This window comes from Ornithinimicrobium cryptoxanthini (assembly GCF_023923205.1).
In the GTDB taxonomy this organism is placed as follows: domain Bacteria; phylum Actinomycetota; class Actinomycetes; order Actinomycetales; family Dermatophilaceae; genus Ornithinicoccus; species Ornithinicoccus cryptoxanthini.
Window position 1 is genome coordinate 1085423 of sequence record NZ_CP099490.1, and the last position, 56429, is coordinate 1141851.

50 protein-coding genes and 3 pseudogenes (2 of these 53 running past the window's edge) are annotated in these 56429 nt (G+C 68.7%); 21 read left to right on the forward strand and 32 right to left on the reverse strand.

The window, feature by feature from the left end; all coding sequences use genetic code 11:
• Nucleotides 1-433, forward strand: the final stretch of a protein-coding gene (locus tag NF557_RS05120) for a phenylacetate--CoA ligase family protein (RefSeq protein WP_252622278.1). It extends 785 nt beyond the left edge of the window; the window shows 433 of its 1218 coding nt (coding positions 786-1218); the start codon falls outside the window, past its left edge; it ends in the stop codon at nt 431-433.
• 145 nt (nt 434-578) lie between these two features.
• Entirely contained in the window at nt 579-1172 is a 594-nt protein-coding gene (locus NF557_RS05125) for a CueP family metal-binding protein (protein WP_252622280.1), read from the forward strand.
• A gap of 90 nt (nt 1173-1262) precedes the next feature.
• Here the strand turns inward: NF557_RS05125 and NF557_RS05130 are convergent, their stop codons facing one another.
• Nucleotides 1263-1715, reverse strand: a complete 453-nt coding sequence (locus tag NF557_RS05130) for a hypothetical protein (protein WP_252622282.1) — start codon at nt 1713-1715, stop codon at nt 1263-1265.
• 219 nt (nt 1716-1934) lie between these two features.
• A complete protein-coding gene (locus NF557_RS05135; RefSeq protein WP_252622285.1) occupies nt 1935-2513 on the reverse strand; it encodes a thymidine kinase in 579 nt (192 codons plus the stop codon).
• Nucleotides 2514-2561: 48 nt separating this feature from the next.
• Here NF557_RS05135 and NF557_RS05140 point away from each other — a divergent pair, with 48 nt between their 5' ends.
• A complete protein-coding gene (locus NF557_RS05140) occupies nt 2562-3932 on the forward strand; it encodes an FAD-dependent oxidoreductase (protein WP_252622287.1) in 1371 nt (456 codons plus the stop codon).
• A gap of 4 nt (nt 3933-3936) precedes the next feature.
• On the opposite strand, the gene NF557_RS05145 is transcribed toward NF557_RS05140, so the two are convergent.
• The 4 genes from NF557_RS05145 to NF557_RS05160 form a co-directional block, all read right to left on the reverse strand.
• Complete coding sequence (locus NF557_RS05145; RefSeq protein ID WP_252622289.1) at nt 3937-4467, reverse strand: hypothetical protein; 531 nt, start codon at nt 4465-4467, stop codon at nt 3937-3939.
• Nucleotides 4468-4822: 355 nt separating this feature from the next.
• On the reverse strand, nt 4823-5488 hold the full coding sequence (locus NF557_RS05150; RefSeq protein ID WP_252622291.1) for a hypothetical protein: 666 nt from the start codon (nt 5486-5488) through the stop codon (nt 4823-4825).
• Nucleotides 5489-5741: 253 nt separating this feature from the next.
• Nucleotides 5742-6965, reverse strand: coding sequence for an HNH endonuclease signature motif containing protein (locus tag NF557_RS05155; RefSeq protein ID WP_252622293.1), 1224 nt, complete (start codon nt 6963-6965; stop codon nt 5742-5744).
• A gap of 299 nt (nt 6966-7264) precedes the next feature.
• Nucleotides 7265-7789 (reverse strand): O-acetyl-ADP-ribose deacetylase, encoded by a 525-nt coding sequence (locus tag NF557_RS05160; protein WP_252622295.1) that lies wholly within the window; start codon nt 7787-7789, stop codon nt 7265-7267.
• A 248-nt stretch (nt 7790-8037) separates the two neighbouring features.
• Here NF557_RS05160 and NF557_RS05165 point away from each other — a divergent pair, with 248 nt between their 5' ends.
• Nucleotides 8038-8274 (forward strand): hypothetical protein, encoded by a 237-nt coding sequence (locus NF557_RS05165; protein WP_252622297.1) that lies wholly within the window; start codon nt 8038-8040, stop codon nt 8272-8274.
• A 65-nt stretch (nt 8275-8339) separates the two neighbouring features.
• On the opposite strand, the gene NF557_RS05170 is transcribed toward NF557_RS05165, so the two are convergent.
• Complete coding sequence (locus tag NF557_RS05170) at nt 8340-8954, reverse strand: GNAT family N-acetyltransferase (RefSeq protein WP_252622299.1); 615 nt, start codon at nt 8952-8954, stop codon at nt 8340-8342.
• Between the two features lie 151 nt (nt 8955-9105).
• Nucleotides 9106-10680, reverse strand: coding sequence for an FAD-dependent oxidoreductase (locus tag NF557_RS05175; protein WP_252622301.1), 1575 nt, complete (start codon nt 10678-10680; stop codon nt 9106-9108).
• 133 nt (nt 10681-10813) lie between these two features.
• Between NF557_RS05175 and NF557_RS05180 the strand changes: the two genes are divergently transcribed.
• Nucleotides 10814-11413 carry a hypothetical protein gene (locus NF557_RS05180; RefSeq protein ID WP_252622303.1) on the forward strand — a complete coding sequence of 200 codons (600 nt, stop codon included), beginning with the start codon at nt 10814-10816 and terminating at the stop codon, nt 11411-11413.
• Nucleotides 11414-11445: 32 nt separating this feature from the next.
• Here the strand turns inward: NF557_RS05180 and NF557_RS05185 are convergent, their stop codons facing one another.
• Nucleotides 11446-12462 (reverse strand): LLM class flavin-dependent oxidoreductase, encoded by a 1017-nt coding sequence (locus NF557_RS05185; RefSeq protein ID WP_252622305.1) that lies wholly within the window; start codon nt 12460-12462, stop codon nt 11446-11448.
• 224 nt (nt 12463-12686) lie between these two features.
• Here NF557_RS05185 and NF557_RS05190 point away from each other — a divergent pair, with 224 nt between their 5' ends.
• Nucleotides 12687-15398: an HNH endonuclease signature motif containing protein gene (locus NF557_RS05190; RefSeq protein WP_252622307.1), complete on the forward strand. Its 2712-nt coding sequence runs from the start codon at nt 12687-12689 to the stop codon at nt 15396-15398.
• 8 nt (nt 15399-15406) lie between these two features.
• On the opposite strand, the gene NF557_RS05195 is transcribed toward NF557_RS05190, so the two are convergent.
• The 3 genes from NF557_RS05195 to NF557_RS05205 form a co-directional block, all read right to left on the reverse strand.
• Entirely contained in the window at nt 15407-16255 is an 849-nt protein-coding gene (locus NF557_RS05195) for an amino acid ABC transporter ATP-binding protein (protein WP_280923982.1), read from the reverse strand.
• Between the two features lie 4 nt (nt 16256-16259).
• The gene (locus NF557_RS05200) at nt 16260-16925 is read right to left on the reverse strand and encodes an amino acid ABC transporter permease (RefSeq protein WP_252622308.1); all 666 of its coding nucleotides are present in this window, start codon (nt 16923-16925) and stop codon (nt 16260-16262) included.
• Between the two features lie 104 nt (nt 16926-17029).
• Nucleotides 17030-17842: an amino acid ABC transporter substrate-binding protein gene (locus NF557_RS05205; protein WP_252622310.1), complete on the reverse strand. Its 813-nt coding sequence runs from the start codon at nt 17840-17842 to the stop codon at nt 17030-17032.
• A 149-nt stretch (nt 17843-17991) separates the two neighbouring features.
• On the opposite strand from NF557_RS05205, the gene NF557_RS05210 reads away from it, so the two are divergent.
• Nucleotides 17992-19113, forward strand: coding sequence for an epoxide hydrolase family protein (locus tag NF557_RS05210; RefSeq protein WP_252622312.1), 1122 nt, complete (start codon nt 17992-17994; stop codon nt 19111-19113).
• Between the two features lie 1059 nt (nt 19114-20172).
• Nucleotides 20173-20385 (forward strand): annotated as a pseudogene (locus NF557_RS17685) (AAA family ATPase); the annotation flags it as partial.
• Between the two features lie 54 nt (nt 20386-20439).
• On the opposite strand, the gene NF557_RS05220 reads toward NF557_RS17685, so the two are convergent.
• Nucleotides 20440-21246 (reverse strand): UbiA family prenyltransferase, encoded by an 807-nt coding sequence (locus NF557_RS05220; RefSeq protein WP_252622314.1) that lies wholly within the window; start codon nt 21244-21246, stop codon nt 20440-20442.
• 52 nt (nt 21247-21298) lie between these two features.
• Here NF557_RS05220 and NF557_RS05225 point away from each other — a divergent pair, with 52 nt between their 5' ends.
• Genes NF557_RS05225 through NF557_RS05235 form a run of 3 tightly spaced genes read left to right on the forward strand, consistent with a single transcriptional unit; the run spans nt 21299 to nt 23941 of the window.
• Nucleotides 21299-22375: a type III polyketide synthase gene (locus NF557_RS05225; RefSeq protein ID WP_252622316.1), complete on the forward strand. Its 1077-nt coding sequence runs from the start codon at nt 21299-21301 to the stop codon at nt 22373-22375.
• Between the two features lie 13 nt (nt 22376-22388).
• A complete protein-coding gene (locus NF557_RS05230) occupies nt 22389-22898 on the forward strand; it encodes an isoprenylcysteine carboxyl methyltransferase family protein (RefSeq protein WP_306254878.1) in 510 nt (169 codons plus the stop codon).
• On the forward strand, nt 22895-23941 hold the full coding sequence (locus NF557_RS05235) for an NAD(P)/FAD-dependent oxidoreductase (protein WP_252622320.1): 1047 nt from the start codon (nt 22895-22897) through the stop codon (nt 23939-23941). Before NF557_RS05230 ends, NF557_RS05235 begins: the two co-directional genes overlap by 4 nt.
• Nucleotides 23942-23950: 9 nt before the next feature.
• Here NF557_RS05235 and NF557_RS05240 read toward each other — a convergent pair whose 3' ends face one another.
• Nucleotides 23951-24703: a YqjF family protein gene (locus tag NF557_RS05240; RefSeq protein ID WP_252622322.1), complete on the reverse strand. Its 753-nt coding sequence runs from the start codon at nt 24701-24703 to the stop codon at nt 23951-23953.
• A gap of 79 nt (nt 24704-24782) precedes the next feature.
• A complete protein-coding gene (locus NF557_RS05245; RefSeq protein ID WP_252622324.1) occupies nt 24783-25220 on the reverse strand; it encodes a YdeI/OmpD-associated family protein in 438 nt (145 codons plus the stop codon).
• Between the two features lie 39 nt (nt 25221-25259).
• Here NF557_RS05245 and NF557_RS05250 point away from each other — a divergent pair, with 39 nt between their 5' ends.
• On the forward strand, nt 25260-25826 hold the full coding sequence (locus NF557_RS05250; RefSeq protein ID WP_252622326.1) for a glycine cleavage system transcriptional repressor: 567 nt from the start codon (nt 25260-25262) through the stop codon (nt 25824-25826).
• Between the two features lie 3 nt (nt 25827-25829).
• Here the strand turns inward: NF557_RS05250 and NF557_RS05255 are convergent, their stop codons facing one another.
• Complete coding sequence (locus NF557_RS05255) at nt 25830-30818, reverse strand: nSTAND1 domain-containing NTPase (protein WP_252622328.1); 4989 nt, start codon at nt 30816-30818, stop codon at nt 25830-25832.
• Nucleotides 30819-31304: 486 nt separating this feature from the next.
• Here NF557_RS05255 and NF557_RS05260 point away from each other — a divergent pair, with 486 nt between their 5' ends.
• Entirely contained in the window at nt 31305-31598 is a 294-nt protein-coding gene (locus tag NF557_RS05260; protein ID WP_252622330.1) for a hypothetical protein, read from the forward strand.
• Here the strand turns inward: NF557_RS05260 and NF557_RS05265 are convergent.
• Entirely contained in the window at nt 31562-32248 is a 687-nt protein-coding gene (locus NF557_RS05265) for an SDR family NAD(P)-dependent oxidoreductase (RefSeq protein WP_252622332.1), read from the reverse strand. The genes NF557_RS05260 and NF557_RS05265 overlap by 37 nt on opposite strands.
• Nucleotides 32249-32290: 42 nt before the next feature.
• Nucleotides 32291-34087, reverse strand: a complete 1797-nt coding sequence (locus NF557_RS05270; RefSeq protein ID WP_252622334.1) for a CDGSH iron-sulfur domain-containing protein — start codon at nt 34085-34087, stop codon at nt 32291-32293.
• A 259-nt stretch (nt 34088-34346) separates the two neighbouring features.
• Between NF557_RS05270 and NF557_RS05275 the strand changes: the two genes are divergently transcribed.
• On the forward strand, nt 34347-35003 hold the full coding sequence (locus NF557_RS05275; protein WP_252622336.1) for an RraA family protein: 657 nt from the start codon (nt 34347-34349) through the stop codon (nt 35001-35003).
• A 278-nt stretch (nt 35004-35281) separates the two neighbouring features.
• On the opposite strand, the gene NF557_RS05280 is transcribed toward NF557_RS05275, so the two are convergent.
• The 4 genes from NF557_RS05280 to NF557_RS05295 form a co-directional block, all read right to left on the reverse strand.
• Entirely contained in the window at nt 35282-35578 is a 297-nt protein-coding gene (locus NF557_RS05280) for a transcriptional regulator (RefSeq protein WP_252622338.1), read from the reverse strand.
• A 2-nt stretch (nt 35579-35580) separates the two neighbouring features.
• Nucleotides 35581-36099: a hypothetical protein gene (locus NF557_RS05285; protein WP_252622340.1), complete on the reverse strand. Its 519-nt coding sequence runs from the start codon at nt 36097-36099 to the stop codon at nt 35581-35583.
• Between the two features lie 107 nt (nt 36100-36206).
• Nucleotides 36207-36611: a type II toxin-antitoxin system VapC family toxin gene (locus tag NF557_RS05290; RefSeq protein WP_252622342.1), complete on the reverse strand. Its 405-nt coding sequence runs from the start codon at nt 36609-36611 to the stop codon at nt 36207-36209.
• 8 nt (nt 36612-36619) lie between these two features.
• A complete protein-coding gene (locus NF557_RS05295) occupies nt 36620-36847 on the reverse strand; it encodes a ribbon-helix-helix domain-containing protein (RefSeq protein WP_252622344.1) in 228 nt (75 codons plus the stop codon).
• Nucleotides 36848-37141: 294 nt separating this feature from the next.
• On the opposite strand from NF557_RS05295, the gene nrdR reads away from it, so the two are divergent.
• The 4 genes and pseudogenes from nrdR to NF557_RS05315 all read left to right on the forward strand — a co-directional run.
• The gene (gene nrdR, locus NF557_RS05300; protein ID WP_252622346.1) at nt 37142-37630 is read left to right on the forward strand and encodes a transcriptional regulator NrdR; all 489 of its coding nucleotides are present in this window, start codon (nt 37142-37144) and stop codon (nt 37628-37630) included.
• Between the two features lie 140 nt (nt 37631-37770).
• A complete protein-coding gene (locus NF557_RS05305; protein WP_252622348.1) occupies nt 37771-40653 on the forward strand; it encodes a vitamin B12-dependent ribonucleotide reductase in 2883 nt (960 codons plus the stop codon).
• 523 nt (nt 40654-41176) lie between these two features.
• Nucleotides 41177-42511 (forward strand): annotated as a pseudogene (locus tag NF557_RS05310) (ISL3 family transposase).
• Between the two features lie 46 nt (nt 42512-42557).
• Nucleotides 42558-42854 (forward strand): annotated as a pseudogene (locus NF557_RS05315) (transposase); the annotation flags it as partial.
• 137 nt (nt 42855-42991) lie between these two features.
• Here NF557_RS05315 and NF557_RS17775 read toward each other — a convergent pair.
• Entirely contained in the window at nt 42992-44077 is a 1086-nt protein-coding gene (locus NF557_RS17775; protein ID WP_425342958.1) for a DNA cytosine methyltransferase, read from the reverse strand.
• On the reverse strand, nt 44061-45308 hold the full coding sequence (locus NF557_RS05320; protein WP_252622350.1) for a hypothetical protein: 1248 nt from the start codon (nt 45306-45308) through the stop codon (nt 44061-44063). The genes NF557_RS17775 and NF557_RS05320 overlap by 17 nt, the downstream gene beginning before the upstream one ends.
• Before the next feature lie 1000 nt (nt 45309-46308).
• Between NF557_RS05320 and pip the strand changes: the two genes are divergently transcribed.
• Nucleotides 46309-47256 carry a prolyl aminopeptidase gene (pip, locus tag NF557_RS05325; RefSeq protein WP_252622352.1) on the forward strand — a complete coding sequence of 316 codons (948 nt, stop codon included), beginning with the start codon at nt 46309-46311 and terminating at the stop codon, nt 47254-47256.
• Between the two features lie 106 nt (nt 47257-47362).
• Here pip and NF557_RS05330 read toward each other — a convergent pair whose 3' ends face one another.
• Nucleotides 47363-47752 (reverse strand): ANTAR domain-containing protein, encoded by a 390-nt coding sequence (locus tag NF557_RS05330; RefSeq protein WP_252622354.1) that lies wholly within the window; start codon nt 47750-47752, stop codon nt 47363-47365.
• Nucleotides 47737-48051, reverse strand: coding sequence for a hypothetical protein (locus tag NF557_RS05335; RefSeq protein ID WP_252622355.1), 315 nt, complete (start codon nt 48049-48051; stop codon nt 47737-47739). Before NF557_RS05335 ends, NF557_RS05330 begins: the two co-directional genes overlap by 16 nt.
• 340 nt (nt 48052-48391) lie before the next feature.
• On the opposite strand from NF557_RS05335, the gene NF557_RS05340 reads away from it, so the two are divergent.
• The gene (locus tag NF557_RS05340; protein ID WP_252622357.1) at nt 48392-49420 is read left to right on the forward strand and encodes a hypothetical protein; all 1029 of its coding nucleotides are present in this window, start codon (nt 48392-48394) and stop codon (nt 49418-49420) included.
• A 28-nt stretch (nt 49421-49448) separates the two neighbouring features.
• Here NF557_RS05340 and NF557_RS05345 read toward each other — a convergent pair whose 3' ends face one another.
• The 3 genes from NF557_RS05345 to NF557_RS05355 are packed head-to-tail and all read right to left on the reverse strand — an operon-like array spanning nt 49449 to nt 53710.
• On the reverse strand, nt 49449-51845 hold the full coding sequence (locus NF557_RS05345; protein ID WP_252622359.1) for a LuxR C-terminal-related transcriptional regulator: 2397 nt from the start codon (nt 51843-51845) through the stop codon (nt 49449-49451).
• A gap of 47 nt (nt 51846-51892) precedes the next feature.
• Nucleotides 51893-52750: a hypothetical protein gene (locus tag NF557_RS05350; protein WP_252622361.1), complete on the reverse strand. Its 858-nt coding sequence runs from the start codon at nt 52748-52750 to the stop codon at nt 51893-51895.
• Nucleotides 52751-52789: 39 nt separating this feature from the next.
• Nucleotides 52790-53710, reverse strand: a complete 921-nt coding sequence (locus NF557_RS05355) for a LysR family transcriptional regulator (RefSeq protein WP_252622363.1) — start codon at nt 53708-53710, stop codon at nt 52790-52792.
• A 78-nt stretch (nt 53711-53788) separates the two neighbouring features.
• Between NF557_RS05355 and NF557_RS05360 the strand changes: the two genes are divergently transcribed.
• On the forward strand, nt 53789-53932 hold the full coding sequence (locus tag NF557_RS05360) for a hypothetical protein (protein WP_252622365.1): 144 nt from the start codon (nt 53789-53791) through the stop codon (nt 53930-53932).
• A 24-nt stretch (nt 53933-53956) separates the two neighbouring features.
• On the opposite strand, the gene NF557_RS05365 is transcribed toward NF557_RS05360, so the two are convergent.
• From NF557_RS05365 to NF557_RS05375, 3 genes are all read right to left on the reverse strand, one after another.
• Nucleotides 53957-54907 (reverse strand): DMT family transporter, encoded by a 951-nt coding sequence (locus NF557_RS05365; RefSeq protein WP_252622367.1) that lies wholly within the window; start codon nt 54905-54907, stop codon nt 53957-53959.
• A gap of 49 nt (nt 54908-54956) precedes the next feature.
• Nucleotides 54957-55811 (reverse strand): alpha/beta fold hydrolase, encoded by an 855-nt coding sequence (locus NF557_RS05370; RefSeq protein ID WP_252622370.1) that lies wholly within the window; start codon nt 55809-55811, stop codon nt 54957-54959.
• Nucleotides 55812-55898: 87 nt separating this feature from the next.
• A protein-coding gene (locus NF557_RS05375) for an SDR family NAD(P)-dependent oxidoreductase (RefSeq protein WP_252622372.1) crosses the window boundary here: on the reverse strand, nt 55899-56429 show its 3' portion. Its footprint extends 216 nt past the window's final position; only the last 531 of its 747 coding nucleotides appear in the window; its start codon lies off the right edge, out of view; its stop codon occupies nt 55899-55901.

The window sequence follows — 56429 nt, forward strand, 5'->3', positions numbered from 1 at the left end:
GATCACCGACGAGACCGAGGGCGAGGTCGTGGTGACGGTGCTGCGGCCGCACTATCCGCTGGTGCGCTTTGGCACCGGCGACCTCTCCGGCTGGATGCTCGGGCCGGACGGGTCGCTGCGGCTGCGCGGGGTGCTCGGCCGGACCGGGTCGGCGGTGAAGGTCAAGGGGATGTTCCTGCACCCGACCCAGGTCGCGGCCGTGCTGGGTGGCATCGGGGGTGTGGCCGGCTATCGGTTCGTGATCGGACGCGAGGACCACAAGGACACACTGCGCTGCGAGGTTGTGGCCGACCCGGGCGCCGATGCTGATGCGCTGGTGGCTGAGATCGGTTCGCGGGTGCGCGAGGGCCTGCGCTTCCGGGCCGAGGTCGTGGTCGTCCAGGCGCTCACGGAGGGTGACGGGCCGATCGTGGACACGCGCGACTGGTCGTGAGTGTCGGTCCGCTCATCCCGGGGCGAGGCGACGCAGATCACACCTATTTCTTACTACTACGTGTAGTTAATTAGCCTGCGCGGTGAGACGATGGTGCCCAGCGGCAACTGGTGCCGCGTCACCGCCTGAGCAGGAGCCACGAATCATGCGTCTGTCCGCCGTCCTCGCCGCCTCCACCCTCGCACTCGTCGCCGTGGCCGGGTGCAGCACCGAACCCGACGAGACGGCGGCGCGGGACACCGCCGCTGAGGTCGCAGGCGCTGAGTCGGCGCTGCTTGCTGAGCACGGGTTGCAGGGGATGACCGCCACGCAGATCGTGGACACACTGGACGCCTCGACCGACCCGCGACCGTTGGCTCTGGGGGCCTCGGTGAAGCCAGGTCAGGTGATGCTGACCGATGGTGCCGAGGAGATTCTCCTGGATCTGCCGGAGGACAAGTTCTATGTCTCGATCGCCCCGTTCGTGGACTCCACCCATGAGTGCTACTTCCACAGCCTGGGCACGTGCCAGGGCGAACTGACCCAGGAGCCCGTCCAGGTGAAAATCACCGACGCGGGCGGAGACATCCTGGTCGATGAGGAGGTGACGACCGGCACCAACGGGTTCGCAGGGTTCTGGCTGCCGCGTGACATCGCCGGGACCATCGAGATCGAGCACGAGGGTCGCACCGGCTCGGTCGACTTCACCACGGACGACGAGAGCCCTACCTGCATCACCACGCTGCAGCTCTCCGCCTGAGGGTCGGACGCGTCGTGGGGCTCGACCCTCGGGGCGCCGCTCTCACGAGTGGCGAGGGTGCGGTCAGGCGGTGCGCCTGCCCGCGCGCTGTCAGGCAGCGTCCCTGGCGGGACGGTCCCAGGCGAGAGCCGCGAGGGCCAGGGCCGCGACGAACAGCCCGAAGTCACGCAGCGCTACGTCATAGAAGTCGCCCATCGTGACCAGGTTGAGGATGATGCCGGCGAGCCAGGCGGCGACCAGCAGCGCGCCATACCTCGGGGCGATCGCAACGACGATGCCCGCGACGATCTCGACGAGCCCGACCATCAGCATCGCCTGGTGGGTGGTGCCCGGCACGATGTTGTCGATCCAGGGCGCGAGGTAAGCGTCCCAGTCGGTCAGCAGGCCCAGGAACTTGTCCAGCCCGAAGGCAATCGGGGCGATGACGAAGACCGTGCGGAGCAGGAGGAAGGCGCGGTCGGCGCCGGCGGTGGGGAGCTGGCGCGTGGCGCCGGACGCAGTCGTCGAGGAGGCGGTGGACTTTGGTGCGTGCGAGGTGGTCATGGTCTTTGCCTTTCTATAGAGCAGATCTCTTGACGTTAGACCTTGGGGCCTCTAACGTCAAGAGATCTGCACTTTAGAAATGCGTGCGTGTCGTCTGCCGGCAGCCTCGGCTGCGATGGGGGTGGTGACGGGGACGCCGTGGCGATGGCGTCAACGAGGGGGACGTGGTGGTGGCGGGCCGAAGCCGGCGACGACGACGCCGTGGCGGTGGGCGCGTGACTAGGCGCCGGGTGCGAAGTGGCGGCGACAGCGGGCCTGATAGGTCTCGAGCCCGCCGACGTGCTCCGGCCCGGGGATCGTCGCCTCAGTGACCGCGTCCGGACTGATCCGCTGGTGGAACGCCGCATCTAGACCACAGACCGCGCACACGGCGGTCAGCTTGGTGACGTCCTCCGCCAGGGCCATGAGCGAGGCGAGCGGTTCGAACGGGCGGCCGTCGAAGGTCACGCACAGTCCGGCGACGACGACCGTCGTGCCCGCGCGCACGAGGTCATCGACGGCGAAGATGAGGTCGGAGCCGAAGAACTGCGCCTCATCGATCGCGAGAAGATCGAGCGGCCGACCGTTCACGAGCTGCAGGATCGAGCCGACGTCCGAGGCCGGGTGCGCGGGGATGCTCAGCCCGGCGTGCGAGGACACCTCGATGGTGCCGTGCCGGGAGTCCCACGCGTGGTTGACGACCTCCACGGACCGCCCGGCGATGTGCGCTCGGCGGACCCGGCGCTGCAGCTCCTCGGACTTGCCGGCAAACATCGGACCGCAGATCACCTGCAGCCGTCCCTGGGGCTCACTGCGCATGAGCTCAACCTAGTCCGACAGGGCACTGGTGGGCGTAGCGTCGAGCGTATGACGGAGTCACTGCACACGGAGATCCTGGTCATCGGTTGGGGCAAGGCCGGCAAGACACTGGCGGGGGTCATGGGGCGGGCCGGCAGGAGCGTCACCCTGGTGGAGCAGTCCACTGACATGGTGGGCGGCACCTGCATCAACATCGGTTGTGTGCCGACCAAGGCATTGGTGCACCAGGCCGATGTGCGGCGCGAGGATGACGACCCGGCGGCATACTTCCGGGGTGCGGTGCAGAGCCGGGACATCCTGATCGACAAGCTCAACGCGGCCAACCGGGAGATGCTCGAGTCCGTTGACCAGGTGCGGCTGGTCGTGGGTGGGCGCGCCGAGTTCACCGGCCCCAAGCAGGTGCGAGTCACTGGTGGGTCGGACGAGCTCGACATCACTGCAGACGCCGTGGTGCTCAACACCGGGGCGGTGCCACGCACTATCGATGTGCCTGGGGCGGATGGTCCGCGAGTCCACGACTCGACCAGCATCCAGCACGTCGACCCCTTCCCTGCGCGACTGGCGATCGTCGGGGCAGGGCCGGTGGCGCTGGAGTTTGCCAGCATGTTTGCGCAGTTCGGGAGCGACGTCACGCTCCTGGAGCACGGCGCGCGAATCCTGCGGATCGAGGACGAGGATGTCGCCGAATCGGTGCGTCAGGCGCTGGGGGACCAGGGGGTGCGGATTCTCACCCAGGCGCAGACGACCGCCATCGAGGATGCCGCGGACGGCGTGAGGTTGCGCACTGGCGTCGGTGACGTCACGGCCGATGCGGTGCTCGTCGCGGTGGGTCGCCTGCCGGCCACCGAGGGACTCGGACTTGGCACGGCGGGAGTTGAGGTCGGGCAGCGCGGCGAGGTGGTTGTCGATGACCTGCTCCGCACCAGCGCTGAGGGCGTGTGGGCGGTCGGTGACGTCAACGGGGGACCGCAGCAGACCTATGTGTCGCTGGACGACCACCGCATCGTCACCTCCCAGCTCAACGGCAGCGGCAGACGCTCGCGAGCGGACCGGATCGCGGTGCCGACGACCATCTTCCTGACCCCGCCGCTCGGCCGGGTCGGGCTGTCCGAGCACGAGGCCCGCGAGGCTGGCAAGGCTTTCCACGTCCATGTCAAGGCCGTCGGCGAGATCGCCGCGATGCCCCGGCCCAGGACGCTGGGGGAGACCCACGGGCTGATCAAGTTCGTCGTCGACGCGGACACCGACGAGATCCTTGGCGCCGCTCTCCACACCGTCGATGCTCAGGAGCTGGTCAACCTCGTGGCACTCGCGATGCGCACCGGGACGACCGCCGCACAGTTGCGTGACGGGATCTGGACACATCCGTCGACCACGGAGGCGCTCAACGAGGTGCTGGTGACGCCAGGGGTTAGCTGAGACCTCAGTCAAGCGCGGCGATGGGCAGCGAGCGCCGGCCGATGTCGCGGAGCGTGTCTGTGAGGGCGTTTTCACCCTTGACGGTGATCAGACACTCCGGTTGCTGGGTGCCCCGAGCCTCGAGTGCCAGGCCGGTGGGCAGCCCCGACGATTCCCATCCGAGATAGCTGGCCGCGACGCTGGGACATGACTGTGCCTCGGCCGCCATGCCGACAACCTCACCATGGTGCGGCACGTCGCAAGCCACCGGATCGAGGTCGCCGTCGAGGCAGTGGCGCAGTTGGTTGGCGCTGGAACTGCGTGACTCGGAGAACGAACCTTCGAGGCTGCCGGTGATCGGCTCGCCCCCCTCGAAGGCGACCAGGCAGGCTGAGCTGCCTGCGAGCTCCAGGCTGCTCACATCGGGGCGGATCACATCCAGCTCCGACGTGCCGAGGAAGTCGCGAAGGGCCTCGAGCTGGCAATCCGTGCTCAGGCTGAACACCTGGCTGGTGTGGGGCTGCAGGCAGTCGACGGCACGGGTGTCGGCGTCCAAACAATCCCCGACGGCCTGTGCAGTGCCATCCGCGGTTGACTCCAGTGTCGTGCTGGGGGCGATGACGGCGGCAGGTGTAGTGGCTGGCGAGGTGGGCGTGGGCTCATGCGTGGGCATTGCCTGCGTGTCGGTCACACTGGCCGCGGGCGTCCCCGTGGGCAGGGACGCCCCGGGTCCTTCAGTCTGGGACTGCAGCACCGCATAGCCCAGCGTCGCTACTGCGGCCAGCGCCGCCACTGCGCCGGCGATGGTCCCGCCCCTCGTCCAGGGGCCCTCACGAGAGGACCGTTCCTGGGCCCATCTGGGGTCGAGCTCTGCCTTGACTGGCTCCCGGATGTCGTTGTCGTCCAGTGGCTCAGTCAACCTGAATCCTGGAAAGGACTACTCGAGCAGCGCACCGGGCGTTGTCGATCTTGAGTTTCACGGCATTGCCATCAGCCACGTCGATCCCCGCGAACTCTTGGATCATGTTAAATCCGAACTCACGGGTCTCTCTGACCTCGCCGTCAACCATGATGTCGACCTTGGTGAGGCACTCAGAACTTGCGGAATCGTTGGCTTGGCCGGCGTCGAAACGAAGGCTGGTGAACTGGTTCTGCAACCGCAACTCGAGCTCGGTGTCGTAGCTGAGATTGATGGACACACCGCGTTCGTTCGCGCGATTGGCGACATTCCACCGTCCCTCCTCCCAAGACGAAGCATGGTTGAAGAAGTCGTCAAGCCCCAAGGGCTGGTCGTCAGATGGGAGTTCGATGGCAGTGGTGTCATCCGCTGACTCGGTCTCCTCAGACTGGGCCTCGGCCTCCGTATGGCTGGGTGGCTCAGCCTCTTCGTTCGTCGTCTCGACCGTCACTGTGACCGCGTCTGGCGCGACGGTGACGGTCTCTGCTGGTGCCGTCACTGTCTGAGTTGTGGTGACCGTCGATGCGGCAGCAGCAAGATCTCCCTCTGCCCCCGATCCAGCACATCCGGACAAGACGAGACTGACGCCAGCCAGCGCTATGACAGATCGATATTGCACGGATGCCTCCCGAGAGAATGGCCTGCGGTTCAACGACGACGTGGTGCTTTGGCAATTGGTACGGGCATAGTGGCAGGCGATCTGACATTCCACAAGGACCGCGTCAGCGCTGCGCCTCGATCAGATCAATCATCGATACGTTTCAGTCTGAGCGCTCCCTCACCCTGCGTTGCGCTGCGGATTCGACTGCAAATGGCAGGCACGGCGACATGCCTGTGGGCCCGGCCACCGGCCGGGCTGTTGGGCAGGGGCCTCACACGTGCCAGGTCACGACGGAGCCGTTGACGGTGGCCATCAGGTCTTGGTCGTGGACCAACGTGTGATGCCTCGGACACAACAAGACCAGCAGTTCGAGATCGGTGCTCCCGCCGCGACACCACCAGATCAGGTGATGACTGTCGCACCACGTCCCGGGCACCGAACACCCCGGGTAGGTGCACTGCCCGTCACGGACCATCAGCGCCTTGAACTGCCCCGGTGTCGCTAACCGCACCGTGCGCCCCAGCGCGAGGGGTTGACCGTGCTCGCCCAGGACAATCGGGGTCACATCCCCCACACACGCCAACCGTCCCGCCTGGGCCGCGTCCATCACCGCACCGGTGCTGCTGACCGCCGCCCCCTCAGGCCGCCCGGTCGCCGGGTCCGCCTTGACCGTCACGATCACCGACGCCCGCGCCGACGAGGGTGGGGCACCAGGGTTGGACGTGCCACGGTTGAACGTCAACCAGAACGCGTCATACTTCCGCTGCCCCGGCATCCGCGGATCCGGTGTCCCGTCCTCAGCTGGTGTTGGCGCGGCCAACGGACCGCACAGCACCCCGTCGATGAGCCCCGCATCCCCTTCCGGGGCATCGACGGTGAACCGGGTCATCCCCCGACCCAGCGGCCGCGAGGTCACCCGCCGCAGTTCCTGGGCGGTGGCCTTGGCCTCATCGCGCGGCTTCTCATCCAACAGGTCGATCAACAACTTCTGGCACACCACATCCAGGTCCTGGTCACTGATGCCCGGGTTGGTCGCCGCGCCGGTGGCGATCTTCGCGTAGTCCTGCTGCTGATCCACATCCAACGAGGACGCCAACCTGCGCATCGTCCTAGCGACTTTCGCCACCCGGTGCACCGCCCCGGTCCCCGTGCGGACCGCCTCAGCCAACGGCCCGCCCCAATGGTGACCGGCCGCGCGGACCACGTCCTGGACCTGACACGCCTCCTGCTTCGAGAGCATCGGGCACCGCACCCGCAACCAGTCCACCAACGACAACCCGACCGCGGTGTGCAACCCCCGCGACGCGGCCTCGAACGCCAACGAGAACCGTACCCCGGCCAGCTGGGCTTCCAACCGGCCCACCGCCTCAAGGCCCTCGCTCATCGAGGCGTCAAAGACCCGCACCAGCTCATCCGCGTCGACCCCCGCCCGGTCCAGACCCCGCCCCGCAGCAACCAACCCTCCCGCCAGCTCCTCAGCCGCCCACCCTGACACCTGCTCCTCGGCCGGGCCTCATCTATCGCGCGCCACTGAGCCGCGTCCCTCGCGGCCTCCCAGTCATCGCTGGCCTGCTCCCGCTCCCACTGCGCGAACATCAACTCGACCATCTCAGGCGTCAGGGAACCCGAGCCGGAGAACGCTTCCCCGACTCCCACCCCAGTCCCCGTGATCGCCATACCAAACACTCAACCACAAGGCACCGACAGTGCACTGACCTGCGGAAACGCGCCCGATCAGCTGGCGGGGGCTTCTCAAGCGCCCAGTGCACCGGCGACCCGAGGAGCGCCGCTCGATCAGGTGGCGAGGGCCGTGTCAAAGGCCTGATGCACCGCAGAGCCAAAGAGCACGAACCGCACCAGATCGACCTCGTCCGGGTGTGACGCAACCCAGGAACGCACGGTGGAGACCGCGGTCTGGGCTACCTCGTCGGCATCCCATCCATAGACACCTGCAGAGATGGCAGGAAAGGCCACGGACCGGGCACCAATCCGCGCCGCCTCGTCCAGGCTGCCCGAGAAGCAGCTCGCCAGCAGCGCTGGGTCGGTCTGGCCGCGGTGGCGGTTCGGTCCGACCGTGTGGATCACCCAGCGCGCGGGCAGCTCACCCGCGCCGGTGGCGACCGCCTCACCGACCGGCAGCCCGTCGTGCCACCGGCTCGCGCGCACCTGGCGGCACTCCTCCAGGAGCGCCGCACCGGCCGCCGCGTGGATCGCTCCGTCCACCCCGCCGCCGCCCAGCAGTTGCGAGTTCGCGGCGTTGACGATCGCGTCGACGTCCTGGGTGGTGATGTCGGCCTCGACAGCCTCGAGCACAGTCATCTCACCATCATGTCAAGGGTGGCCGAGCCCGGCTGTCGCAGCCGCTGTGGACACCCTGTTGGTTTCCGGGGATGCCGCTCATCTCCGGTCATGACAGCGCCGACGGCAGCGTGAGATGACCCAGTTGTCCGGCACGGTCGAGATGACCCAGTTGCACGTCGACCTCCTCATCGACCTCGCCGCACGCCGAGGGATCGAGGAAGCCGAGCGAGCGGCCGAGATGGCCGGGCTATGACTGCGAGGGGGTCGTGCGCCTGTCCCAGCCTTTTGCGGACGGGACACCCGAGCTTGCGGAGGAGACCACTGCCACACTCATGGCCCTGGGGCTGGGACGGGCCGAGCCCGGCGCCAACCTGTTCTTCGGCAGCGAGCTGGACGGCGTCGGCGCGGCCGCCGAGATCATCCCGACGATCGCGGTGCACTTCACCTCGACGTGGGACCGGGTGCTGGTCGTCCCTGGGAGCGGTGGCATCCTGGCACGGTGAGGACGCCTGGCTCACCCTGGAGATCGCCCGCCGGCTCGCGGTCAAGAGTGACCGCGCTCTGATGGTCATCTGGGCACCTCGGACCTCATGGGGTCGCGCGGGGCGTCCCAGTCGCTGCGCAGCAGGCCCATGATGATCGCGTCGACTCGCTGACCGTCAAACTGGAGCGCCTCCCTCCGTCGGCCCTCCACGACGAACCCGACCTTTTCATAGACGCGCTGGGCCCGCGGGTTGAAGGCGTAGACCTCCAGGTCGATGCGGTGCAGTGGCAGGTGGGTGAAGGCGTAGTCCATCAGCAGTCGCGCCGCCTCGGTGCCCAGGCCGCGGTCGCGTCCGGCCGGGCCGATGAGGGTGCGGAAGTTGCAGGTGGCGCTGCCCTCGTCCCACTGGTTGAGCACGACCTCGCCCACAACCTGGCCGCTGGTGTGGTCCACCACCATCAGGTCGAGGCGGTCGGGCTGGTCGTTGCGCGTGGAATACCACTCCCGCAACCTGGCCTCCTCCTCATCATCGGCCGAGGCCTCGGCGGTGCTGTGGACGCTGCCGGTCAGCCGTCGCACCTCCGGGTCACGGAGTATGCCGGCAAGCACGGGCACGTCCTCCGTCTCCACCGGGCGCAGGGTCACCAACTGGCCCCGCAGGGTTGGTTTGTCAGCAAAGGTGCGGTTCGCGGCGCTCACCGTCCCAGCGTGGGTGCTCGTCCGAGGTCTCGCCAGTGGTGTGTCAGTCATGGGCACCAGGGCGCAGGCTCACTCACACCAGGTCGCGGGGGATCGTGTAGTCCCAGTTCTGCGACCACACCCTCGGATTGCCCCGCTCCAAGGCCAGTCATCACTCCTCGTGTGGCGCCAGGGGCTTGGTCGCTGGGCCCTGCAGCACGGTGCCGTCGACGGCAAACCGTGAGCCGTGGCAGGGGCAGTCCCAAGTCTTCTCCGCGTCGTTGAAGCGCACGACGCAGCCCAGGTGCGTGCAGTGACCGCACACCTCGTGCAGCGTGCCGTCGTCGTCGCGATAGCTCGCAACCGCCCGCGCTCCCACCCGGCTGACCCGTCCCTCGCCCGGTGCCAGCTCGGAGGTCTCGTGGCCGGTGAGGGCAGCGCGGACCACGCCGCCGACGAGGTGGGTGCCCACCTTGACCTGGTCGGTCAGCACCCCGGGCGCCATCTCCAGACTCACCCGGTGCGGGTTGAACAGCGCCGCGCGCTCCGGGTCTGCCTGACCGAGGATCAGGTCGTGCAGGAGGTGACCGGCTGCTGTCCCGTTGGTCATGCCCCACAGGTTGAAACCGGTGGCAACCCAGAGGTTCTTGCTGGTGGGCAGGTAGGGCCCGACATACGGCACCTTGTCCGGCGTGGTCAGGTCGTGCGCCGACCAGCGGTGCTCCACCTGCTGCAGGCCGACGTTCTCGACGCCCCATGCCGCGAGCTCGGCATAGAGACGGTCCTCGTCGGAGCGCGCGCCCGGCCGGTGCTGGCCGCCGCCCACGAGGAGGCGATCGGTCGCGCCCGGAGGGGTGCGCAGCGAGTGGCCGTCGTCGACGCTGATGAACATGCCGTCCGGGGCGGTCCCTGTGATCGCACCGCTGACCACCAGGTCGCGCACCTGGTCGAGCCGCGTGAAGAACAGCGCCCGGTCCAGGATCGGGTAGTGCGTGGCGATCACCACGTGGCCGGCCGAGATCGTGCGGACCGTCTCGCCGCCGTCGGTGGTCGTCTCGATGGTGGGTATGCCGTCACGCGAGTGGACGTTGACGACCCGCACCCCCTCGATCACCGAGCCACCGCTCGCCTCGATCTGCGAGGCCAGGTGCAGCAGCCAGCGTTGGGGGTGGAACTGCGCCTGGTCACGCAGACGCACGGCGGCGTCGACCTCGAACGGCAGATCCACCTCGGTGACCAGCTCGGCCGGCAGCCCGGCTGCCCGCATCGCCTCGGCCTCGCGGGCCAGCTTCTCGCGCCGGTCGGGACGGGTCGTGTAGACGTAGGAGTCCTTGCGCTCGAAGCCCCAGTCAGGGACGGTCGACCCGGCAGCACCCGATCCAGCCTCACCCGATCCGGCCCCGTCGGCGATCCAACGGAGGGCTCGGACCTGGGCGTCGGCATACAGCATGGCCCGGTCGGGACCGAGACCTGCATAGCGCAGCCCGTGCTGAGCGCTGACCTTGGCCGTCGTGTTGCCGGTGACTCCGGCGCCGACGTGACGCGCCTCCAGGACGGTGACGCGCTGGCCGGAGCGGGCGAGCAGGCACGCGGTCGTCAGCCCCGCGATGCCAGCGCCGACGACCACGACATCACTGTCGGGTGGCGCTGACCCGGTGCGGTCAGGGGTCTCAGTGTCGCTGTGCCACAACGACGTGGGCGTGGGCAGATCGAGCAAGGCGCACCTCCGGCGGTCGCTCTCCATCATGGAGCGGACGGTGGAGGGTTGCCAGCCGACGGCGAGGGGCCGGCTGGCATGCCTGTGTAGGCACCGCCGGACACTGCTGGCCAACCGCGTTTTTCAAGCGTATTGTGAAAAAAGAAGACAAGGAGGTCGCGCCATGAGGTCAAGGAGCATTATCGCGGTCCAGGAGTGGCCGCACGAGAGTCGCAGGGCAGCCGAACTGGTGGTCCAGGAGTACGGCGAGCCCGACGAGGTCAGCGTCACCGAGCTGACCTGGCACCACGTGGGGCCGTGGAAGCGGGTGGTGGCCACCGAGTGGTTCGAGAACCACGCGTTCCCCGTGCCGCACGTCGACTGCATCGAGTGCGTTATCGACTATGCCGTGCCGGTGGAGAAGATGACCGAGCTGGCACAGTTCGATGGCAGTATCCGGGTCGACCGCACGGCCGGGGAGCTGTCGGTGCGGTGTCGCAGCATCGCCAGCGACACCCTGAAGCTCAACCTCGTCCACGACATCGTGACCGGTCAGCGCACGTGGCAGGCGGCGCGGGACTACCACGTCACGGAGGTCCTGGACGCCACCCGGGGTGAGCCCACGCCCTATCGGGACCAGCTCCTGGTGCCGCCACAGGTGGACACCAAGGACCCGGGCGAGCAGATCCTCAGCGAGGCCGAGCTGCGCACGATCGCCGACAGCGACGAGTCACTGTTTGCCCCGCGGGCCCTGGCCCGTCAGTCCGCACCCCGGCATCCCTGAGGGGCACCGGCGCGCGGCCGCGGCGAGGGTGGTCAGACTCTCGGCGTGACGCCCCACGCGTCGGCGAGCAGCTCGAAGGAGCGCTGGCGCATCGCCGGGTCGTGCGTGTAGGTCGTGACGATCAGCTCATCCAGCTCATAGGCCGCGGCGAACTCCTTGAGCTGCGGGACGACCTGCGACGGGTCACCGACCGCCTTGACCGAGTGGAACTCCTGGATCATCGACAGCAGCCCCTCGGGGACCACCGTGGACAGGTCGTCGACGGGGGGAGCCAGGGGAGCTGAGCCGCCGGTGCGGATGGCGGCGACCATCTGCTGCGCCGTCGTGAACAGATAGTGCGCCTCGGCCTCGGACGGGGCAACCAGCACGTTGATGCCCGCCATGACGGTCGGCCGCTCGACCTGGGCGGTCTCCGCGTCGGCGTTGAAGCGCTCGCGATAGACGGCCAGGGCCTCGCGCATCTGCTGGGGCGCGAAGTGGCTGGCGAAGCTGAAGGGCAGGCCGAGCGCTGCCGCGACCTGCGCGCCGCCCGTGGAGGATCCGAGCATCCAGATCGGCACGTTGGTGCCCTCGCCCGGCAGTGCGCGCACCCGCGTGGTCGCGCCGTCACCGAGATAGCTGACCAGGTCGAGCACGTTGCCGGCGAAGTCGTTGAGACCGCTGGCGCTGCGAGCGAGCGCAGCCGCAGTCAGCGGGTCGGTGCCGGGAGCACGGCCCAGCCCGAGGTCGAACCGGTCACCGTGCAGGGTGGCCAGGGTGCCGTAGTACTCCGCCACCATCAACGGCGAGTGGTTGGGCAGCATCACGCCGCCGGAGCCGAGCCGGATCCCCTGCGTGTGGTTGGCAAAGTGCCCGAGTATGACGGAGGTCGCCGAGGACATGAAGGCCTCGGTCCCGTGGTGCTCGGCCACCCACAGCCGGTGGTAGCCCAGCTCGTCCAGCCGGGTCGCCAGCACGGTCGAGGCCTGCATCGCCTCTGCGGGCGTCTGCCCCTGGGAGCGCGGGACCAGTTCGAGGACGGACAGGGGCACACGGGTGTTCGGGGGCATATCAGGGTCAACCGGCCAGTCCCGAACTTGTTCCCGACGCGCCTTCAGGAACTGGTCTGACCGGCGCAGCGGCCTCTCTGAAGCATGGGGCTGGTCGTCCACAGGCGGCGGCGTGTCGCCATCTCAGCATCAAACACATGTGCTAATCTTGTGGTGTTGGGGACGCTCCTAAGTCGTTCTCGACACAGGCACAACGTTCGTGATCTGTTGGGGAGGTGGGGTCAGTGGCTCGATTCGCGCAGGTGTTGGAAGCGTGCGGTGGAGGCGAGTCGCTGCTGGAGGCACGCGTGCAGACGGTGCTGGCTGAGGCACCTAAGCCGACGTGGTCCTGGGAGGTGATCCCGCTGCGCGACCGCGAGGTCGTGATCGAGTTCGTCCCCGCGACCGCGGCTGAGACTGCGGTCGCGCGGGCCCTGGCTGCCCTGGGGGTCGCCCCGGCCGAGTGTGATCTGTTGACCGATCTGGCCGGGGCCTGCGCCGCGGTGAACCTTCGTGGGGCGCCACCACCTGCCTCCACTGGCGAGGGCAGTCCTGCCGGGACAGCAACTCCTGGAACGACCACCGCCGCGCCCACCGCCGAAGCAAACGCTGCTGTGGGCTCAGGTGACGTCGTGGAGGAGGCGCCGGAGGTTAAGGGACGGGCCTCAGTGTTGGTGGACGCGATCGGGGTGTTGTCGCGCGGGGCGGGTCGTCTTGATCGGGTGATGGTGTCCGGGACGCGGGAGTTGACCGCAGCGCAGGGCAAGTTGTTGCTGGCCGACAAGGGCGTCGCCACGCTGGATGAACTGTCCGCGTCCCAGACGGACGCGTGGCGAGTCAAGGCGAAGTCGCGGGCCCGCACCGAGTTGGAGTTCGTGATGGGTTGGGGCGTCCGGGAGGTTCGCGACCTCGTCAACCTGGCGACCCAGACCGCCAGCGTGCGGTCCACGGTGGGCTCGGCACTGGCCTCGGGGGAGGTGTCGTGGCGGTTGGTGCGTGGCTTCCTGATCGGCGCCGGGCACCTACCCCCGCACCTGGGCGCGGGGGTGGCGAACGCGTTGTTCGGGTCCGAGGAGGCCGTGGCGGCCACCGAACGGTTGACCAGTGACCGGCAGTTCACTGGTCGGCCGTGGGCGCACAAGGAGTTCTACCGGGCCCTGGACCGAGAGGTGGCCAAGGCTGAGGCGCACCTGGAGGAGGACGAGCGGCGCAAGAAGTCCCGGTCCAGGAACCTGTCCGAGGCTGACACGTGGGGGCGGATGGACGAGGACGGCACTGCGGTCTTCGGGATGCGGTGCACCGCGACCCAACTGGCCGCGATCAGCGACCGCCTGGACGGCGCGGCCCGCCGGGCCCGCGCCAACGGGGACGCCCGCGCCGAGGGACAGATCCGTGCCGCCGTCGCGGCGGTGCTGCTGCTCAACGGCACCGTCCCCACCGACGACTGGCCCGAAGGCGGCGACCAGATCACCCCGGAACAGACCGAGCAGCTCGCCGCGATCCTGGCGGGTCTGCCCGCCGCGGTGCTCAACGTGATCGTCCCTCTCAACTTCCTCCACCCCGACACCAGCGACGACGGCGCCGGTGGACAGGACGCCGGTGGACAGGACGCCGATGGACGGTGCGCTGGTGGACAGGACGCGGGTGGCCAGGGTCCCGCGGACACGGTCGACGACACACAGCACACTGACGACGAGGCGGAGCAGGCATGCAGCGAGGCAGGCAGTCTTGCGCAGCCCGACGCCCCCGTCCACGACCACCAAGCTGCCTCACCGGATGCGTCAGCGACCGCCGGCCGTGGGCAGGACTCTGCCTCGCCGCAGGCGGCCGCTGATGGTGGGCAGGACTCTGCCTCTCCGGCCGGCCAAAACCCTGACCGTCCGGAGGACCCCCGTCGTGGGGAGGGCTCTGCCGAGCGGCCGGATCAGCACGGTCCGGGCTGCTCTTGTGGCGACAGCCCGGACACCGGCCATGAGCAGGACTCTGCGCAGCCCGGCTCTGACCCCGATCGTGAAGGGAAGTCTGCCCAGCTGGCGCAGGAGAGGTTCGGGTCCGGCGTGTTCGGCATCGGCGAGGTCGCCGGTCGCCAGTCGGTGTTCCTGTCCCCGCAGGAGGTGGCCCGGTTGGCGTTGACGCCGGGGTCGGTGATGCATCGGTTGGTGACCGACCCGCTCTCGGGGCGGTGCCTGGAGCGGTCGACCAAGTCATACCCGTTCACGGCTGCGATGAAGGCCCAGATCGCGTTTGCTGACCGGATGTGTCGGGCTCCGGGATGCACCGTGCCCGCCGCGGCCAGCCAGTTCGACCACGTCACCGAGCACGGCACCGCCGGTGGGCATACCTGCGAGGCCAACGGTGCGCTGGCCCACCCCAGTCACCACGACCAGAAGACCAAGAAGTACCTCGACGTGGTCATCAACCACCGGCGGGAGATGACCTGGGAGACGCTGCTGGGGAAGATCTACCGCACCAAGGCCCACGACTACACGCAGTACTCCACGATGCTGTCCGAGGCGGTCGACCAGGTCAACAATGCCGCCGAGGACGACCGCGGCGAGGCCATCGACCTAGCCATTTACCAGGCCCTGTCCTACCGGCCCGGCCGCACCCGACTCACCGCCGGTGAGGACGAGCCCTTCGGCGAGGACCAGTTCCTGGCCTGGGACCAGATCCGGCTGACCCGCCGAGACGCTCGCACCGGACGCATCCTCAACGGCCCCACCCCTGACACCGTCACCGCCGAACGCGACCGGCACACCCGCGCCACGCCGCGCGCAGAGGACGAGGACCAGGTCAAGCGGCTCAAAGACGGCGACATCGACCGCGTCAGCGACAGCGACAGCAACAGGCAGACCGCCTCAGGCGACCAGGCCACAGCAGAAGGCCGGACCGCCGAGCCCAAGACCCCTGGGCACGTGCCCTGGTCCACCCCCGACGACACCCCACCACCCTTCTAGGAGCAGTTTCAGTCGTCCTCGTGCAGAGGGTTGAGGATCCGGTCCAGGAACTGGCGGGTGCGCTCGTGCCGGGGGTTGGTGAACATCTGTCGCGGGTCCGACCGCTCGACGATTACGCCGCCGTCCATGAACAGGACCTCGTCGGCGGCGGCCCGGGCGAAGCTCAGCTCGTGGGTGACCACGACCATGGTCCACCCCTCGTCGGCCAGCTCCTTGATGACGGTCAGCACGTCGCCCACCAGCTCGGGGTCGAGAGCTGAGGTCGGCTCGTCGAAGAGCAGGAGGCTGGGCTTGAGCGCGAGGGCGCGGACGATGCCGACGCGTTGCTGCTGCCCGCCGGAGAGCTGGAACGGATAGACGTCGCGCTTCTCGAGCAGCCCGACGCGCTCCAGCAGCGCCTCCGCCTCCGCGACGGCCTGTGCCTTGGGCACCTTCTGCACCTGGACGGGCCCCTCGATGACGTTCTGCAGCACCGTCCGGTGCGGAAAGAGGTTGTGCTGCTGGAAGACCATGGCTGAGCGGTTGCGCAGCGCGAACCGCTCACTCTTGGAGACCTTGCCGGTGAAGTCGAGGGCCGGTCCGCCGAGGAGTTCGAGCCGGCCACCGTCAGGGGTCTCCAGGCCGTTCAGCGAGCGGAGCACGGTCGTCTTGCCCGACCCGCTCGGGCCGATCAGCACCACCACCTCGCCCTTACGGACGGTGAGGTCGATCGAGCGCAGCACCTCCAGGTCGCCGAAGCTCTTGCGCAGGCCGTTGGCCTGCAGCAGGACCTCGCCAGCCGGACCATGGGCCGGCCCGCCAGCCGGACCATGGGCCGGCCCGCCAGCCGGACCACCGGCGGAGGGGAGCGGTCTCATCGGTTCAGTGTGCGACATACCTGTCCAATCGTGTCTCGAGCATGCCTTGCGCGATCGACAGCACCAGGCAGAACACCCAGTAGACCAGGGCCGCCTGCAGGTAGAGCAGCATGAACTCCTGGCTGAACGCCGCGATCTTCTGGGCCTCCCGGAACAGCTCGGTCACCAGGATCATGGACGCCAGTGAGCTGTCCTTGACCAGGGAGATGAAGGTGTTGCTCAACGGAGGCACCGACACCCGTGCGGCCTGGGGGAGGATCAGCCGGCGCAGGGACTGACCGTGGCTCATGCCGATGGTGTAGCCGGCCTCCCACTGTCCCTTGGGCACCGACAGGATCGCCGCGCGGATCACCTCGGCCGCATAGCCACCCACGTTCAGCGAGAACGCGAAGACCGCGCTGGGCCACGGGTCGATGAGCACGCCGACTGACGGCAGGCCATAGAAGATGACGAACAGCTGCACCAGCAGGGGGGTGCCGCGGATCACCGAGATGTAGGCCCGGGCGAGCCACGACACGAACCGGTTGCTGGACAGCCGCATCAGTGCCACGCCCAGCGCCAGCACCAGCCCGATGGTGAAGGAGGACAACGCCAGCGGGATGGTGCCGGTCAGACCGCCGCGCACGATCGGCCACAGCGAGTCCAGGAAGAGCTGCCAGGAGTCAGACATCAGGTCCTTGGTGGGTCAGTGCCAGAGGGTCAGGGCGAGAGGGTCAGGGCGAGGCGGTCAGGACGGGGGGAGGGCGTGGCAGAAAGAGCGAGGCGGTCGGGACGTCAGCTGGAGACGTCGGTGCCGAAGTACTTCTCGCCCAGCTCGGCCAGCGTGCCGTCGGCCTCGAGCTCGGCCAGCGCCTCGTCGAAGGCGGCGACGAGCTCGGTCTTGTCCTTGTCGAACGCGAAGGCGTTGAGCGAGACCTCGTCCAGCTCGGCGGCGATCTTGACCGGGCTGTCCGGACGCTCGTTGGCGTAGTCCAGGAAGGTGAGCTTGTCGTTGACGGTCGCGTCGACCCGGCCCTGCTCGAGCAGCGCCACCGCCTGGGCCCAGCCCTCGACGGCCTCGACGTTGGCGCCCGCGCCCTCGGCGATGGTGCCCCAGTTGCTGGTCAGGGACTGCGCGGTGGTCTTGCCCTCCAGGTCCTCCAGGCCGACGATGTCGCTGGTGGCCTCGGCGACCACGATGACTCCCGGGGAGACGGTGTAGGGCTCGCTAAAGAGATAGGACTCCTCGCGCTGGGGGTTGATCGAGACCTGGTTGGCGATGACGTCAAAGCGTCCGGCCTCCAGGCCGGCGAAGATCGCGTCCCACTGGGTCTCCTGGTAGTCGATCTCCAGGTCCAGCTTCTCCGCGACGGCCTCGACAACCTCGATGTCATAGCCGGTCAGCTCGCCGCTGCCGCCCTCGTGGTAGCTGAACGGACGGTAGGTGCCCTCGGTCCCGACCACGAGGACTCCCTCGGTGGCCAGGCCGTATGCCGAGTCGGCACCGGCGGTCTGTGCGTCGCCGACGGTGCCCCCCTCACTGCCGCAGGCGGCGAGGGTCAGGGCCGAGGCGGCCAGGGCGAGCGCGAGGGTGCGGTGCGACGACATGCTTGTAGGTGTCCTTCTGGTGGCAGGGGGTGTGGTCGGGCGAGCCCGGGTGGATCTTCTGTGCCAACGACTCCCGGGCGCACACCATTCCCCCAGAGCGAGAAATGTGTATCCCAACACACTGTTATGCCAGATCGCTATCATCGAGGATGCACATCGAACCGTTTGCCGTCGCGGTCTCCGACGCAGTCCTGGACGACCTGCGCGAGCGGATCCGACGCACGCGCTGGCCCGATCCGGCACCCGGGGAGTCGTGGGCGCAGGGCGTCGACCGTGACTATCTGCGCGGACTGCTGGGCTACTGGGCGGACGGGTTTGACTGGCGGGCGCAGGAGCAGTGGCTCAACCGCTTCGAGCACCGGGTGGCCGACGTGGATGGCCTTCGGGTCCACTTCGTGCACCACCGGGCGGGCGAGGATCGACTGCCGCTGGTCCTGACCCACGGCTGGCCCAGCACGTTTGTCGAGCTCCTTTCCATGGTCGACCGTCTCGGGGGACAGTTCGATCTGGTCGTGCCGTCCCTGCCGGGTTATGCCTTCTCGCACCGCCCGTCGCACTCGGGTGTGGACCGTGCGTTTGTGGCTGGCGTGTGGCACCGGCTCATGCAGGGGCTCGGCTACGAGCGCTACGGAGCGCACGGCGGCGATTTCGGTGCCGGCGTCGCCACGGTGATGGCGCTGCAGCAGCCGGAACGGGTGATCGGGATCCACCTCAGCACGTCGGAGATGTGGCCCTACACCGGACCGGGGTCACCGCCGCTGTCGGCGGAGGAGCGGGCGTATGTCGATCACGTCGCCCGCTGGGAGGAGACGGAGCGCGGCTACAGCGCTGTGCAGTCCACCCGCCCGCAGACACTGGGCTACGGGCTCAACGACTCGCCGGCCGGGCTGGCGGCCTGGGTGCTGGACAAGTGGCGCTCCTGGTCGGACAGCGGCGGAGACCTGGATGGACGGTTCGGTCGCGATGCGCTGTTGACGATGCTGACCATCTGGTGGGTCACCGGGTCGATCACGACGTCCATGCGCGACTACTACGACAACCGTTGGCACGGCACGCCGATCGGCCCGGCAGACCTCGTGGAGGTGCCGACCGCCATGGCGGTCTTCGCCCACGAGTTCGTGTCGGAGGGACAGGCGCCGCGGTCCTGGCACGAGCGGCTCTACAACATCCAGCGCTGGACGGTCTTCCCCCGCGGCGGCCACTTCGCGGCGGCCGAGGACCCCGACCTGCTGGCCGCTGACATCGCCGAGTTCTTCACCCACCTGCCGTAGCTCCCGGGTCAGCGTCCTGTCCACACCTGGAGCAGAGCCCTTGTGGCCGTGCTCGCTCCACAGTTGAATGAGGTCATGGACCCCATCAGGCCGCTGCCGACCGCCGTCGTGGCCTTCGTCGGGGCGTGCGGGGAGGGGCCGGTGGGCGAGCCGGTCACCATCACCAGCGCCGACGACTACCACGCCCAGTTCGGGCCGAGCCTGGGTCCGGACCGGCCGCTGGGGCACGCGGTGGACCTGTTCTTTGCCAACGCCGCAGACGAGACGACCAGCGCGGTCGTCGTGCGCACGGACGGGAGCGACGTCGAGGCGGGCGTGCACGCCCTCGACGGGACCGGCTACACCGTGCTCGTCCTCCCGGGAGTCACCACCGCGCACACCGACCAGGTGAGGGCAGCGCTCGAGCGCTGCGCGGCATACGCCGCAGTGTTGTTGTTGGACCTGCCGAACGGACCCTGGATCTCGGCGCAGGATGACCTCGACGCGATCACCGCGCACCGGGAGCGGGTGGCGGTCTATCACCCCTGGGTGGTCGTGGACGGGGTGAGCCTGCCGCCGTCGGGTGCGGTCGCCGGCGTGATCGCTCGCACCGACCGCGAGCGCGGTGTCTGGAAGGCAGCCGGTGGCACGAGCGCGCAGCTGCTCAGCATCGACGGGCTCACCGAGGCGGTGGATCAGCAGGTGGGCGACGCGATGACCATGGCGGGGGTCAACGGGCTGCGTGACTTTGGCAGCCGCGGGCATCTGGTGTGGGGTGCGCGGACCCTGGCGTCCACGGCGACGCGGCTCACGGAGGAGCGCTATCTGCCGCCGCGACGGCTCGTGGACCATGTCCGGCGCAGTGTGCAGACCGGGCTGGCGGGTGTGGTCTTCGAGGACGACAACCCAGGCCTGTGGACGCAGGTCAGGCTGCTGGTCGACGAGTTCCTGGGTGGTCTGTGGCGGGCCGGCGCATTGCAGGGCACGAAGCCGGAGGATGCCTACTTTGTGCAGTGCGGGCTCGGGCAGACGATGACCGAGCAGGACGTGGCGGACGGCAGAGTGATCGTGCGCTGGGGGATGTCCGTGAGCAAGCCGGCCGAGTTCGCCATCTCGACGGTGACGCTGGCCTCGGCGGTCATCTCGCGCGAGCTGCTGGCCCACCCCCTCGGGCCGGTGGTCTCGCGCTACATCGGTGAGACGGAGAAGAACCTCGCCAGGTCGCTGGAGCAGGCCGGGCGGGTGGCCAGGGTGCTGATCTTTGACGAGGCGGACGCGATCTTCGGCAGGCGCACCGAGATCAGGGACTCGCACGACCGCTATGCCAACCTCGAGGTGGGCCTCAGGTCAGCCGACGACGAGCGCGATGACGTTGATGACGGCGAGCGCGATCGCCGCGACAAAGGGCGTCGTCCCGCGCGCTCGCCACGCGAGCGCCGCGAGGGCGACACACGCGAGCAGCACCGCGGCGGACCACCAGGACGGCCCACCGGGCGGGGCAAGGACGACGATCACTGACCCGGTCAGGAGCAGCAGCGGCGCGACAAACCTGGTGGGTCGCTCACCCAACCGGTGCGGCAGCCCGCGCACGCCGGTCTGCTCGTCGTCGGCCAGGTCCGGCAGCACGTTGAGCAGGTGGGCGCCCACGCCGAGCAGCGCCCCGACGACCACCGCCCACCACGGTGGTGCCCCCGACCCGGCCCCCACCCAGGCGACGGCAGGCAGGGCACCGAACGCCACGGCATACGGCACCCAGGACCACGCCGTGGCCTTGAGCCCCGCGTTGTAGGCCAGCCCCGACCCCACCACGAGCATCAGGTGCAGCGCGGCGGCGGCGAGTGAGACTGCCAGCGAGAGGGTGACGGTGGCGACCGCGGCGAGGGCCAGCGCCCATCGCACGGTCCGCACGTCCACGACCCCGCGCGCCACGGGCTTGTCGACCCGGCCGACTGAGCGGTCCCGCTCCGCGTCGATCAGGTCGTTGGACCAGCCGATCACCAGCTGACCGGTGAGGACGGCGGCGACGACCAGAAGGCCGGGGGCCCAGGTCGCTCCGGCGCCGAGCACGAGGCCCGCGGTGAGCGCCGTCACCGCCACGGTTGGCAGTGGGTGGGACGCTCGCACCAGGCCGGTGCCCATCTCGCGTGCCGTCATACCGGGAGCCTACGGAAGGCGCGGGCCGCGTTGTCTCCGTAGGCTGGACGTCGTGTCCACTGTCGCCGCCGTCCATGGTGTCCTGCCCCCGCACCGCTATGCCCAGGAAGACCTGACCGGCATGCTGGCGGACCTGGTCGGGCTGCCCGAGCGGCTGCGGCCCCAGCTGCAGCAGATCCACGGCAACGCCGGCGTGGCGTTCCGGCACCTGGCGCTGCCGGCGCAGGACTATGCCGAGGTCTGCTCCGACTTCGGCCGCTCGAACGACGCGTTCATCGAGCACGGCACCGAGCTGGCCGCGCAGGCGGTGGAGGGCGCGTTGAAGCAGGCCGGCGTGGACGCACAGGACGTGGACCTGCTTCTGTCGACCACGATCACCGGTCTGGCAGTGCCCTCGATCGACGCCAAGCTCATGGGTCGGCTGCCGCTGCGCACGGACGTCAAGCGCGTCCCGGTCGTGGGGCTGGGTTGCGTCGGCGGTGCGGCTGGCATCGCCCGGGTGCACGACCACCTGCTGGGACATCCCGACGACGTCGCCGTGCTGCTGTCGGTCGAGCTGTGCAGCCTGACCCTGCAGCGGCACGACACTTCCACGGCCAACCTCGTCGCGAGCGGACTGTTCGGGGACGGGGCGGCCGCGGTCGTGCTGCTCGGCGAGCGGGCTGCGGGGGACCACCTCCCGCGCGGGCCGCGGGTGGTCGCGACCCGGAGCCGGTTCTATCCCGACACGGAGACGGCCATGGGCTGGGACATCCGCTCGACCGGCCTGAAGATCGTGCTCGGCGCGGAGGTGCCCGACCTGGTGCGCGCCAACGTCCGCGACGATGTGGACGCCTTCCTGGCCAGCCAGGGCCTGACCCGTGCGGACATCGGCTGGTTCGTCGCCCACCCCGGTGGCCCGAAGGTCCTGGACGCCATGGCCGAGGCGCTGCAGGTCCCGGCGAGTGCCCTGGCCGTGACCTGGGCCTCCCTGGAGCAGATCGGCAACCTGTCCTCCTCCTCGGTGCTGCACGTCCTGTCCGACACCCTGCGCGACCATGCGCCCACGCCCGGCAGCCACGGGCTGCTGCTGGCGATGGGTCCGGGCTTCTGCCTGGAGATGGTTCTGCTGCAGGCGCCGGTGGAGTGACCGGGTGGACTCCCTGGACTGGTATGCCGTCCTGCTCGGCCTCGTCGTGCTCGAGCGGGTGGCCGAGCTGGTCCTGTCGAAGCGGCACGCCGCCTGGGCGCTGGGCCAGGGTGGGGTCGAGCACGGTCGGGGCCACTATCCGCCGATGGTGCTGCTGCACAGCGCCCTGCTGCTCGGCGCGTTCGGGGAGGCGTGGCTGGGCGACCGGCCGTTCCTGCCCTGGCTCGGCTGGCCGATGCTGGCGGTTGTGGTCGCGGCGCAGGCGCTGCGGTGGTGGTGCATCGCCTCGCTCGGGCGTCAGTGGAACACCCGCGTCATCGTCGTGCCGGGCCTGCCGCTGGTCAGCCGCGGGCCCTATCGCCTCCTGCGCCACCCCAACTATGTCGCCGTGGTCGCCGAGGGGATCGCGCTGCCCCTGGTGCACACCTCGTGGGTGACCGCGCTCGTCTTCACCGTCCTGAACGCCTGGCTGCTCACGGTGCGCATCCGCAGCGAGGACGCCGCCCTGGCGACCGTCCGGTGAGGGACGCCGACGTCGTCTTGATCGGTGGTGGCCCGGTCGGGATGACCGCTGCGCTGTATGCCGCGCGCGCCGGACTGTCGGTCATCGTCCTGGAGCCGCGTCGCTCACCGGTGGACAAGGCGTGCGGGGAGGGTGTGATGCCGGGTGCTCTGGTGGCGCTGCACCAGCTGGGTGTCGAGCCGGTGGGTTTCGACTTCCGGGGCATCCGCTACACCGACGGGCGTCGCTCGGTCACCGCGGACTTCCCCGGTGGGCCCGGTCGGGGCGTGCGCCGCACCGAGCTGCACCAGGTGCTGCGCGCTGCGCTGGATGCCGCTGATATCAGGGTGCTGCCGGTGGCCGCCGTTGGGGTGGAGCAGGACTCCTCGTCGGTGCGAGTGACGCTGGCTGACTCGAGGCGGGTGCTGACCGCCTCCTATGTCGTCGCTGCCGATGGTCTGCACTCGCCGACCCGCCGGTGGTTGGGGCTGGAGGCACCGGCCCGGGGTCCGCGCCGGCACGGGTTGCGCCGCCACTTCGCCGTCGCGCCGTGGATCGACCGCGTCGAGGTGCACTGGGCTCCCGCCGGAGAGGCCTACGTGACACCTGTGGCTGAGGACACGGTCGGCGTCGCCCTGCTCACCGGCAACAAGGGGCCGTTCGAGGAGCACCTGGCGCAGTTCCCGGCGCTGGCCCAGCGGCTGGTCGGGGTCGAACCCGCCAGCAGCGTCCTGGGCGCCGGGCCGTTCGCCCAGCGCGTCACCTCGCGCGCCAGCGGCCGGGTGCTGCTGGTCGGTGACGCAGGCGGCTATGTCGACGCGCTGACGGGGGAGGGCCTGGCGGTCGGCTTCGCCCAGGCAAAGATGGCGGTGCGAGCGATCCTGGCCGGCCAGCCCTCGGCATACCCCCGTCTGGCCCGGCAGGTCACCTGGCGCAGCACCGCCCTCACCCGCGGTCTGCTGCTCGCCACCCAGCCGCAGTGGGGGCGACGCGCCACCTTGCGTGCCGCCGTCGCGCTGCCCGGCGTCTTCCGCGGCGCAGTGTCGGTCCTGTCTCGCACCTGAGCTGTCCCGTCAGGCGGGCCGGAAGGTCCCGAGCCGGGCGTGGACCACCTCGGCGGTCTGCACCATCGGGTCACCTGCGGGTGCGGGCAGGCCGACCCAGCGCAACGGTGTCGTCAGCTCACCCGTGACCGTCCCGTGCCTCAGCGGCCACGGCTCGTGCTCGACGGGGGTGCGCCACAGGGCGCGGGCGCGGCGGTGATAGGCCGTCCAGCGGCCGGCCAGGCTCTCGACCAGCGGGGTGCGCTCGTGCGCGGTCAGCGGTGCTCCCGTCTGGACCGAGGCGGTGAACCACGCGCTGTCCTGTGGAGTGCGCAGACCGAGCACGCCCCGCGGCGCGCCGAAGCGATAGTCCCAGCGGGCGTCGTCGGTGGCGTCCTCGCCGCGGGCCACGACGCCGTCGGCGACCTCATAGGGCAGGCCGATGCTGCGCAGCGACAGGGCAAAGCTGGCTCGGGGAACGACCATCCCGAGGAACCAGATCCCGTCACGGCCGTCGGGCGCCTGCACATAGCAGCGCACGTTGAGCTCGGCGAAGGCGTCCCAGCCGGGAGGTGCCGGCAGCCTCGGCAGCCGGACGTCAGCCATGAGGAAGGGGATGACGCCCACCCAGGTCTGGCCCTCCCACGTCTGGACCCGCAGCGGTGGCGGCACCAGCGACTGCACCGTCTCGACGTCATAGGCCCAGTGCAGGAACGTCAGGTGGCGCCAGGTCTGCAGGTTGACCGCGGCGCGCACGGGCGCGTCCGGATCGTGACCGCTCATAGGTCACTTATAGGGGAGGCACCCGCCTGCCGCAACGGGCCGCGTCGGCGCCGGCCGGCCGGTGCCGAAGGCCGGACCGTCAGTCGCCCAGAAGATCCAGGATCTTGGTGATGCGACGCGTCCGGGTCTCGGGCCTCTTGGCGTTGGCGACCGAGCGGGCGTGCTCCTTGCGCTGGGTGTAGGAGAGCGCAGCAAAGGCCGCGTGGGCCGCGGGGTGGGCGGCCAGGGCCTCGGCCAGCTCGGGCGGCATGTCGACGGTGCGCTCAGCGTCGTCCAGCTCGATGGTCGCTGTCACCTCGTCGCCGATCTCGACACCAAGGGAAGCGCGCGCCGCCTTGGACAGCCCGATGCAGTTGCGTCCACCCATCCGGGCGACCCGGAGCCGCTCGCTCCTGCCGTCGATGGTGACGACCACCGGCGGGTTCTTGACTGAGGCGAGCTCGGCCACCTGGTCGTCGGTGAGGAAGATCGCGCAGGCAGGACCTGCCGGCTCGAGAGTGGTCTGCAGACGCAGCATCCCACCAGCCTAGGGCGAGCGGTGACGATAGCCTGCAGTATGCGGAAACTTGTGGTGAGCGTGATTGCTGATGAGCGACCCGGCCTGGTGGCCGAGCTCGCGAGTGCCGTTGCTGAGCACGGCGGGAACTGGCTCGAGAGCCAGATGGGGCGGCTGGGCGGCAAGTTTGCCGGTGCCGTCCTGATCGAGGTGGCACCTGATCGCGTCGATGACCTCACGGCCGCGCTGAAGGGCCTCAGTGACGTCGGTGTCGTCGACGTGTCAGCCACCTCGGCCGACGGCGCGACGAAGGGCAGTGTCGAGTCGGTCCGGTTGCAGGTCGTGGGTCAGGACCAGCCCGGCATCGTGCGTGAGGTCACCCGCGCCCTCGCGGCGCACGGTCTGAGCATCCAGGAGCTCTACACCGAGACCAGCGACGCGCCGATGACCGGTGACCGGCTCTTTGAGGCGGCGGCCGCGGTGGAGCTCGGCGACGGGCTGGACCTGCCTGGACTGCGAGCTGCGCTGGACGCGGTGTCCGCCGACCTGAGCCTTGACATCCAGGTCGACGACGGCCATGACGGCCCGGCCTGGGGCGAGGTGCCCGACTCGGCCGAGACGAGGTGACCCCTACCGCGTCGGGCAGGTGGGACGGTAGGGGACCGACCCGAAGTACTGCCCCCATTCCGCGTCCGTGAGATCACGCCCGGCGGTGTCGCAGGCCGCCTGGACCCAGTCCGTCGGGTCCAGGGTCAGACTGCTGGCCTCTGCTCCACCGATGACCACCAGGCTTCCGTCAGGTCGGATGTCGGAGTAGGCGCCAGGCAGCGGCCCACCGAAGGACTCGAGCTCGGGCAGGCTCCAGAGCCGGACGGCCCCCGTCGCGTCATCGGAGGTGACCATCATGGAGCCGTCGTCAGTGAACTGGAAGTTGACCAGCGGCATCGGGAGGCCGCCCGCCTCCTGGAGGGGACGCAGGGTGGTCGGCTCGCGCAGGTAGACCCGTCCGCTCTGCGAGCTGGTCACCAGCTCCCCGGTCGGAGCAAAACCGGCAGTGACCCCGGTCCACTGCTTGACGATCAGCTCGGGTGTCGTCCCAGTCAGGTCCCACACGCCGGTGAGGTCGCCGACCGAGGCCACCAGTTGTGGCTCGTCCGGGGCGAAGTCCACCTGGATGACGAACCGGGCCTCCGGACTTCCCTCCAGGTCGTCGAGCACCGCCGTGGTCTCCAACGAGCTCGGGTCGTGCAGCTCGACCAACCCACCGATCCGTCCGCTTGCCAGCATGGTTCCGTCGCTGTTGACCGCCAGCAGCGTGGGCACCCAGTGCGACACCGACCCGCCCGTGACCGGCCCGGCGACCGGCGCGCCGGTGCCGGTGTCGTATGCCGTGAGCTCACCCGGGCAGTACTCCCGGCTGGTCAGCTCGGTCCCCGTGCAGGACAGCACGTAGACGACGTCCTCGTCCGGATGGAAGGCCAGCCCAGCGACGCTGACGATGTCCGGGTCGGGGATGTCCAGTGTCACCAGGGGTTGCAGCGTCCTGCCATCGAACAACCGCGCCCCATGACCCCAGCCGGCCATCGCCAGCAGCTCACCGCTCGGGCTGAAGGTCGGGATCCCGGCGCCGAGCTCCGTCAGCGGGGCGACCGCCGGGCTGGGCACGTCGAGGTCCCAACGGGTCACCTCACCGGCCGAGCCGACCGTGACCAGGTCGCCGTCGGACAGGAACTCCAGATCGATGGTCTCGGTGGCGATCGGGAACGCCTGTTCGAGCCGTCCCTGTGGTGTCCCGGGGAACTGCCAGACCATCGCCTGGTTGAAGGCTGCGACTGCGATGCGCTGACCGTCGGGCGAAGCCGCCAGGGAGACCGTCACGTTGTCGTGTGACAGAGGGCCCTCGATGATGCGCAGCGGGTGGTCGGCCAGCACGTAGGTGGCTCCGTCGAAGGTCGTGGCAACCACCTGGTCGGTGCCCGGGATGGTCGCGAGGTCGAAAACCGCCGGTTCGTCGGAGTCGGGCAGGTCGACCACGCCGTCCGGGGCCGTGCCTTGCTCATCGCTCCCCGGCTCAGCCACGACGGAGCCGGGTGTCTCGGTGGACGGGGCGACCCAGGCGTAGACCCCAGCGACCGTTCCGGCATAGACCCTGCTCCCGTCACTGCTCCAGGCGACGGCGAGCAACGGGTCGGCAGGGTCTGGCGTGCTCAGGCGCGCGCGGACCTGCCAGGAGGTGGTGTCGACCAGCCGGACCGTGCCGTGGCTGGTGACGGCCAGGGTGCTCGAGTCGGGGCTGAAGGCCACCTTGGACTCCTGCCCGATGGGAGTGTCCAGGGTCGCCACGGGCTGGTCCTCTCCGATCCGATGCACGACCACGCCGGTGCCGTCGGTGGAGTCTCCGCCCGAGGCAACCATCCCGGCGGCGGCGTCCAACCCGCCCCCGATCGGGAAGACGGGCACCGGGACGGGTCCGAGCACCACGGCTGCCGTCTCCAGGTCAAACACCGTCAGCTCCCCTTCTGGGCTGAGAACGGCCGCGACCCCGGAGTCGGCATCGACTGCCAGTGCCTGGAGACCGGCCGGTTCCTCATAAAGCAGGGTGCCGACAGGACGTGGGTTGGACAGGGCGGTGAGCAGGCCTCGGCGGGTGTGTGACGAGTCATCCATGAGGTAGGCCTCGGTCGCGAGCAACAGCGCAAGTGGCCAGTCCTTGTCCGCCACGTCGTTGGCCGAGGCCAGCAGACCGGCCACCGCCGCCTGCGCCCGGGACTCGGCGGCCAGTGCGTTGTTGTGTGCCGAGAGTCCCCGCTCCACCGCGACTGCTCCGATGGCCACGACGACCACGAGCGCCGCGGCGAGCAGCCACCGGTGCCGGCGCAGTCGGCGGTTGCCCTGCTCGCGCTGTTGCGCCGCTTCGGTTGCCGCCCTGACCTCGTCGTCGCGCTGGGCGCGGCTGGCAGCAACGAACGCCGCCACATCCGGTGGAGCTCCGGTGGGTGGCAGCGCCTCGATCGCCCGGTCCAGACGCGCACCGCGCAGCAGCGCACCGCGGTCCTGACCCAGCTCGCGCCACTGAGCCGCGGCACGAGCGAGGTCGGCCAGCTCCCGGTGCCGCGCCTGGTTGCCCTCCACCCAGCGTCGCAGCCGCGGCCAGTGCTCGACCAGTGCCTCGTGCGCCAGTCCGACGGTCGGTTCGCGAGTGTCCAGTCGGCGGTCTGCGGAGAGCAACCGGGCGGCGATCCAGGTCTCCATCAGTCGGTGCAGGTCGGCGCCGTGCTCCGGGCTCACCGCCTTGACCTCGGACATGGTGATGCGGGTGCCGATCGGTTCTCCGGCGGAGACCACCACCAGCCTGCTGAGCAGCTCGGCGAACAACTGCTGCTCCGTGGCGCTCAGCGTGCTGAGCATGCTCTCCGCACGCGACCCGATGGCGCCCTCGACCCCGCCCAGGGCACGCAGAGCTGAGAGGGTCAGTGCCGGCTGCCCCCCGCTGGCCAGCTCATGGAGGGTGAACTGGAGGGCGGGCAGGGCTGCGGGTCGTCCGGCAACAGCAGCGACGAGCTCGCTGGTCAGACCCGGCTCCAGGGTCAGCCGGTTCACGGCGGGCCCCCGCACCGCCGCCTCAAGCTCGCTCGGGGTCATCGCCGCGACCGGCAAGGTCGCATCGCGCAGCAACGGACCAAACGTGGGGTGGGCCAGTGGGCGGTCGAAGTAGTCGGCCCGGACTGTGGCGACCACACTCAGCGGGCAATCTTCCGCGGTGCTCGCGTGGGCCAACGCGTCGAGGAGCGCTTCGGCAGCCTCCGGCTCGGCGTGTGAGTAGATCTCCTCCAGCTGGTCGACGACCAACAGCAGACGCCACCCGGAAGGCGTCAGCGCCCGGGCGACCCGCGCCAGCCCCTCCGGCTCCTCAAGTGACACGACCGTGTCTGCGGTGGACGTGGTCGCGACTCGCCGTAGCGCCTCGGAAAGACTGTCCAGAGGGTCGGAGCCGGGCACCATGACCGTGATCAGCCAGCGCGGCTCGGCCGACCGCCGGAGGCGAGGCAGCAGGCCGGCTCGCACCACACTTGACTTGCCGCTGCCGGAGCCGCCGACGACGGCGAGGAGCCTGCTGTGGGACACCAGTTCTTCCATGCGCTCGATCAGGGCCTCGCGCCCGAAGAAGCGATCGGCATCCTGCTCCTCGAACCGGCGCAGTCCGACATACGGGTTCCCCGGCTGATGGGCACTGGCACGCAGGTGCGCCAGGACGGCGGTGACGGTGCTGTGCACCGCCCCGCCCGGGCCGTCGTCGGCCGGTTGCACCGCCCAGTCATGGCGCTCATCGGGGGAGGCGGCAGCGAAGCAGACCCGGACCAGCTCGACATACTGAGCCGCGTCGTCGAGTCGTCCCGCGTCGCTGGTCCGGAGCGCGCGGTCACCGAGATAGGCCTCCCCGGCCGCGTCGAAGAAGACGTTGTCCGAACGGACATCCCCGTGCGTCAGGCCACGCGCCGCGTAGTCGAGCAGCGCTCCACCGACTCGTTCGGCGACGTGCCGAGCCATCGGGGGAGTGATCGCCTTCTTGGTCAGCTGGTCCCGCAACGTGCCGCCGGTCATGCGCTGCATCACCAGGGCCGCGAGGCCTGGCTCACGCCACGCGTCGTAGATCGGCACGACAGACGTGCTGTCCACCGTGGCGGCCGCGTGCGCGTCCCGCTCGAAGGTGCGGACCACGGTCACGTCGTCGGCGATCTCGGGACGATAGACCCGCACCGCATACTCGCGGTCCACTCCGGGCAGGCGGGCACTGAACACCGTCCCGCGCGGGCCACTGCCGAGTCGCTCGCCGAGCTGATATCCGCGCAGGGACTGTTCGGCCTGGACGAGGTGGAGCAGGTCGGGTTCCCCGGCAAGGATCCGTTCGTGCAGCTGGACCAGGTCCGGACCGGGGTCGATGCCCAGCTCGTCGCTCAGCTTCGTCCTGTGCTGCCGATAGAGGGTCAGTGCTTCTGCGGTGCGACCAGTCGTGGACAGGGCGAGCATCAGCCGCGCGGTCAGGTTCTCCCGGAACGGGTCTTCGAGGAGGACTTCGCGCAGGTTGGGCACCGCGTCGCTGCCGTGACCCACGAGCATCTGCGCGTCGGCGAGGTGCTCGACAGCCGTGACGCGCAGGTCCGCCAGCCGCTGAGCCTCCCCGCTCACCCACCAGGTCGCGTCCATGCCCTGGTATGCCGCACCCCGCCAGAGCTGGAGAGCCTGGGACAACGTAGCCGCGGCAATCGTCGGGTCCCCGTACTCCAGGGCTCGGCGACCCTGCCCCACCAGCTGTTCGAAGTGTGCTGAGTCCAGGGCCTCGTCCGGCACGTGCAGCACATAGCCGCCGTCGGTGTGCCCCACCGCCAGATCTGTGCCGAGCTTGTGCCGCAGCCGGGTCAGGTAGGTGCGCAGGGTCGCCTCGGCCTTCGGACCCGCCTGCTCGCCGAAGACTGCCTCCACCAGGCGATCGACGCTGACCGGGCGGTTGCGCGTCACCAGCAACGTGACGAGCAACCGACGCAACCGGTCACCGGCCAGGTCGACAGGCTCGCCGTCTGACGTCACCTCGAGTGGCCCTAGGACTGCGTACTCGATCATCTGACCTCACCCTCCGCCGCGCACGCTACGGGAGGGCTGTTGCATCTGCGTTGCACCGGGTCCAGCCACCTGCCAGGCGTCCTCTGTCACGAGAATCCGCAGGTCAACGGGCGGGGAGGGGCCACCTGGTTCGGCGGGGTGCGGTGTCGCTGACGAGTGCCACCAAGGGGTGGGCGGCAGGGGTGCAACCCCGGTGCAAACCGTGCCCCGGATGGTGATGGAACGCACCACCGCTACCGAAGGAGCACTGACATGAACACGAAGCCAGCCACCAAGACCGCGGGACGCATGACCGTCCATGGCGCCACGATACTCTCGCGTCTGCCGTTGAGAGCCTCGCTTGTCGCGATGCTCGCCGCGGGATGCGTCAGTGGTGGATACGAGGTCGCCCCTGACGGGCCCCCGTTCAGGTTATCCGGCTCAGCAGCTGCAGTCACCGAGGACGCCGAGGATGACACCGGTCGCTACCTCCAGCCCATGCGTCCCATGACGTGGGAGCAGTCCGAGGACCACCGCCGGCAGCTGCGGCACGCCGAGGCACTCCGGGACCGCGAGGCCACCGATGAGGCTAACCAGCCGCAGGCGATGACGTGGGCAGAGTCGGAGGACCACCGCCGCCTGCTGCAGCACGCCCAGGTGCTGCGCCAGCGCGAGCGGGCGACCACCGAGGCCGGCGACCAGCCGCAGGCGATGACGTGGGAGCAGTCGGAGGACCACCGCCGACTTGTGCAGCACGCGCAGCGTCAAGAACACCAGGCAAACGAGAGTTCCGTGAGGTAGCCGCCGCCAGGGTGCTGGACCGCGTCAGCGATCAGTCTGGCGGCGGTCGCCGGGCTCACGCTGCGCTCCGGCTCGAAAGGCTGCCCCCGGTCCTCGCGGACCTGCCTCAGGAGCTCGGTGGCCACCGCTCCTGGGAACACGGACGTCACCCTGAGTCCCTGGTCACACTCCTCGGCACGCAACGAGTTGGCCAGGTGTTCCAAGGCAGCCTTGCTGCCCAGGTAGCCCGACCATCCCGGCACTCCGCTCATCCCCCTGGAGCTGTGGATGAAGACCACGTGGCCGCGCGCTCGCCTCAGCGCACGCAACAGCGAGGCAGTGAGCACCGTCGCCGACGTCAGGTTCACCGACAGGATGTCCGCCACCGACTCCGCGGAGGTGTCTTCCACGCTCGTCAGCGGGGCCACCCCGGCATTGTGGACGAGGACGTCGACCTGCTCGAGCTCCGCGAGCGCACGTGGCACGGTCCTGTCCCTCTGGTCCCAGTGCACGAAGGCACCGCGGTCTGGGGGGAGGACGTCGGTCAGTGACGCGGGACTGCGGCCCACCGCCACGACCCAGTACCCACGCTCGATGAGCTCCGTCACGAGGGCACGACCGATCCCTCCCGTCGCCCCTGTCACCACCGCCACTGCGCTGTTTCCCGACACAACCACGAGTCTCACACGGCATCGCATCACCCTGCGTCGGCACTATCCGGGCAACCCGGCCTCCATCCAGCGGCGGAAGACGTCGATCTCGGCCGGAGACCAGGAGCGGTCGCACGGCATCGAGCCGTCCTCCACGCGTGCCAGGATGGCGTCTGCGTGGCGTCGCACGTCCTCGAAGGACCACAGGTCGAAGGCGAAGAGCATCGTCGACCGGTCCATCTCCCGGAACAGGCTCCGCACGTCCGCGAAGGTGACCGGCTCACCCGGTGCGGGCAGCTGCGCGGCGGGAGCGTCGACATACGCCACCTCGGCCTCGGCGCTGCCTGAGTGAGGAGCGACGTCGCACGGCCAGCCCCAGCGCGGCACGGCCCGGTCCTCAGCCGGGCCGGACTCGCTCTGGGCGGCCTCGAGCGCCAGGCGCGACTCCCACTCCAGGTAGGACACGAAGGCGGACCGGAACGCCGCGTCCGCCGGCAGGACCGCCTCGTCCGCCGCAGCCACCAGGGCGGCGACCCAGCGGGCACGCTGCTCCTCGGTGACCACGTTGGCCAGGTGCGTGCCGGCGTCGTCGAACGTCTCGGTGTAGAGCTCAGGGCCGCCGAAGACCTCGCTGAGCCACGACGCGAGACGCACCGGCAGCTTGGGTGGCATCTGCGCAAACAACGGCGCCAGGACGGGGTCCTGCGGGACGTGCTTCTCCCAGAAGAAGGTCGAGGTGCGCAGGAGCGCCGGATAGCCACCGGCCCACTCGAAGAGCGACGGGGACGGGGGAGCCGCGGGGTCGGTGAAGTTGGCATACCAGTGCATGCCGGAGCAGAACGGCTTGTTCTGGGAGTGGCCGCAGCGGCACAGCGCATAGTGCTCCAGCGAGGCACCCCGCAGCCGGGCCACCGGCTCGCCGGCATCGTCGAGGAGCGGCACGGACCCGACGACGACATAGGGGCCGTCGCGGGTGACCCGCACCTGGGCCTTCCGGTCCTGGTCGACGATCTCGCGATCCTCGTGCACCGGACCCCGCAGGCTCAGGCTGAGGGCCCCGGAGGGACAGCTGCGCACCACGCGGATGATGTCGTCGACCCGGCCCCCGCTCGGTGTGACGAACGGCTGACCGCTGCTGGAGGTGTGGAAGACCCCTGGCAGGGTGTCCGTGCAGACGCCGGAGTGGGCGCAGATGCCCCGGTTGTCCAGGACCGTGATGCCCACCCCGACGTAGACGTCGCGGCGGTCGGCCACCCGCCCCGGGTGCAGCTCGTCGGTGAAGCCGCAGCTGTCGTGGGCGCCATCGCACCACGGCTGGTCCTGTGATCGACCGCACCGGCAGAGCGCCGCCAGGGGCGGGGTCTCGACCGGCACACCGAGGTGGTCGACGATCGCGGCGCCGTGGATCAGGTAGGGGCCGTTGTGCGCGACCCGGATCGCGGCGCGGCGCAACCCCTGGGCGCGGCGCAGCTCGTCCACCCGGTCCTCGATGTCGTCCGGTCCCGCGCCGCGGGAGCGACGCACCCGCAGGTCCAGGTCGAGCAGGCCGGCGGCAGCCTCGAGCAGGGCCGGTGGTGCAGTCTGCGTGCCCAGCTCGCCGACGGTGGCGCTCACCGACTCGGTCAGCGCAGAGAGGGACTCGTGCCACCCGTCCGTGGGTTCTGCCGGTATGGCGACCGCACCCGTCGCCTCCCTGCTGTCCGTCGGCCTGTGCTCCAGCCCGAGGAGGGTGCCCAACGGACGGAGCACGCGGTCGGCCAGCGCTGTCGCGCCCTCGGGCCAGGCGCCGCGCAGCTCCTGGATCTGGGCTATCGCGCTCTGGAGCTGGGCTGCGGTGGCGCCGGGGAGGGGAGGGTTCACATCAATCACCTCGGGAGCGGTCTGTCGCTGGGGGACCTGAGGCGACCGGGCTCGAAGGAGCGGGGGTCGTCGATGGGGACGTGGAGCTGGCCTGGAGCGTCACGGGAGGCGCTGCCTGACGAATCTAGCAGCGGGCGCGCCGGTGGGACAGGGCGTGCGGCAGCCAAACAACCCACCAGGGCCCAGGTCTTGCCCCGGCCGGAGTGACGCGGTTGACTCGACAAGGTTGGTGCCCACCACCCCCATCAAGGAGGCTCCGATGGCCGAAGAACTCGACACCTGGCGCGAGCGCGCGCTGGCGGTCGGCTGCGCGTCACTCGTCGACGCGATGATGCGCACCCACGGACACCGGGCCACCCTGCCCGCGCTCGCCAGCCCGACCCCGGAGCGAGCGCTCTTCGGCCCCGTGGTGACGATGCAGTTCCTGCCGACGAGGGACGACCTGCCAGCAAAGGACGGGGCGCCGGTCAAGGACCGTGGCTTCGGTGACGTCTTCGCCGAGGCGGTGCACGACGCGCCGCCGGGCACGGTGCTGGTGATCAGCAGCGGGGGCTATCCCGACGTCTCGCACGCCGGTGGGGTCAAGCTCTCCCGGGCGCAGCGCCACCAGCTCGCGGGCGTGCTGGCCGACGGTCAGCTGCGCGACTTCGCCGAGCTCGCGTCGATGGACTTCGCGACGTGGTGCCGTGGCGAGGCGGTGCGCTGGGGCGGGGACAGCGTGATGCCGGCTGCTGCAAACGTCACGGTCGAGGTAGCCGGCGTGACCATCGTTCCCGGTGACTATGTCTATGTGGACTCGGCCGGTGGCGTGGTCATCCCCGCGGCCAGCCTCGAGACGGTGCTCACCGAGGCTGAGACGATCGTGCGGGACGACGAGGGCTATCAGCGCAAGATCGAGTCAGGAGACATGACCTAGTCCCAGGACATCTGCTGACCGGGGTCAATGTGCGCGCGGCATGTCATCGATAGATCTCGGTTGTCGGCCATCAGTCGCGCAGCGTGGCGAGGATCTCTTCCCTGCCCAGGAGCTACATCCCGTCAGCCGCCAACATCTAGCCTTGGCTTCCCCGCTGACGCGACGGGGGCACACTCGGTGCTGTGACGAGGGCGTCGACGTCAACGAGCCCGCTCCCGACGTGGTTCCACTACAGAAGCGCAGGGACGGCCTGGCGAGGGGCGCTGGTGCTTGGCTTCTCAGTCTCCGACTCCAGTGATGCGGCGCAACTCGGCGAGGTGTGAGTGCAGTGCAGCCCGCCCGGTGTCGGTCAGGCTCAGCCACGTCCGCGCCCGTCCATGCTCCTTCTCCTTGTGGGTACGAACGTAGGCGGCGTCCACCAGGACCTTGAGGTGCTTGCTGACGACGTAGTCGCTGACACCGAGGGTCTCTTGCACGGTGGCGAAGTCGACGGAGTCCACCTCTGCCAGCAGCGCACAGATGTGCAGCCTGTTGCGGGCATGGATGACCTCATCGAACCTGGGAGCGTCGCTCACGTCTAAGCGCTCCTCCCGAAGGCGGGAAAATCCCCACGAGCGAGGCGCTGGTCGATCCACTGCTCGTAGAGGTAGGTGACGACGAACCCGACTGCGGCACCGACCAGCGGCGCCAGGTCGATGTCGGCGAAGACCTGCAGGGATACGCAGGTCACAAGCAAGCCGATCAGTGCCATCGAGGGAACAGTCCAACCGTTCGTGTATCGGTCGAAGGAGGCGCCCGTGCTGCGCCGCAGGATCTCACGCAAGAACACCGGACCCACGACCGCTGCCAGCACTACCAGGGAAGCTCCGGTGCTGAAGGAGCCGAAGGAGATGCTCTCGTACGGCATGCCGGCACCGATGAAGAGTGCGGCTACGACAAGGGCGGATACAACCTTGTACCACCACGGCGTGGCCAGCCGGTTCCCGAACCGGGCTCGGATGTTGTCCAGGTCGCGCAGTGCCCCCCGGGCGTCGTCGGCGTTGCCCTTGTCCCCGTCGGCTTCGACGCCCGCAGAATCGAAATCGTGATTTGCCATAGTGGCAAGTTAAGGCATAACTTGCCGTCTTGGCAAGCCAGGCGGCGGTAGACCAGGCGCGGACACTGAGCCCTGAGTGACGTCTGCGCCCCGAGGCCTGCCCGAGCTCAGGGGAGCAGCGTGAAGGAGTGCGCATGACGGGGGCGCACCACGGTGAAATGGCGGCGGTCAACCGTCGCGATCTCGGTGACGCCCAGACGTTCCGCGGTGGCGACTACCGACGCATCAACTGTGCCGAGCGGGAGGTCGCGGTAGCGGGAGACGAGCTCAGCGATGCGGAGCCAATCTGCAGCGGCCACAGGCGCAACGGTGAAGGCCCCGCCGGCGAGGTCGCCCAGGAAGCGGACCTCCGGCTCGACACCCAGCCGGGTCGAGAGCAGGTAGGCCACCTCAGTGATGACCAGGCTCGGCACCACCAACTGGCCCGGGTGGGTCTCAAGCAGCTCCAGCGACGCAGCGTGGTGTGCGTCGTCGGCGTCGACGTAGGCATAGAGCGGCCCTGCGTCGACCACGAGCGCGGCTATCGCGGCACCTCAGCAGCGAGGATCTGCTCGATGCGTTCGGAGACGTCGCTGCGCCCGCTGCGCCCCGCGGCGGCGGCCCCGAGCTCACGGCGCGGCCCTGAGGTCCCCAGGAACGTCTCCAAGGCCTCGCGGGTGAGCTCCGAGATGGTCACACCCCGACGCTCAGCCTCGTGACGCAGCCGGGCGTCCAAGGCGTCAGGGATCTTCACGGTCGTTCGCTTCATGTATGCCAGCATACCGTTCGAGAGTGGCGACACGCCGAACGTGACACGCGGGTTGCTGAAGACGTTCAGCGCGCTGACCTGCGGCGTCACACCAGCCCCAGAATCGGTCGGGCGAGTCCTATTGCGTCTAGCGCTAGGTCGTGCCTAGGATCCCTATATCTAGTAGTTACAGCAGTGTGGTTCGTCCACATGTTGTGCACAGAGCGGATGGCGTGACCCACATGTCATCCACAGGTAGTCCCCATCGTTACGCACAATCACACGCACATCCCCAACCATCGGAGGAGGTCAGAGATGCACTGTCCGTTCTGTCGTCATACTGACTCTCGCGTGGTGGACAGCCGCGTCCAGGAGGACGGGACCGTCATCCGGCGCCGTCGCCAGTGCCCGGAGTGCGGGCGTCGGTTCGGCACGGTCGAGTCGGCCACGCTCGCCGTCACCAAGCGCTCTGGCGCGACCGAGCCCTTCAGCCGGGAGAAGGTGCTGACGGGTGTGCGCAAGGCCTGTCAGGGCCGGCCGGTCAGCGAGGACGAGCTGCAGATCCTGGGCCAGCAGGTCGAGGAGACGATCCGGGCACAGGGGCAGGCCGAGATCGACGCCCACGAGGTGGGTCTGGCGATCCTGGCGCCGCTGCGGTGCCTGGACGAGGTGGCCTACCTGCGGTTCGCGAGCGTCTATCAGGCGTTCGACTCGTTGGAGGATTTTGAGGGGGCGATCACCCTGCTGCGCGCCGAGCGCGAGGCGACGGGGAGCGAGCCCGACACGGCAGCGAGTATGCCGTAGCGCAAGCACGTTTCCCCAGGTCACCGACTCTGTCGGTGGTGGGTGGGACGGTGGGTGGGAACCACCGGAGCAGGACTAGAAGCACCGCACGAGACGTTGAAACAACAGGGTCAGCACACACCAAAGAGGAGTTAAGGATTATGACGGAGACGAGCGCCGCACGCTCCCGCTCACGACGGGCCGGCAAGGGTCTGAAGATCGAGCGCATCTACACCACGCCGGGGGTGCACCCCTATGACGAGGTGACCTGGGAGAAGCGTGATGTCGTCCAGCAGAACTGGAAGACGGGCGCGACGATCTTTGACCAGCGCGGCGTGGAGTTCCCGGACTTCTGGTCGGCCAACGCCTCCACCATCGTGACGACGAAATACTTCCGCGGCGCCCTCGGCACCGAGGCCCGCGAGACCGGCCTCAAGCAGCTCGTCGACCGGGTTGTGCTGACCTATGTCAAGGCGGGCAAGGAGCACGGCTACTTCGCGACCGATGAGGACGCGGAGATCTTTGAGCACGAGCTGACCTATGCGCTCATCCACCAGATCTTCAGCTTCAACTCCCCGGTGTGGTTCAACGTCGGCACCGCCAGCCCCCAGCAGGTCTCGGCGTGCTTCATCCTCTCCGTGGACGACTCGATGGACTCGATCCTCAACTGGTACAAGGAGGAGGGCTTCATCTTCAAGGGCGGCTCCGGTGCCGGCCTGAACCTCTCGCGCATCCGCTCCTCCAAGGAGCTGCTCTCCTCCGGTGGCACCGCCTCCGGCCCGGTCTCCTTCATGCGTGGGGCCGACGCCTCCGCCGGCACCATCAAGTCCGGTGGCGCGACCCGCCGTGCGGCCAAGATGGTCGTCCTCGACGTGGACCACCCGGACATCGAGGAGTTCATCGAGACCAAGGCCCAGGAGGAGAACAAGATCCGCGCCCTGCGCGACGCGGGCTTCGACATGGACCTCGGCGGCAAGGACATCGTGTCCGTGCAATACCAGAACGCCAACAACTCGGTCCGTGTCTCCGACGAGTTCATGCGCGCGGTCGAGGAGGGCGATGAGTTCGGCCTGCGCTCGCGCATGGACGGCTCGGTCATCGAGACCGTCGACGCCCGCGGCCTGTTCGACAAGATGGCCAAGGCCGCATGGGAGTGCGCCGACCCGGGCATCCAATATGACGACACGATCAACGACTGGCACACCAACCCCGAGACCGGCCGGATCACCGCCTCCAACCCGTGCTCCGAATACATGTCGCTGGACAACTCGTCCTGCAACCTGGCCTCGCTCAACCTGCTGAAGTTCCTGCGCGACGACAACACCTTCGACGTGCCGAAATACCAGGCCGTCGCCGAGCTGGTCATCACCGCGATGGACATCTCGATCTGCTTCGCCGACTTCCCGACCGACCCGATCGGGGAGACGACCCGCAACTATCGCCAGCTGGGCATCGGCTATGCCAACCTCGGCGCGCTGCTGATGGCCACCGGCCGCGGCTATGACTCCGAGGGTGGCCGCGCGCTGGCCGCCTCGCTGACCTCGCTGCTGACCGGTGCGGCCTACAAGCGCTCGGCCGAGCTGGCCGGCGTGGTCGGCCCCTACAACGGCTATGCCCAGAACGCCGACGCGCACAAGCGCGTCATGCGCAAGCACCAGGCTGCCAACGACGAGATCCGCACCGTGCACGTGATGGACTCCGACATCCACAAGGCCGCCACCAAGGCCTGGGACGCGGTCGTGAAGGTGGGGGACAAGCAGGGCTATCGCAACGCCCAGGCCTCCGTCCTGGCGCCGACCGGCACCATCGGCTTCATGATGGACTGCGACACCACCGGCATCGAGCCGGACTTCTCACTGGTCAAGTTCAAGAAGCTGGTCGGCGGCGGCTCGATGCAGATCGTCAACCAGACCATCCCGCGTGCGCTGAAGATGCTGGGCTATGCCGAGGAGACCATCGAGGCCATCGTCGAGCACATCGCCGACAAGGGTCACGTCATCGACGCCCCGGGCCTGAAGACCGAGCACTACGAGATCTTCGACACCGCGATGGGTGAGCGCTCCATCAAGCCGATGGGCCACGTGCGGATGATGGCTGCGGTGCAGCCGTTCCTGTCCGGCGCCATCTCCAAGACGGTCAACCTTCCGGAGGAGGCCACGGTCGAGGAGATCGCCGACGTCTACCTGCAGGGCTGGAAGCTCGGTCTGAAGGCTTTGGCCGTTTATAGAGACAACTGCAAGGTCGGCCAGCCGCTGTCCGACGGAGGCTCCACCGCCAAGGACAAGGCTGCCGGCGCGGCCGAGGCCAAGGTCGAGAAGGTCGTGGAGTACCGCCCGGTCCGCAAGCGCCTGCCCAAGCGCCGCACCAGCCAGACCACGTCGTTCTCCGTCGGCGGCGCCGAGGGTTATCTGACCGCAGGCACCTATGACGACGAGACCCTCGGCGAGATCTTCCTGAAGTTTGGCAAGCAGGGCTCGACCCTGGCCGGCGTGATGGACGCCTTCTCGATCGCGGTCTCGATCGGCCTGCAGTATGGCGTGCCGCTGGAGACCTTCGTCGAGAAGTTCACCAACCTGCGCTTCGAGCCGGCCGGTCTGACCGACGACCCGGACGTGCGCATGGCGCAGTCGATCATGGACTATGTCTTCCGCCGCCTGGCGCTGGACTACCTGGACTTCGAGGCTCGCGACTACATGGGCATCCACTCCGCGGAGGAGCGCACCCGTGAGCTAGAGACCGGCTCCTACCAGACGGGTTCGGACTCGGGTGACTCGGACGACGAGGCCCTAGAGGACGAGCTGGAGTCCTACAGCCAGTCCGTGGCCACCTCCACCAAGAAGGCGGAGAAGCCTGAGACCGAGGACAAGGCTGCTGCCGCCATCCGCCCGGTCGAAGCGCAGATCCACTCCTCGGCCGACCTGATGGACAAGTTCCAGGGCAAGTCGGCCGATGCGCCGATGTGCATGACCTGCGGCACGAAGATGCAGCGTGCCGGCTCCTGCTATGTCTGCGAGGGCTGCGGCTCCACCAGCGGTTGCAGCTGACAAGCTGACCGCCCACGAGATCCGCCGTGGTGCGGGGGAGTAACCAACCTCCCCCGCACCACGGCGGCGCCAACTGTCAACGACGACGGAGAGTGGCTAGCAGGTCGGCAACCTGGTCCGCCGCCTCAGAAGGATGGACGTGTTACCAGATACGCAGGCTCACGAAGCCGAGGTCCTCAAGCCTGCGATCTGTGTTTGCGTCCCGAGCCTGATTGGCGGTCAGCGTCCAGTCCCACCACTCCCGGTTGGTCTGTGGCGTCGCCCAGTGCGTCGGGCAGCCGTGCCAGAAGCAGGCGAATGCAACCGGTCGTCGCAACAGTGGGCTCTGATTCTGGTACGTGCTGGGCATAGATCTCGGCGGGGCTCTTCTAGCCGTGCCGCTTGCGTGGCCGGTCGTTGAGTAGCTCTTCGTCTTTGAGGGTGGGGTATGGCGACGCGCCGTAGGGCGGGGTGAGCTGGGGATGGGGTCGAGGTCCTCGATGATCAGGGGACTTCTACCTCTCCCGATCTCAAGGACCTAGACGTGTCTGAGCCTACGTCGTGCTGCCGCATTCCTGGCGCGGGCGGCGCGTACTGCGAGAACTGTGACTTGCTCGTCGGCTTGAACGGGCTGCATGTGCTCGAGGTCGAACGCGTGCCTGATCTGCTTACCGTGACGGTGGAGTCCGAGCCGGTCCCGGTCGTGTGACCTGCGTGCGGGGTGGTGGCCCAGTCCCACGGTCGGCGGGTCGTGCGCTTGGTCGACGCGCCGTGCTTCGGCACCCCGGTCGTGCTGACCTGGCGCAAGCGCCGCTATCGGTGCCGGGAGACGCTGTGTAGCAGGGGCACCTTCACCGAGCAGGACCTCGACCTGGCCCGGCCGCGTGGGTTGCTGACCACCCGGGCGGCCCGGTGGGCGATCGGGCAGATCCGCCGGGAGCACGCCAGAGTGCAGGGCGTGGCCCGCCAGCTCGGCACGGCCTGGCGCACGGTGCGGGCGGCGATCAAGCCGATCCTGACCGCCGCGGCGGCCGAAGAGACCCGGTTCGCCGCGGTCGCCACCCTCGGGGTCGATGAGCACATCTGGCACCACGTCTCCACCAGGGCGGTCGCCGACGGCGGCCGCGGACCGAAGGGGCTGACTGGCATGGTCGACCTGTCCGTCGATGAGAACGGCCAGGTCAGGGCCCGGTTGCTGGACCTGGTCCAGGGCCGGACGAAGGCCGCCTACAGGGACTGGTTGAACGCGCGGGGCGAGCACTTCAAGGCCGGTGTCGAAGTGGCCACCCTCGACCCGTTCCAGGGGTACAAGGTGGCGATCGATGAGGAGCTGGCCAAGGCGACCGCCGTCCTGGACGTCGTCCACGTCGTCGCGCCCGGCACCCAGTGCGTGGACGAAGTGAGGCGCCGGGTGCAGCAGGCCACCACCGGACTCCGCGGTCGCAAAGGCGACCCCTTGTACGGGATCCAGAACATCCCGCGTGCCAGCGAAGAGAACCTCACCGACAAGCAACGAGGCCGCATCGAGCGAACGTTCGCGGTCCGCGAGGCCCACGAGGAGGTCGACCTGACCTGGCAGGCCGCCCAGCTGCTCCGCTCGGCCTACAAGGACGCTGACAAGACCGAGGGCAAGAAAATCGCCGAGCGCATCCTCACCTCGTTCCCGTCCTGCCCGACCCCCGAGATCGCACGACTCGGGCGGTCCCTACGAACGTGGAAGGAGGCGTTTCTGGCCTGCTTCGACACCGGCGCCAGCAACGGCGGCACCGAAGCCATCAACGGCCTCATCGAGCTCCACCACCGCCTCGCCCGCGGCCTGACCAACTTCGAGAACTACCGCCTACGCATGCTCCTCATCGGCGGAGGCCTGAACCTATGACCCCACCCTCAAAGACGAAAAGCCCGTTGAGTCGGTCCTGCACGGCATGATCGCCGCCTACCGGGCCCCCGACCGCGCCGGCGGCCGCACGCAGATGAGGTCCGTGATCGCCGCACTCGCCGAGGGTGTGCCCCGCCCCGCTGGTCGAGCTGCGCAATTTGGGCCGCACCCTCGTCCGCCGCGCCTGCGACGTCCTGGCCTACTTCGACCGGCCTCGCACCAATGGACCACCGAAGCCGGGAACGGTCGCCTTGAGCACCTCCACGGACTGGCCCTCGGCTTCCGCAACCTCACCCACTACATCGCCCGAGCACTCCTGGAAGCCGGCGGATTCAGACCCCAAACTACACCCTGGAATGTGAAGAGCCCCTTAGATCAAGCGGCTCACCCATCAACCACACCCTGTCGGCAGGACAGCCAGACGATGCGCGAGGTCAGTCCGTTGGACACTGAAGTTCCCGCGACTAAGACCTACAACCGTCAGGCAACTCCTGCACCGCGGCTACCGATCCTAGGCTGGGCTGCTGAGAGACCTGCAAACGCGCTGCCGACGGTCGCACAGGGGCGCAGTAGGAAGCCATCCTGGCTCCCCGGTGTCCCGTGGGACGGGAATGGGCGGCCCAACGGTGGTTCATCAGGATACTGCCGACCGATTACAAACAAGCGTCTGCGCAACTGGGGAACGCCGTAGTCGGTTGCATGCAGGACATGGTGTTCAGTTGCGTAGCCAATGGAGGCAGCCTCCTGTTTGATGAACTTGAGAGCCCCACCTTTAGCGTTCGAAACCAGTCCTGGAACATTCTCCAGCACGAAATACTTGGGCCGGAGTTCAGCTGCTATTCGCAAATACTCTCGCACTAACATTCCGCGCGGGTCGTCGACCCCCCGCTGCTTTCCTGCTGCGCTGAAGGGTTGGCATGGAGGTCCGCCAAATAGCACATCGATATGTCCACGACGAGCTAGGTCGCGCCCACTGATATCGGTGATGCTCGCATTAATCACGTCGGTTGTAGGGAAGTTGTTGCGCAGAGTTTCAGCGAATGTTGGAACATACTCGTTTGCGCTCACGATCGTGAAGTAGTCTTTGAAGCCCAAGTCCATTCCGCCAGCTCCAGAGAAAAGGCTCACTGCATTGAGCTCCCTACGGGGCGCGTGTCGCCGGAGCCGTTGTTGCACCAATGCTGCCACAGCCCTGGCGAGACCAACAGGAACCGCGTTACCAATCTGAAGTTGGACGTTTGTGATGGTGCCGGCAAATGAGTGACTGTCGGGGAACTGTTGAAGACGTGCTGCCTCCCGCGGGGTAATGTACCGATCCTCGCTGGGGTGTGCAAACTTGTTGAAGATATAGGCAGTAATGGTGTTAGACGGCAGTGCAGGATCGAGTCTGAGGAGACGGAGATTGGGGCCACCAGTCTTCTTTTCGCCGATCCTAATGTACGAATCATGCCAGAGGTGTCTCGGTATATCTTTCATGCGCCCGCCGACCGGAAGATGGCGGATTCGCTCCACGACTAGCGGTGAGTTAGTGCTGTATGTGTGGAGGCTGTCAATTGCCGAATGCATAAATTTCCTCGAGGGTACGGTTCCGAAAATGTGACCTTGTAAAACAAATCAAAGCGTCGAAGAGGTTATAGAGGTGAGGGGTCTCGATAACTGTCTCGGCTTCGTTCCTCGCGATCACGTAACTGCGAGTCTGGCCGTCAAGGGTCCACACTAAATCTTCCAGTTCACCGAGGTAGTCATCATGATGCTTCACGGCGTGAATATTGGATACGAGGGCGGCGAAGACGTCTCTTTGGCCACTAGGGAAGAACTCCTTGTAATGAGTAGATATCTTAAGCACCTGGTATATTCCCTTCTTTACGTCGTCTGTTCGATCGAGCCCGACGGAACTCTTACCATCGCTGATACTCTCGTAACCTTGCCCCGTGCGGCGAGGCCAGCCTTCCGGCCGCGGGCTGGGGGTCCCGCACCCGTTAGTCAGCCAGTAGGTTTGGCTGCGGTTCTGGGCGTTAGCGTAACCTTCGAAAGTTCGTCCCCATGAATCGGTAAACAGATGGAAGTTCTCGATATCGGCGAGCCATTCGAGGATTTCTGAGTAGTGGTCTTGTGTTGTGAATCGATGCGGACTCCCGACTGGAATCGTGAGCTGTGGGTCAATTATGAGGTGTGCGCTCTGGTCGTTAGGTGTGGTAGCCATAGTGTGGGGCGGCTTCGGAACAACCTCACCGATATCGTCATCTAGGACGGTCAGCCTTGTCGTCGGGATAACAATCGGGAAGGGCATTAGCGGCGCTGACTTGATCTCGAAGAGTCCAAGTATTTGCGGCCCCAGGAGCACGGCGTCGACCATGCCATTATCAGAAAGGGTCCGGACCTCGTAGCTGGCGCCCTTTGCGTACTTGGCTTGCCGATCGAGAAATGCCGATATTATCGTACTAGTCGCTTTGCCAATGCTGGCTGATTGAGGCTTTCCGGCACGCAGGTGAATGAAGGAGCCGTTAAGGGTGCACGTCGGGCACGCATTCACGAATGGATATACCAAGTACGGGTCGCTCCCGGCGTCACAGTAGTACCAAGAGTCGGTTGGGACGCGTTCCAGGTACAGCGCCGTTACTGCCAGATCGAAGAGCGCTGCAAGTGCAAGTCCGATCGGTTTGTCACGTGTTACATGCATCCTGGCAACATCGTACGCATCGCGGACAAAAGCTGCGGGGAAGGTGCTGTAGTCTATTTCGGAGGTCTTGTCTAGCAAGTCTCTTATGTTGCTAAACTCCTCAACGGGTTCGGTCATGGGTTGCCCTTCTGTGTCTGAGGCATGCTAGCCCGCGTCAGGGACAGGGCACGAGTGGCGTGCCGGCGTGGCCCAAGTTCGCAACCGGTCGGGCCAGGGAGATGCTGCGCAGCGCAGTTCATACGCCCCGCGGCGCCGCTACGTGAGGCCCGCGAGCCAGCGGGCTGAATCTCTTGCGTTCGCACGCTGCTTCCTGGCGGAGCCGACCTGGGTGTGTGGCGCAGTGACCGGAGCCGGCACGTGCGTACGGAGCGGCGTACTACGGGCACCCCCTAATCGCCGCCGCCGCCCGTACCGTAGCCGATGTGTCGGTCACCGTTCGGCGGAACGATAACAGCGGGTGGATCGCCAACGGATAATTGCTGCCTACCGCGACCCGACCGCGTGCGGCGCCCGGACGCAGATCAGGTCCGTGATCGACGCCCTGACCGAGGGCATGCTCAGGCCACTGGTCGAGTTGCGCAACCTGGGGCCGGACCCTGGCTCGACGCGCCTGCGACGTCTTGGACTCGATCCACCGATGATCTTGGAGCGGGAGCGTGCCGTAACAGATGAATGCCCTGCCGTGCTGGGAGATTGGGCCTTACGACGGTTTCAAACTTCCACACGCGGGAGGGCGTGCCTGGGTTGAAACTCTCTCACCCGTTCTGGACCGACTCCGAGCTCTTGGACGACCCGAACCTGGTGTCGACCGCGGCGGGGCTGGTCCCAGTGATGTCACTTGGCTGATCGCAGTGGTTGGGTGCGTTGGCCCAGGAGCATCTGTTCTAACTTGCACAGTACTGGCAGCCAGGGGACCGGGTCTGTGACCTGGGGCTTGCCGGGACGGTGGGCGGGCGCGGCTCCTCTCCTCGCCGCCGGCGACGATTCTCCCAGGACCGACGGCGCACTCCCTTGCTTCGTCGAGTTTCTGGTGCGGGCGCCGTTGACACCGATTTGGCAGCTGACTGCTCCTTCGGGGCTCTATCGGAAGGGGCTTGATCTGCGGGAGGATGAGCAGATGCCATTCCCCGCTGTGGAACCACTCGCCTCGGGGCTGCTCGATCTCGATGACGGCACGCAGCTCTACTGGGAGGAGTCGGGCAACCCAGCCGGCAAGCCGATGATCTGGCTGCATGGCGGTCCGGGCAGCGGTCTGGGCGGTGGCGGCTATCGCCGGCGACCCGACCCGGCGGTGTGGCGGATCATCGGCATCGACCAGCGCGGGTGCGGCCGAAGCCGGCCGGTGGTGGGCGCACCCGGGTTTGACCTGACAGCTCTGACCACCGAGCGGCTCATCCGCGACATCGAGGCTGTGCGGGAACATCTTGGCATCGAGCAGTGGCTCGTGGCCGGAGGTTCGTGGGGCTCGACCCTCGCACTTGCCTACGCGCTGGCCCATCCCGACCGGGTGAGCGCGATCGTGCTGATCGCGGTGACGACCACCAGCCGCGCCGAGGTGAGCTGGATCAGCGAGTCAGTTGGGCGGATCTTCCCGAGGGAGTGGGAGGCGTTCGAGCTGGCCTCGGGCCGGCGTCCGGGACAGCGGGTGGTCGATGCGTATGTCGAGCGGCTCGCCGACCCCGACCTGACGGTTCGGGAGGCAGCCGCCCTTGCCTGGTGCACGTGGGAGGACGTCCACATGTCGCTGGTCGCGGGTCCGCTCTCGCCGCTGCGGGAGGAGGATCCGGCATTCCGTCTGACCTTCGCCACGCAGGTCACCTGGTTCTGGTCGCACTCCGGATTCCTCGGCGAGCGCGGCATCCTGGACCGGATCGGTGAGATCGCACACCTACCGGCGGTGCTCATCCATGGGCGGCTGGATGTCAGCGGCCCCCTGGCGACAGCGTGGGAGCTGCACCGCGCCTGGCCGGGAAGCCAGCTCATCGTGATCGAAGGGGAGGGGCACGGTGGGGACTCGATGGCCGAGGAGCAGGAACGCGCCTACGCCTCGTTTGCACGGTCCTGAATGGCGCTACTGCTCGGCGCGTTGTCAGGGCAGATGAGTCCTGACTCTGCCGGTCATCGGGACGTACGGGCTAGCGGTGCTCGGCCTCAGGCAAGAACGTTCAGCATCACGAGGATTGCTGCTCGTGATCGCTTCCCTTGGTGTCTGAGCTGGAGGGGATCTTGCGGGTGGCGACTAGTTGGCTGGCGACGCGGTGCAGTTTGATGTTCTGGTGGGTGGAGAACCGGATGAGGACCTGGAACGCGTCCTTGGCGGACAGGTCGAAGCGCTCCATGAGGATGCCCTGCGCTTGCCCGATCACGGTCCGACTCGCCAGCGCGACGTGGAGTCGCTGGTCGTTCTGCTCCTCAGCGACCGCGACGGCAACGTGTGCGGCGAGGGCTAGTCCGTTGTCGATGTCCTCAGTGGCGAAGGCGTGGGGGGTGCGTGAGAACAAGTTGAGTGCGCCCAACGTGTCGCTGGTGGTGAACAGTCGGTAGCTCACGACGCTGCGCACACCCAGTTCCTGGACACCCGCGGTCCCCACCGGGGCCACCGCTGGTCGGTGCTCAGGTCGGGGCAGTAGACGGTCTCGTGATCGCGTAGCGTCTGGACGTCGGGGCCCTCTCCTAACTGGTACTGCAGTTCGTGCATCGCCAGCACGGCGTCGTCAGTGGCGGCGCGGGTGCGCACTTCGTCGCGGCGGGCGATGGAGACCCCGGCCAGGTCGCAGGCGTCGATGATGTGAGTGGCTGCCGAGACCGCCAGTTCCAGTGTCCCCTGGGTGCCCTGCTCATGTTCCAGAGACCTGGCCATCTCAGCCAGCTGGTCTAAGAACCCCTGCGTTTCTGGCATGGCGAGATAATCACACGCGACCACCTCTTGGAACAACCCTTGGGGGCTATTGCACGTCCGCAGGACCGGTGTCGTCTGAGAAGGACCGTCGGTGGCGTAGCACGTACCGTCAGTAAGAGGCAGACCTCCCGTGGGCCCAGGGCAGTCAGCTCAGGTCTGCTGAGTCCACAACAGGGCTCAGCGGGCCGCTCGCGGGTGGCTTGGATCAGAGGGGGCACACCCTAGACCCGGAGGCCCGGGGCCACTACGGTCGAGGCACCACGTCTCCGTCAGGGGGATGTCGAGCGTGAGGGGTTCCACCATGGCCGTCGACCCAGCCTTCGCCGTTCCACCCGGGTGGGTCGGGGGCTTCGCACAGTCCGACCCGGCCTTCGCCTACCCAGACCCCGACCTGTCCTCGTTGCCGATGCTGGGCAACATGGACAACATCGACAAGCTCCAGCGCCAGCAGAAGGTCCTGTGGCCGGAGTTCAGCTGGGAGACGGTGCCAGGGGATGCGGCGTCGAGGTGCTTCCAGATGTTCGCACCCGACATCTCACGAATCGGCTACGACGACGAGGGCCGGGTCTACTCGATCATCTGCCCGCAGCAGGGGACGTGCTCGGCTTCCCTGGGCTGCCTCAACGTGGAGGTCTCCGTCACCGGCCAGCGGGGCTGGGTCGACGAACCGGAGCGGACCCTGGCTGCGGACATGACGGTGGCCGGCAAGATCTGGTTCACGCCGAGCGCCAAGGCCAACCCGCTCGTGAAGTTCCTCTGGGCCCTGTTCGCCGACAACGGCCTGCCCTTTCCCGCAGACAAGGCGCGCGCCATACAGGTGTCAACGCACCGTCGAGAGGACCCCAGCCAACCGGTCTTCCCGGTGCGCAAGGGGCAGACCGAGCTGTTCGAGAGTCCAGCGTTCGCCCTGCACGACCACGAGGCCTGGACCGTGGGCAACGTGGAGGTGGAGATCGGTCCCATCGCCAGGACCGGCGACGAGGTGGTCGATGGCTTCAACCAGCTCGTCATGGACGTCTTCAACATCTCCTCGGGCAACCTGCTGCTGCCGGGCAACCTGCTGACCTGGAACGTCTGGTTCACCGAACCCAGCCTCGTGGATCAGCAGGAGTGGCGCGGCCACGCCGAGAAGTGGCGCAAGTCGATCGAGGCCGACCACGGCAGCCCGGAGGGTGAGGGCACGCCACCCCGCTACTTCGACGGCACGCCGTTCACGCCGTCAGCTGAACGCCTGGAGCGCGAGACCGATGCGCTGACCGCCTACCTGACCGAGCACCTGGAGCCGCTGTCGGCGCCCCGACTCACCCGGATGGCCAATCTGGGGTCCTGAGCTCTGGACCGGGCTGTCGCGGGCGCGCTCAGGCTCGGTTGCCCCTCGCGTGCTCGTCGCCTTGACCCAGCTCGTCCTGGTGCCGCAGCACCCAGGAGATCGCCTCGGACCGGCCGCGGACGCCGAGCTTGCGATAGATGCTCGAGGTGTGGTGCATGACGGTCTTGGCGCTGATGCCCAGCTGGACCGACAGCTCCTTGTTGGAGGCACCCGAGGGCAGGTTGCCGAGCACCTCACGCTCGCGGTCGGTGAGCTCCTCGGGGCGCGGGAGCAGGCCGGTGGTGTCCTCCAGCGGCGCGACCAGCCGGATCGCGGGCGCTGCGGCCAGGGACCGTGCGTAGCTCAGGGCGTCCTCGCCTGCCACCTGCAGCAGGGCCAACGCTTCCTCGGCGGTCGGCGGCAGCGCGAGGTCGGGCTGCGGCCCAAAGATGCTGTCGCCATAGTCCCGGACCACCCACGGGGGAAGGGCCGGCGCCAGCACCTGCCGGAACGGGCTCAGGGCTCCCTGCAGCCGCGCGGAGACATGGTCGTCTCCGCGTTCGTGCGCCAACAGGGTCGTGGTCAGGGTCGGCACGAGATAGCGACGTGGGTTGCCCGAGGCGCGCGCACGCCGCAGCGCCTCCACAGCCAGGGTCGCCGCGGTGTCGAGGTCACCGTCCACGAGCGCCGACATCGTCGCGCTCGGCAGGATCCAGGCCAGGGAGCGGTTGTCCTGGACCCGCCGGGCAGAGTCCAGCAGCTCCGCAAAGCTGGGCACGTCGTCGCCGATCGGTGTGCCTGACGGCAGGGTCCGCAGTAGGGCCGCCGGCAGCAGCATGACCCTCGGGTTGCCGAGGCGCTGCGCCCGCTCAAAGGCGGCGCGGGCGCAGCGCAGTGCCTCGTCGATGTCGCCGCGCTGGTGCGCCAACATGCCCGCCCAGGCCTCGAAGGACGTCATGGCAGCGACGTCGCCCAGCTGCCCGGCCACCTCAAGGCCTCGCCGACACAGCGGCTCCAGGGCGCTCCGGTCACCCATCACCCGCCCCGCCAGCACCGACAGCATCAGCACCCGGGTCAGCAGCTGTCCGCCGATCGGCTCCGCCAGGTCCCGGGCCTGCTGCAGGTCCGGCAGGGCAGCGGCCACCCCCGCAGCTTCTGTCGCCAGCTCGACACCGACCAGGCCTCGCCAGGCCAGCAGCATCGCCAGCAGCTCCTGGTCAGTCTCGTGCTCCTCGACGAGGGCCAGGACCCGGTCGATCCAGCCCTTCTCGGACTCAGTCACGGCCTGGCTGAACCAGCACGGCACGATGCCCAGCAGCAGCTGGGCAGCCGCCTCGACATCGCCATTGTCGACCGAGCGCTGCAGAGCGGCCATGATCTCCGGCTCCAGCTCTGCGGCGAGCCACAGGGCATCGGTCGTCATGCCAGAGACGGTCAGCTTGCCGGACTCGTGGGCGACCCCCAACGCCCAGTGCGTATGCCGTGCGCGCAGTTCGGCGGCACGCTCCGGCCTGCGCGACAACAGTGTGGCGGCGTGCTCACGCACCAGCGGGGACAGGCGATAGACACTGCCGGTGTCGTAGTGGACCGGTTGCGCGAGGTGCGAGTCCACCAGCACCGCCAGTGGGTTGACCAGGTCGTCCTGGGCGATGACCTCCACGATCGCCTCGAGCGGCACAGCGGAGGCGAAGACGGCCAGGTCGGCCAGCAGCTCCCGAGCACTCCCGTCCAGCAGGGACTCGCTCCAGGCGATCGCGGTGAAGAGGTCATGCCCATGAGCGGCGGACTGGTGAGCGATGACGGTCGACGGCGGAGCGTCAGCCAGCAGGGACCGCAAGGTCGCCGGGGTCAGAGTGGGGGTGCGCGCGGCTGCGAGGACGATGGCCTGGGGCAGCCCGCCCAGCGCGGTGCAGATGGCGGCGACGTCCTGCAGCGTCTCCCGGTCAGGGGTGAGGGTGGCTCCGCTGCGCTCGGCGGAGTCGAGGAAGAGCCGGACCGCCGGCTGCACGGCATACGTCTCGGGGTCGTCAGACAGGTCGGGCTCGGGCAGCGGCGGCACTCGGACCACTGCCTCACCGGGCAGGCGGAGGGGGGCTCCGGCCGTCACCACCAGTCGCGCGTCAGGCTGTGTGTCGAAGACCCGCGTCAGCTCAGCTGCCGCACTCGGGGCGAGGTCGGCGTCGTCGACGACGATGAGGTCGAAGACCGCTGCGGCGTCCAGCACGGTTCGGGCGAGGGCGCCGGGCTCGGTCGCGCGACGGGCGTCGATGAAGGGCACGGGCAGCTGTTGAGGCGCACCACCGGCGACGAGCGCCCGGGCCAGGCTGGTCCTGCCCACGCCCGGCAGGCCGGTCAGCGTCAGGACGCGCGTGCTGTCCTGGGCCAGCAGCCGCCGCGCCGTCCTGAGCAGATCCTCCCGCGCGTGGAGCGTTCTGCGCCACGGCATGTCGACAGTATGCCAGTGACCCTAGGGGCCGGTGGGGCAACGCGCGGTCAGTCCGGGCCCACGTCGTGTCCCTGCTCCCACACCAGCTCCGTCAGGTCGGCACCGAGGGCGCGGGCGAAGTCTGAGATGTCCTGGCCGGTGCGCTCCTGCCAGATGTTGGTCGCGCCGGGGCGCCGCAGCATCGGCTGGTCGGGACGGGGCGGCTCGAGGTAGCCGTCGCGCAGGAGGACGACCTTGTTGCGCCGGGTCGACCCGTCATAACAGGTGATGCGAGTGCGGCTGCCGTCGTCGTCGGGGACGACCCGGACGGTGAGCACCCCCCGATCGAGGAAGTCGCTGAAACTCTCCATCGACCCGCCGCCGAGGACCAGGGCGGCGCTCAGCTCTCGGGGCTTGGCGTTGACGTCCAGCTCGGCTGCCCCAAGCGCCTCCGCCCAGTGGTATTCGTTGCCGAGGTAGTCGTCGACGATGAGCAGCGACGGCACCCGGTCGGCGAGTGCCTTATCGAGTTTCTCGGGGGCGCGGGAGCCGCCAAGGACGCGCAGATCCAGCACCCGCAGGCGGTCATCGATCCAGGTGTCGTGCGCCCTCGTCTCCAGCAGTGCGCGTGGCGGCAGGCCCAGCCCGCCGGCACCGACCGCCAACCAGAGCTCCTCCGTCGTCACGGCGCGCGAGGCGATCACCACCGAGAAGCCCTCGCCGGCAGCCCACGCGGCCATCCGCGCCAGGATCTGCAGCCGCAGGCTCTGCGGACCGTGCACGGCCGTCGTCTCGGCGATCGGGATGCCCTCGGTGACCACGTCGAGCGCAGGCCAGCCGGTGCCGATGCGGGGCCGGGACCGGGTGAACCAGGCGCGCAGCTCAGAGATGCTCGGGACCGGCTCTGGCTCGTGCGGGATCGACATCGACTCAGTGTGGCAGCCGCGTCTGACAGTGACCCTCGTTCACCAGGCCCTGGAGTTTGTGTAGTAGTTCTGCGAGGCGCGCTCGAGCACGTGCTGGTGGAAGAGTCGCGCGGCGGGCAGCATCTGGCGCTCGTCGGACCAGGCGAGCCCGATCTCGCGGACGGCGAGGCGGTCGGCGAGCCGGAGGTAGCGGAGCTGGGCGGGGGAGGCGTCGGTCCTGGAGGTCGGCCCCGGCGGGAGGATGCAGACGCCGAGCCCGGCGGCGACAAACGCCCGCGCGGTGGCGAGGTCCTCGCACGCGAACGCCGGCTGCGGCGTGAAGCCGGCGCGGCTGGCTAGCTCGTCGGTCCGCTCACGCAGCGCCGAGCCCGGCCGGAACAGCACGAACGGCTCGTCCGCTGCGTCCGTCAGGTCGAGCGGTTCGTCGTGGTCGGTGAGCGGGTGTCCGGCGGGCACGGCCAGGAGCAGGGGCTCGACCGCCAACCGCGCCCAGCGGGCCGCCCCGGGGTGCGGTCGCATGGTGGACAGCTCGAGGTCGATGCCGCTCCTGGCCCCGACGCTGGTGTCCGCCGCCTCCGCCTGCGGACTCAGCAGGAAGCGCACCTCCGGGTGGTCGGCGCGGAAGCTGCTGACCAGATCCGGCACCAGCCAGGTGCCGAGCGAGGAGTGGAAGGCCAGCGTCACCGTGCCGGTCTCGGGGTCGACCAGCTGGTGCACGGCGGCCAGGCCGTCGTCCAGTTCGTGGAGCAGCGTGTCCACGTGACGTTTGAAGGCGGCCCCGGCATGCGTCATACGCAGGGTGCGGCCGGAGCGGTGCAGCAGGGCGGTGCCGACCTCCTGCTCCAGCCGCGCCAGCGCCCGGGAAACCCCCGGCTGGGTGGTGCCCTCCACCTCGCTCAGCTCGGTCAGGGTGATGCCGTCGGCCACCTGCTGGAACCACCGCAGATCTCTCGTCTCCATAACACATGACTATCGCGCATGTGTGTGATGATCTGCAATCATTGGACGCATGACCCCAGGTCACGAGAGACTTGAGACATGAAGAAAACGACCCGAACTATGCCTGTGCCCACCGACACCTCTCGCCACCCGAAGTCGCCTGGCGCCTTCCGGAGGTTCGCCGCCAGCCTCGACCTGCACGAGGTGGGGCCGACCGTGCCCTACCGCCACTCCACCCGCTGACTGTCAGCGCACCTTCGAGCTCGACTATCGCGAGAAGCGGTTCTCTGGCTGAGCGCGAGCACCTCGGATCCCGCGCACCGGCCTCGGCCGCGCGTCGACCACCGAGAGGAGGAGCAGCGTGCCGCCGCTCACCAGCGTGACGGTGACCGCCTCGCCCAGCAGCAGCACGGCCAGCACCGTCGCGGTCAGCGGCTCGAGCAGCGCCACCACGGTCGCCACGGCTGGACCGGCGTGCGCCAGGCCGCCGAAATAGAGCGTCCAGGCCAGCGCGGTCGGGAAGATCGCGAAGAACGCCACCAGGGCTAGGTTGCGGGCGGTTGGCTCAAAGGTCAACGGCGCGAACGGCACGGTGCACGCGGCCAGCAGCAACCCACCGAACAGGAACCCGTAGCCGGTCACCATCGGCGCGTCCGTGCCCCGGTGCGGGCGGCCCGCGACCATCGACAGGAACGCGAAGGACGCCCCTGCGCACAGTGCCAGCAGTATGCCGAGCAGCGCCTCCCCGGGATCTGTCCCGGGGGCGGCCGGGCCACCGACCAGCAGCCCCAACCCGGCCACCCCCAGGGCGAGCGGGCGCACCTGGGTGACTGTCGGCATACGGCGTCGTCGCAGGGACTGCACGAGGACGACGATCATCGGGGCCGACCCGATCGTGACCAGCGTGGCGATGCTGACCGAGGCCAGGGCCACGCCCCCGAAGTAGGTCGCCTGGAAGAGTGCCACAAGCACCCCGGTCACGGCGATGCGGCGCAGCGCGTGACGGTCGCGGGGCAGCCACCGGCGCCGGGCGAGCAGGACGAGGACCAGGAGCCCACCGCCCAGGGCGAGGCGGAAGGTGGCAACCGCCGGTGCGCTCAGTCCCGAGCTCTCCGCCAGCGCCGCACCGCTGACGCCGCCGGTGCCCCAGAGCAGGCCGGCGACCACGAGCAGCCCGAAACCGCTGGGGGCAGGGACAGGCTCGGTCCGGGCGGTCACGGGGACAGCGTGGCACGGGCGACTCTGAGGTCGGGCGGCCGGCAACCCGTCACGGCGAGGAGCCCTCCGCGATGAACTCCCGCAGCAGCTGGGCGAAGCGGTCCGGGTCCTCAAGGTGAGGGAAGTGACCGGCGCGCTCGAACACCTCCACCCGGCAGTCGGGGATCGCGCGCTGGGCGCTCAGGGCGTGCCACGCGGGGATGATGCGGTCATGGGTCCCCCACACCACCAGGGTGGGGACCGCGTGGTCGTCGTCCAGGCGGCCGACGGCGGTGATGCTCTGTCCGCCCACGTCGATGACCGCGCGCGTCGTGGCGAGGAATGCGCGCCTGCTCTCGCTGTCGGCGAGGGCGGTGAAGCCGCGCCAGATCGCGTTGATGTCCGAGCCCGGCCGCCAGCCCACCCTGCTCATCCCCTTGCTCAGCGCCATGGCCCGCGAGGTCACGGCCGTCGATGCCGCGATCCGCAGGACCGGGTCGGCACCAGGCAGGGTGGCGGAGCGAAGCAGGGGGTTCACCTCGCGCCCGAGGCCACCGCTGGCGATGAGCACCACGCGGTCCACGCGCTCGGGGAAGAGGTAGTGGAACTGCATCGTGATGCCACCGCCGAGCGAGTGCCCGACGAGCGTGACCCGCTCGATCTCAAGGTGGTCGAGCAGGTCGCGCAGCGTCGCGGCGTGCGCGCCGAGGGAGTAGTCGCCCATCGGCTTGGCCGACTCGCCGTGGCCGAACAGGTCGGGGACGATCACCCGCTGCGTGTCATCGATCTTGTCGATCAGCCGGCGCCACTGCCGCTGGGTGCCCAGGATGCCGTGGATGAAGAGCACCGGGGGGCCGGTCCCGCTGTCGGTGTAGGACAGCTCATGGCCGTGCAGCGCGACCTTCTGCGCAGCGGTGTGCGGCATGCGTCCGTCCTCCAGTTGTCGGTGATGTGCACGCGCCGTGGCGCGCGACACTGTGGCCCCGCCGGACGAAGAGCCCGGCTGGTCAGCTCATCGTGACAGGTAGCCACCGTCGACCGGGATGTAGGCCCCGTTGGTGAAGGACCACGTGTCCGCCGAGACTGCCGCAACGACCTCACCGATCTCGGCCGGCTGCCCGAGACGTCCGACGGGGTGCAGCGCCACCAGGCCGGCGCGTCCCTCATCGTCGAGATTCTTGAGGATGTCGGTCTCGACGAACCCGGGGCCGATCGCAACCGTGCGGATGCCCGCAGAGGCATACTCCAGCGCGGCCTGCCTGGTCAGCCCGACCACCGCGTGCTTGGCGGCGACATACGGGGCGGCGCCCGGGAAGGCCACCTGTCCCAGGATCGAGGCGATGTTGACGATCACACCGCCACCGGTCTCGAGCATCGCCCTGATCTGCGCGCGCATGCCATAGAAGACGCCGTCGAGGTTGATCGCGATGATCCGCCGCCACTCGTCGTCGTCGAACTCCGCCAGGGACAGCGGCGCCGGACCCACGCCAGCGTTGTTGCAGGCCAGGTCGAGCTTGCCGAAGGTCTGCTTCGCGTGGGCGAC

Bases quoted from the DNA above. Each gene is read 5' to 3' on its own strand.
- NF557_RS05125 (WP_252622280.1), top strand. From the start codon at position 579: ATGCGTCTGTCCGCCGTCCTCGCCGCCTCCACCCTCGCACTCGTCGCC.
- NF557_RS05130 (WP_252622282.1), bottom strand. From the start codon at position 1,715: ATGACCACCTCGCACGCACCAAAGTCCACCGCCTCCTCGACGACTGCG.
- NF557_RS05135 (WP_252622285.1), bottom strand. From the start codon at position 2,513: ATGCGCAGTGAGCCCCAGGGACGGCTGCAGGTGATCTGCGGTCCGATG.
- NF557_RS05140 (WP_252622287.1), top strand. From the start codon at position 2,562: ATGACGGAGTCACTGCACACGGAGATCCTGGTCATCGGTTGGGGCAAG.
- NF557_RS05160 (WP_252622295.1), bottom strand. From the start codon at position 7,789: ATGACTGTGCTCGAGGCTGTCGAGGCCGACATCACCACCCAGGACGTC.
- NF557_RS05175 (WP_252622301.1), bottom strand. From the start codon at position 10,680: ATGATGGAGAGCGACCGCCGGAGGTGCGCCTTGCTCGATCTGCCCACG.
- NF557_RS05180 (WP_252622303.1), top strand. From the start codon at position 10,814: ATGAGGTCAAGGAGCATTATCGCGGTCCAGGAGTGGCCGCACGAGAGT.
- NF557_RS05185 (WP_252622305.1), bottom strand. From the start codon at position 12,462: ATGCCCCCGAACACCCGTGTGCCCCTGTCCGTCCTCGAACTGGTCCCG.
- NF557_RS05195 (WP_280923982.1), bottom strand. From the start codon at position 16,255: ATGAGACCGCTCCCCTCCGCCGGTGGTCCGGCTGGCGGGCCGGCCCAT.
- NF557_RS05200 (WP_252622308.1), bottom strand. From the start codon at position 16,925: ATGTCTGACTCCTGGCAGCTCTTCCTGGACTCGCTGTGGCCGATCGTG.
- NF557_RS05205 (WP_252622310.1), bottom strand. From the start codon at position 17,842: ATGTCGTCGCACCGCACCCTCGCGCTCGCCCTGGCCGCCTCGGCCCTG.
- NF557_RS05210 (WP_252622312.1), top strand. From the start codon at position 17,992: ATGCACATCGAACCGTTTGCCGTCGCGGTCTCCGACGCAGTCCTGGAC.
- NF557_RS05220 (WP_252622314.1), bottom strand. From the start codon at position 21,246: ATGACGGCACGCGAGATGGGCACCGGCCTGGTGCGAGCGTCCCACCCA.
- NF557_RS05240 (WP_252622322.1), bottom strand. From the start codon at position 24,703: ATGAGCGGTCACGATCCGGACGCGCCCGTGCGCGCCGCGGTCAACCTG.
- NF557_RS05245 (WP_252622324.1), bottom strand. From the start codon at position 25,220: ATGCTGCGTCTGCAGACCACTCTCGAGCCGGCAGGTCCTGCCTGCGCG.
- NF557_RS05250 (WP_252622326.1), top strand. From the start codon at position 25,260: ATGCGGAAACTTGTGGTGAGCGTGATTGCTGATGAGCGACCCGGCCTG.
- NF557_RS05255 (WP_252622328.1), bottom strand. From the start codon at position 30,818: ATGATCGAGTACGCAGTCCTAGGGCCACTCGAGGTGACGTCAGACGGC.
- NF557_RS05260 (WP_252622330.1), top strand. From the start codon at position 31,305: ATGACGTGGGAGCAGTCCGAGGACCACCGCCGGCAGCTGCGGCACGCC.
- NF557_RS05275 (WP_252622336.1), top strand. From the start codon at position 34,347: ATGGCCGAAGAACTCGACACCTGGCGCGAGCGCGCGCTGGCGGTCGGC.
- NF557_RS05285 (WP_252622340.1), bottom strand. From the start codon at position 36,099: ATGGCAAATCACGATTTCGATTCTGCGGGCGTCGAAGCCGACGGGGAC.
- NF557_RS05295 (WP_252622344.1), bottom strand. From the start codon at position 36,847: ATGAAGCGAACGACCGTGAAGATCCCTGACGCCTTGGACGCCCGGCTG.
- nrdR (WP_252622346.1), top strand. From the start codon at position 37,142: ATGCACTGTCCGTTCTGTCGTCATACTGACTCTCGCGTGGTGGACAGC.
- NF557_RS05305 (WP_252622348.1), top strand. From the start codon at position 37,771: ATGACGGAGACGAGCGCCGCACGCTCCCGCTCACGACGGGCCGGCAAG.
- NF557_RS17775 (WP_425342958.1), bottom strand. From the start codon at position 44,077: ATGCATTCGGCAATTGACAGCCTCCACACATACAGCACTAACTCACCG.
- NF557_RS05320 (WP_252622350.1), bottom strand. From the start codon at position 45,308: ATGACCGAACCCGTTGAGGAGTTTAGCAACATAAGAGACTTGCTAGAC.
- pip (WP_252622352.1), top strand. From the start codon at position 46,309: ATGCCATTCCCCGCTGTGGAACCACTCGCCTCGGGGCTGCTCGATCTC.
- NF557_RS05335 (WP_252622355.1), bottom strand. From the start codon at position 48,051: ATGGCCAGGTCTCTGGAACATGAGCAGGGCACCCAGGGGACACTGGAA.
- NF557_RS05340 (WP_252622357.1), top strand. From the start codon at position 48,392: ATGGCCGTCGACCCAGCCTTCGCCGTTCCACCCGGGTGGGTCGGGGGC.
- NF557_RS05345 (WP_252622359.1), bottom strand. From the start codon at position 51,845: ATGCCGTGGCGCAGAACGCTCCACGCGCGGGAGGATCTGCTCAGGACG.
- NF557_RS05350 (WP_252622361.1), bottom strand. From the start codon at position 52,750: ATGTCGATCCCGCACGAGCCAGAGCCGGTCCCGAGCATCTCTGAGCTG.
- NF557_RS05355 (WP_252622363.1), bottom strand. From the start codon at position 53,710: ATGGAGACGAGAGATCTGCGGTGGTTCCAGCAGGTGGCCGACGGCATC.
- NF557_RS05360 (WP_252622365.1), top strand. From the start codon at position 53,789: ATGAAGAAAACGACCCGAACTATGCCTGTGCCCACCGACACCTCTCGC.
- NF557_RS05370 (WP_252622370.1), bottom strand. From the start codon at position 55,811: ATGCCGCACACCGCTGCGCAGAAGGTCGCGCTGCACGGCCATGAGCTG.